At 60.6% G+C, this 52,489-nt stretch carries 48 protein-coding genes, 1 tRNA gene and 2 pseudogenes (1 of these 51 running past the window's edge); 24 read left to right on the top strand and 27 right to left on the bottom strand.

The window, feature by feature from the left end; all coding sequences use genetic code 11:
• Positions 1-122 precede the first annotated feature (122 nt).
• From QLQ16_RS10070 to QLQ16_RS10040, 7 genes and pseudogenes are all read right to left on the bottom strand, one after another.
• Positions 123-479: pseudogene (locus tag QLQ16_RS10070) on the bottom strand (sodium:solute symporter family transporter); the annotation flags it as partial.
• Between the two features lie 24 nt (positions 480-503).
• Positions 504-2,069 carry a ubiquinone biosynthesis regulatory protein kinase UbiB gene (ubiB, locus tag QLQ16_RS10065; protein WP_283224553.1) on the bottom strand — a complete coding sequence of 522 codons (1,566 nt, stop codon included), beginning with the start codon at positions 2,067-2,069 and terminating at the stop codon, positions 504-506.
• Entirely contained in the window at positions 2,066-2,614 is a 549-nt protein-coding gene (locus tag QLQ16_RS10060) for a hypothetical protein (protein ID WP_283224552.1), read from the bottom strand. Before QLQ16_RS10060 ends, ubiB begins: the two co-directional genes overlap by 4 nt.
• A 48-nt stretch (positions 2,615-2,662) precedes the next feature.
• Positions 2,663-3,661: a Tim44 domain-containing protein gene (locus QLQ16_RS10055; protein ID WP_283224551.1), complete on the bottom strand. Its 999-nt coding sequence runs from the start codon at positions 3,659-3,661 to the stop codon at positions 2,663-2,665.
• Positions 3,662-3,698: 37 nt separating this feature from the next.
• Entirely contained in the window at positions 3,699-4,430 is a 732-nt protein-coding gene (ubiE, locus tag QLQ16_RS10050; protein ID WP_283224550.1) for a bifunctional demethylmenaquinone methyltransferase/2-methoxy-6-polyprenyl-1,4-benzoquinol methylase UbiE, read from the bottom strand.
• Positions 4,431-4,439: 9 nt separating this feature from the next.
• Positions 4,440-4,856: a gamma-butyrobetaine hydroxylase family protein gene (locus QLQ16_RS10045; protein WP_283224549.1), complete on the bottom strand. Its 417-nt coding sequence runs from the start codon at positions 4,854-4,856 to the stop codon at positions 4,440-4,442.
• A 16-nt stretch (positions 4,857-4,872) separates the two neighbouring features.
• On the bottom strand, positions 4,873-8,751 hold the full coding sequence (locus QLQ16_RS10040) for a DUF3683 domain-containing protein (protein ID WP_283224548.1): 3,879 nt from the start codon (positions 8,749-8,751) through the stop codon (positions 4,873-4,875).
• Between the two features lie 158 nt (positions 8,752-8,909).
• On the opposite strand from QLQ16_RS10040, the gene ugpQ reads away from it, so the two are divergent.
• The 3 genes from ugpQ to QLQ16_RS10025 all read left to right on the top strand — a co-directional run bounded on the left by ugpQ (position 8,910) and on the right by QLQ16_RS10025 (position 13,225).
• On the top strand, positions 8,910-9,665 hold the full coding sequence (ugpQ, locus tag QLQ16_RS10035; RefSeq protein WP_283224547.1) for a glycerophosphodiester phosphodiesterase: 756 nt from the start codon (positions 8,910-8,912) through the stop codon (positions 9,663-9,665).
• Between the two features lie 423 nt (positions 9,666-10,088).
• Entirely contained in the window at positions 10,089-11,075 is a 987-nt protein-coding gene (locus QLQ16_RS10030; RefSeq protein WP_283224546.1) for a two-partner secretion domain-containing protein, read from the top strand.
• Entirely contained in the window at positions 11,072-13,225 is a 2,154-nt protein-coding gene (locus QLQ16_RS10025; RefSeq protein WP_283224545.1) for a beta strand repeat-containing protein, read from the top strand. The genes QLQ16_RS10030 and QLQ16_RS10025 overlap by 4 nt, the downstream gene beginning before the upstream one ends.
• Positions 13,226-13,322: 97 nt before the next feature.
• Here QLQ16_RS10025 and QLQ16_RS10020 read toward each other — a convergent pair whose 3' ends face one another.
• Positions 13,323-13,667 carry a hypothetical protein gene (locus tag QLQ16_RS10020; RefSeq protein ID WP_431310404.1) on the bottom strand — a complete coding sequence of 115 codons (345 nt, stop codon included), beginning with the start codon at positions 13,665-13,667 and terminating at the stop codon, positions 13,323-13,325.
• A 95-nt stretch (positions 13,668-13,762) separates the two neighbouring features.
• On the opposite strand from QLQ16_RS10020, the gene QLQ16_RS10015 reads away from it, so the two are divergent.
• Positions 13,763-13,894, top strand: a complete 132-nt coding sequence (locus QLQ16_RS10015) for a hypothetical protein (RefSeq protein WP_283224544.1) — start codon at positions 13,763-13,765, stop codon at positions 13,892-13,894.
• Positions 13,895-13,925: 31 nt separating this feature from the next.
• Here QLQ16_RS10015 and QLQ16_RS10010 read toward each other — a convergent pair whose 3' ends face one another.
• Positions 13,926-14,198 carry a hypothetical protein gene (locus QLQ16_RS10010; protein ID WP_283224543.1) on the bottom strand — a complete coding sequence of 91 codons (273 nt, stop codon included), beginning with the start codon at positions 14,196-14,198 and terminating at the stop codon, positions 13,926-13,928.
• Positions 14,199-14,322: 124 nt separating this feature from the next.
• Here QLQ16_RS10010 and hemA point away from each other — a divergent pair, with 124 nt between their 5' ends.
• From hemA to grxD, 4 genes are all read left to right on the top strand, one after another.
• Positions 14,323-15,594 (top strand): glutamyl-tRNA reductase, encoded by a 1,272-nt coding sequence (gene hemA / locus QLQ16_RS10005; protein WP_283224542.1) that lies wholly within the window; start codon positions 14,323-14,325, stop codon positions 15,592-15,594.
• A 101-nt stretch (positions 15,595-15,695) separates the two neighbouring features.
• A complete protein-coding gene (prfA, locus tag QLQ16_RS10000) occupies positions 15,696-16,781 on the top strand; it encodes a peptide chain release factor 1 (RefSeq protein WP_283224541.1) in 1,086 nt (361 codons plus the stop codon).
• Complete coding sequence (gene prmC, locus QLQ16_RS09995) at positions 16,778-17,605, top strand: peptide chain release factor N(5)-glutamine methyltransferase (protein ID WP_283224540.1); 828 nt, start codon at positions 16,778-16,780, stop codon at positions 17,603-17,605. Before prfA ends, prmC begins: the two co-directional genes overlap by 4 nt.
• Before the next feature lie 39 nt (positions 17,606-17,644).
• Positions 17,645-17,968, top strand: a complete 324-nt coding sequence (gene grxD / locus QLQ16_RS09990; protein ID WP_108324273.1) for a Grx4 family monothiol glutaredoxin — start codon at positions 17,645-17,647, stop codon at positions 17,966-17,968.
• A gap of 49 nt (positions 17,969-18,017) precedes the next feature.
• Here grxD and QLQ16_RS09985 read toward each other — a convergent pair whose 3' ends face one another.
• Together QLQ16_RS09985 and QLQ16_RS09980 are read right to left on the bottom strand one after the other, a co-directional pair.
• Positions 18,018-18,653, bottom strand: coding sequence for a lytic transglycosylase domain-containing protein (locus tag QLQ16_RS09985; RefSeq protein ID WP_283224539.1), 636 nt, complete (start codon positions 18,651-18,653; stop codon positions 18,018-18,020).
• 11 nt (positions 18,654-18,664) lie between these two features.
• Positions 18,665-20,410 carry a proline--tRNA ligase gene (locus QLQ16_RS09980; RefSeq protein WP_283224538.1) on the bottom strand — a complete coding sequence of 582 codons (1,746 nt, stop codon included), beginning with the start codon at positions 20,408-20,410 and terminating at the stop codon, positions 18,665-18,667.
• Positions 20,411-20,510: 100 nt separating this feature from the next.
• On the opposite strand from QLQ16_RS09980, the gene QLQ16_RS09975 reads away from it, so the two are divergent.
• The gene (locus tag QLQ16_RS09975; RefSeq protein ID WP_283224537.1) at positions 20,511-21,128 is read left to right on the top strand and encodes an RNA pyrophosphohydrolase; all 618 of its coding nucleotides are present in this window, start codon (positions 20,511-20,513) and stop codon (positions 21,126-21,128) included.
• 58 nt (positions 21,129-21,186) lie between these two features.
• Here the strand turns inward: QLQ16_RS09975 and proB are convergent, their stop codons facing one another.
• From proB to rplU, 4 genes are all read right to left on the bottom strand, one after another.
• Positions 21,187-22,323, bottom strand: a complete 1,137-nt coding sequence (proB, locus tag QLQ16_RS09970; protein ID WP_283224536.1) for a glutamate 5-kinase — start codon at positions 22,321-22,323, stop codon at positions 21,187-21,189.
• Between the two features lie 56 nt (positions 22,324-22,379).
• Complete coding sequence (gene cgtA / locus QLQ16_RS09965; protein ID WP_283224535.1) at positions 22,380-23,498, bottom strand: Obg family GTPase CgtA; 1,119 nt, start codon at positions 23,496-23,498, stop codon at positions 22,380-22,382.
• 103 nt (positions 23,499-23,601) lie between these two features.
• Complete coding sequence (gene rpmA / locus QLQ16_RS09960; protein ID WP_019426391.1) at positions 23,602-23,862, bottom strand: 50S ribosomal protein L27; 261 nt, start codon at positions 23,860-23,862, stop codon at positions 23,602-23,604.
• Positions 23,863-23,874: 12 nt separating this feature from the next.
• A complete protein-coding gene (gene rplU / locus QLQ16_RS09955) occupies positions 23,875-24,186 on the bottom strand; it encodes a 50S ribosomal protein L21 (RefSeq protein WP_053171757.1) in 312 nt (103 codons plus the stop codon).
• A 207-nt stretch (positions 24,187-24,393) separates the two neighbouring features.
• Here rplU and QLQ16_RS09950 point away from each other — a divergent pair, with 207 nt between their 5' ends.
• The 7 genes and pseudogenes from QLQ16_RS09950 (at position 24,394) to QLQ16_RS09920 (ending at position 30,364) form a co-directional block, all read left to right on the top strand.
• Positions 24,394-25,377, top strand: coding sequence for a polyprenyl synthetase family protein (locus QLQ16_RS09950; RefSeq protein WP_283224534.1), 984 nt, complete (start codon positions 24,394-24,396; stop codon positions 25,375-25,377).
• 108 nt (positions 25,378-25,485) lie between these two features.
• Positions 25,486-26,736: pseudogene (locus QLQ16_RS09945) on the top strand (GspE/PulE family protein); the annotation flags it as partial.
• Complete coding sequence (locus QLQ16_RS09940; protein ID WP_283224533.1) at positions 26,733-27,920, top strand: type II secretion system F family protein; 1,188 nt, start codon at positions 26,733-26,735, stop codon at positions 27,918-27,920. The pseudogene QLQ16_RS09945 and the gene QLQ16_RS09940, both read left to right, overlap by 4 nt.
• A 1-nt stretch (position 27,921) precedes the next feature.
• Positions 27,922-28,752 carry a prepilin peptidase gene (locus QLQ16_RS09935; RefSeq protein ID WP_283224532.1) on the top strand — a complete coding sequence of 277 codons (831 nt, stop codon included), beginning with the start codon at positions 27,922-27,924 and terminating at the stop codon, positions 28,750-28,752.
• 3 nt (positions 28,753-28,755) lie between these two features.
• Positions 28,756-29,373: a dephospho-CoA kinase gene (gene coaE / locus QLQ16_RS09930; protein ID WP_283224531.1), complete on the top strand. Its 618-nt coding sequence runs from the start codon at positions 28,756-28,758 to the stop codon at positions 29,371-29,373.
• 23 nt (positions 29,374-29,396) lie between these two features.
• Entirely contained in the window at positions 29,397-30,152 is a 756-nt protein-coding gene (gene zapD / locus QLQ16_RS09925; RefSeq protein ID WP_283224530.1) for a cell division protein ZapD, read from the top strand.
• Entirely contained in the window at positions 30,149-30,364 is a 216-nt protein-coding gene (locus QLQ16_RS09920) for a DNA gyrase inhibitor YacG (protein ID WP_283224529.1), read from the top strand. The genes zapD and QLQ16_RS09920 overlap by 4 nt, the downstream gene beginning before the upstream one ends.
• A gap of 83 nt (positions 30,365-30,447) precedes the next feature.
• Here the strand turns inward: QLQ16_RS09920 and QLQ16_RS09915 are convergent, their stop codons facing one another.
• Positions 30,448-31,107: a c-type cytochrome gene (locus tag QLQ16_RS09915; RefSeq protein WP_283224528.1), complete on the bottom strand. Its 660-nt coding sequence runs from the start codon at positions 31,105-31,107 to the stop codon at positions 30,448-30,450.
• A 106-nt stretch (positions 31,108-31,213) separates the two neighbouring features.
• Between QLQ16_RS09915 and QLQ16_RS09910 the strand changes: the two genes are divergently transcribed.
• From QLQ16_RS09910 to QLQ16_RS09880, 7 genes are all read left to right on the top strand, one after another.
• Positions 31,214-32,056: an AAA family ATPase gene (locus QLQ16_RS09910; RefSeq protein WP_283224527.1), complete on the top strand. Its 843-nt coding sequence runs from the start codon at positions 31,214-31,216 to the stop codon at positions 32,054-32,056.
• A 10-nt stretch (positions 32,057-32,066) separates the two neighbouring features.
• Entirely contained in the window at positions 32,067-32,297 is a 231-nt protein-coding gene (locus QLQ16_RS09905) for a hypothetical protein (protein ID WP_283224526.1), read from the top strand.
• Positions 32,294-32,923 carry a GNAT family N-acetyltransferase gene (locus QLQ16_RS09900; protein WP_283224525.1) on the top strand — a complete coding sequence of 210 codons (630 nt, stop codon included), beginning with the start codon at positions 32,294-32,296 and terminating at the stop codon, positions 32,921-32,923. The genes QLQ16_RS09905 and QLQ16_RS09900 overlap by 4 nt, the downstream gene beginning before the upstream one ends.
• A complete protein-coding gene (locus QLQ16_RS09895) occupies positions 32,917-34,101 on the top strand; it encodes a vWA domain-containing protein (protein WP_283224524.1) in 1,185 nt (394 codons plus the stop codon). Before QLQ16_RS09900 ends, QLQ16_RS09895 begins: the two co-directional genes overlap by 7 nt.
• Positions 34,098-35,879, top strand: a complete 1,782-nt coding sequence (locus tag QLQ16_RS09890) for an autotransporter assembly complex protein TamA (RefSeq protein WP_283224523.1) — start codon at positions 34,098-34,100, stop codon at positions 35,877-35,879. Before QLQ16_RS09895 ends, QLQ16_RS09890 begins: the two co-directional genes overlap by 4 nt.
• A complete protein-coding gene (locus QLQ16_RS09885) occupies positions 35,879-39,676 on the top strand; it encodes a translocation/assembly module TamB domain-containing protein (protein WP_283224522.1) in 3,798 nt (1,265 codons plus the stop codon). The genes QLQ16_RS09890 and QLQ16_RS09885 overlap by 1 nt, the downstream gene beginning before the upstream one ends.
• Before the next feature lie 48 nt (positions 39,677-39,724).
• Positions 39,725-39,799 (top strand) — tRNA-Arg (locus QLQ16_RS09880).
• Positions 39,800-39,852: 53 nt separating this feature from the next.
• On the opposite strand, the gene QLQ16_RS09875 is transcribed toward QLQ16_RS09880, so the two are convergent.
• Entirely contained in the window at positions 39,853-40,320 is a 468-nt protein-coding gene (locus QLQ16_RS09875) for a hypothetical protein (protein WP_283224521.1), read from the bottom strand.
• A gap of 120 nt (positions 40,321-40,440) precedes the next feature.
• On the opposite strand from QLQ16_RS09875, the gene QLQ16_RS09870 reads away from it, so the two are divergent.
• Positions 40,441-40,569 carry a DUF3149 domain-containing protein gene (locus QLQ16_RS09870; RefSeq protein WP_283224520.1) on the top strand — a complete coding sequence of 43 codons (129 nt, stop codon included), beginning with the start codon at positions 40,441-40,443 and terminating at the stop codon, positions 40,567-40,569.
• Between the two features lie 74 nt (positions 40,570-40,643).
• Here QLQ16_RS09870 and QLQ16_RS09865 read toward each other — a convergent pair whose 3' ends face one another.
• The 10 genes from QLQ16_RS09865 to QLQ16_RS09820 all read right to left on the bottom strand — a co-directional run.
• Positions 40,644-41,081 carry an Rrf2 family transcriptional regulator gene (locus QLQ16_RS09865; protein ID WP_283224519.1) on the bottom strand — a complete coding sequence of 146 codons (438 nt, stop codon included), beginning with the start codon at positions 41,079-41,081 and terminating at the stop codon, positions 40,644-40,646.
• 64 nt (positions 41,082-41,145) lie between these two features.
• Entirely contained in the window at positions 41,146-42,564 is a 1,419-nt protein-coding gene (pntB, locus tag QLQ16_RS09860; RefSeq protein ID WP_283224518.1) for a Re/Si-specific NAD(P)(+) transhydrogenase subunit beta, read from the bottom strand.
• 17 nt (positions 42,565-42,581) lie between these two features.
• Positions 42,582-44,153 (bottom strand): Re/Si-specific NAD(P)(+) transhydrogenase subunit alpha, encoded by a 1,572-nt coding sequence (locus QLQ16_RS09855; RefSeq protein WP_283224517.1) that lies wholly within the window; start codon positions 44,151-44,153, stop codon positions 42,582-42,584.
• A 161-nt stretch (positions 44,154-44,314) separates the two neighbouring features.
• The gene (gene fba / locus QLQ16_RS09850; RefSeq protein WP_283224516.1) at positions 44,315-45,352 is read right to left on the bottom strand and encodes a class II fructose-bisphosphate aldolase; all 1,038 of its coding nucleotides are present in this window, start codon (positions 45,350-45,352) and stop codon (positions 44,315-44,317) included.
• A 36-nt stretch (positions 45,353-45,388) separates the two neighbouring features.
• Positions 45,389-46,585 carry a phosphoglycerate kinase gene (locus tag QLQ16_RS09845; RefSeq protein WP_283224515.1) on the bottom strand — a complete coding sequence of 399 codons (1,197 nt, stop codon included), beginning with the start codon at positions 46,583-46,585 and terminating at the stop codon, positions 45,389-45,391.
• Positions 46,582-47,598 carry a type I glyceraldehyde-3-phosphate dehydrogenase gene (gap, locus tag QLQ16_RS09840; protein WP_283224514.1) on the bottom strand — a complete coding sequence of 339 codons (1,017 nt, stop codon included), beginning with the start codon at positions 47,596-47,598 and terminating at the stop codon, positions 46,582-46,584. The genes QLQ16_RS09845 and gap overlap by 4 nt, the downstream gene beginning before the upstream one ends.
• A 135-nt stretch (positions 47,599-47,733) precedes the next feature.
• Complete coding sequence (locus QLQ16_RS09835; protein WP_283224513.1) at positions 47,734-48,399, bottom strand: HAD-IA family hydrolase; 666 nt, start codon at positions 48,397-48,399, stop codon at positions 47,734-47,736.
• 28 nt (positions 48,400-48,427) lie between these two features.
• A complete protein-coding gene (tkt, locus tag QLQ16_RS09830) occupies positions 48,428-50,524 on the bottom strand; it encodes a transketolase (RefSeq protein WP_283224512.1) in 2,097 nt (698 codons plus the stop codon).
• A gap of 17 nt (positions 50,525-50,541) precedes the next feature.
• Positions 50,542-51,426: a phosphoribulokinase gene (locus QLQ16_RS09825; RefSeq protein ID WP_283224511.1), complete on the bottom strand. Its 885-nt coding sequence runs from the start codon at positions 51,424-51,426 to the stop codon at positions 50,542-50,544.
• 50 nt (positions 51,427-51,476) lie between these two features.
• Positions 51,477-52,489, bottom strand: partial view of a class 1 fructose-bisphosphatase gene (locus QLQ16_RS09820; protein WP_283224510.1) — the 3' portion only. The gene runs 85 nt beyond the window's last position; 1,013 of the gene's 1,098 nt are visible here — the last part of the coding sequence; its start codon lies beyond the right edge, outside the window; the stop codon is at positions 51,477-51,479.

Genomic DNA, 52,489 nt, shown 5'->3' with positions numbered 1-52,489 from the left:
AGTTCGCGCAGCAGCAAAGGATTCAAACCAATGCCGCTGCAAATCTCAACCCTCAAGTTTTGGATTAACCTTGAACCCTTGGACTACTTCCAATTGATTGGTACGGCCAGAGGGGGCAGGTCAACCGAACAGATCACCTCCACGCTGCGGCCATAGCGCTCACGGAAGTAGTCGCTGATGGTCAACAAAGTCATGCGGTAGAGCTTGGCCGCGAAAAACAGGCCCACCAAGATCAGGCAGCTGCCTGCGCCAAAAGGGTCTTCCACCACGCCATGCAGGCCACTGTTGACGAACTTGGCTGGGATGCCCAACACCGTCTCAGAGCCAAACCAGGTGGCAAAGGTGGTGGTGATGATCATGGCCAGCGGTAAATGCCGGCCTGCAATGGCGAAGTCGGCAGAGCTTTTCACGCGCTTGGCGGCCACCAGGCCAATCGCGATGGTCACCAACAGGTAGGCGATCACGAGGGTCAGCAACACGGCAATGTCTCCTTGGCGAAAAAATCAGTACAGCTGCAAATGCGACCAAACTTGCAGGCCCAGCAAGCTGACCAAAAAGCCCATGCCGATGTAGAGCAAGGTTTGCAGCAGTTTGTTGGTGCGGCGCTGCTCGGCCAGCAGTTGCTCCAACTGCTTGGCGTCGTGTTGGCGAGGCTGCTTGAGGTAGTCGTGAAAAAGGCGCGGCAACTGTGGCAGCAACTTGGCGTAATGCGGCGCCTGGGCTTTGAGCTCTTCCCACAGTTTCTTGGGGCCGATCTGGTCGAGCATCCATTTTTCGAGGAAAGGTTTGGCGGTGCTCCACAGGTCCAGTTCGGGATCCAGCTGTCGGCCCAAGCCTTCGATGTTGAGCAAGGTTTTTTGCAAGAGCACCAGCTGAGGCTGGATCTCGACGTGAAAGCGCCGCGAGGTCTGGAACAGGCGCATCAGCACCATGCCCAGCGAAATTTCTTTCAGGGGCCGGTCAAAGTAAGGCTCGCACACCGCACGGATGGCCGCTTCGAGTTCGTCCACCCGCGTGTCGGCAGGCACCCAGCCGGACTCGATGTGCAGCTCGGCCACGCGCTTGTAGTCACGGCGGAAGAAGGCGGTGAAGTTTTGCGCCAAATACTCTTTGTCGTATTCGGTCAGCGTGCCGACGATGCCAAAGTCCAGCGAGATGTAGCGGCCAAAGGTCTCGGGCGCCAGACTGACCTGGATGTTGCCCGGGTGCATGTCGGCGTGGAAGAAGCCATCGCGAAAGACTTGCGTGAAAAACAAAGTCACGCCGTCCCGCGCCAGCTTGGGGATGTCCACACCCGCTTCGCGCAAGCGGTCCACATGGCTGATGGGCACGCCATGCATGCGCTCCATGACCAACACCTCGGGCTGGCAATAGTCCCAGATCATCTCGGGGATCAGCACCAGGTCGAGGCCTTCCATGTTACGGCGCAGTTGCGCGGCGTTGGAGGCTTCGCGCACCAAGTCCAGTTCGTCATTGAGGTACTTGTCGAACTCGGCCACCACCTCGCGGGGTTTGAGTCGTTTGCCGTCGGCGCTCAGGCTCTCCACCCAACCGGCCATCATGCGCATGAGGCTCAGGTCTTTCTGGATGACCGGCAGCATGCCAGGGCGCAAGACCTTGACGGCCACTTCACGCAGCTCGCCTGACTTGCTGCGCAAGGTGGCAAAGTGCACCTGCGCGATCGAGGCGCTGGCCACGGGCTCGCGCTCGAAGCTCTCAAAAATATCGTCCACCGGCTTGCGAAAGGCCCGCTCGATGGTGGCCACAGCAATGTCCGAACTGAAGGGCGGCACGCGGTCCTGCAGCTTGGCCAACTCTTCAGCAATGTCCAGCGGCAAAAGGTCGCGCCGGGTGGACAGCACCTGGCCAAACTTCACAAAGATGGGACCCAAGCGTTCCAGCGCTTCGCGCAGACGCACAGCACGCGGCGAGCGCAGATCGCGCCCCACCGACAAAACGCGGGCCAACAAGCGGATCCAGGGCTTTTGGAAGCTGGAGAGCACCAACTCGTCCAGGCCGTAGCGCAAGACGATGAAGACGATGAAAGCGCCGCGGCCGATGCGACTCATGCGGCGCTACCGGAAACGATGTCGGTGCCGGGGCGCTTGGCCACGAAGCCGCGCAAGGCCTCCATGGCTTTGCGTGCGGCTTGGGCCAAGGTGTGTGCCAAGGCATCCCCCACCAAGCGGGCCAGGTCCTCCTCGGCGTCCCAGCGCACATGGTCAATCAGCCAATTGATTTCAGCGGCCAGTTGCACATCGCCTTCGATGCGCACTTTGGGCTTGTCGCCTTTGGCCAGGGCTGAGGCCAGTGACACGGGCGATGCTTCGGTCACCGTCAGACGCAGGTCAAAGCCCTCAAAGCGGCCACGCTCCAGGAGACCTGCCGGCGTGGGGGTCAGTTGCAGCAGGATGCGGTCCCAAACCAGTTCGATGCGCTGGCCTTTTTGGCGGGCCAGACGGGCCATGGCCTCGGGCTCGCTTTGCAGCACGTGGTTGAGGAACAAAACCAGGCGGTTGACCGACTCATCGACCACCCAGGCGGGCGGCTGAAAGTTGGCGGCCAATTGCGGGAGAGCCTGCGCGGCCCAAGAAAAAGGGGACTGTGTTGCCATAGTCCCCGATTATTCCCGAAAGACAAGCCCTGTATGAGGGCCTGTGCTTTATTGCAGCGCTTGAACGCCAGCGACCAGCCAGCCGCCACCGTTCTTGGGCTTGGTCATGTTCCAGACTTCGCGGAAAGGGCTGGGGCCAGAAGATTCGTCCTCGCGGATCACGCCATTGAACTCAACGCTGGCCAAGTAAGCCTCCGCCTGCTCTTCGATGCCCAAGAGCTGGGCTTCGAGCATGACGACTTCGGTCTTGTTGGGCTGACCGGGGAACTGCGCTTCGCGCTCGGCCAGTTGGCTGCGGATCTCGGCCACCATGCTGTCGGTCATCATGGAGCGCAAGGCGGCAATGTCCGAGCGGTCCCAAGCATCTTGCAAAGTGACGAAATTGCGTTTGGCCGCGTCAACAAAACCAGCCACATCAAAGCCTGCGGGGATGCCCCAGGTTTGCGCGCCGCTCAAAGGCGATTCGTTCAGGGCGGAACCGATCATGGAGCCACCGGTTTGGGCAGCGGCCGAGCCATCGAAACGGGCAGGCTCAGACTCCCAAGGGCGGGCCGACGCATCGTTGCCGACTTTCTCCGGGTTGTATTGCTTCAAGGATGCAGGCTGCTCGGCCGTGGCGCCTGCGCCTTGGTAGGCCAAGCCACCTTGCTGGGCTGCGGCACCTTTGCGTCGCATGATCATGCCGATCACGGCCATCACGGCCACACCGATCAAGACCATCATCAGCACGTTGCCAAAGGCTTCACCCATGCCCAAGGAATGGGCCAGCCAAGCCAGGCCCAGGCCAGCGGCCAAGCCGCCCAACATGGCGCCCCAAGGCTTCTTGGGTGCGGCAGCCGGTGCTGCAGCTGTTGCCGGTTTCGCCGCAGTGGGCGCAGTCTGCTGCGCAGGCGCTGCGGGCTGTTGCGGACGCACCGCTTCCCGCTGCGTCACTTGATTCGATTGCTGACCGATGGATTTGCCACCACCCATGCGACGGGCAGCTTCTGCATTCAGACTGCCCAAGGCCAAAAAGGCTGCGAGCAAAAGGGTCAAGAACTTGTTCACGGTGTCTCCAATGGATAACAGACTCATACAACAGGCATCAGCACTTGATACCTGCATGCAAGGCTACCACCCCGGCCGACAAATTGTGAAAATCCACATGGCCAAATCCGGCCTTTTTCATAAGGGTTTTCAACTCTTCCTGACCAGGATGCATACGAATGGATTCAGCCAAATAGCGGTAACTGTCGGCATCCCCGGCCACCAACTTGCCCATGTGGGGCAGGATCTTGAAGCTGTACCAGTCGTAGATTTTCTCCAGCGGCTTGGCCACTTTGGAAAACTCGAGCACCAGCAATTTGCCGCCCGGCTTGAGCACGCGGCACATCTCTTTCAAAGCCACATCCTTGTGCGTCATGTTGCGCAAACCGAAGGCCACGCTCACCACATTGAAATGGTTGTCCGGAAAGGGCAGCTTCTCGGCATCGCACACCAGCGTAGGCAAGGCGATGCCGTGATCGACCAAGCGGTCGCGCCCGGTGCTGAGCATGGCTTCGTTGATGTCGGTGTGCACCACGCGGCCAGTGGCGCCGACCTTCTTGGAAAAGGCCATGGCCAAATCGCCCGTGCCGCCTGCGATGTCCAGCACCTGGTCACCCTCTTTGAGGTTGGCGACCTGCACGGTGTAGGCCTTCCACACACGGTGTAAGCCCATGGACATCAGGTCGTTCATCACATCGTATTTGGACGCAACCGAGTCAAACACGCCACGCACGTGCTTGGCTTTTTCTGTTTCATCGACGGTCTTGAAACCGAAATGGGTGGTGCTCATGGGGAATGCTCAATGGTTGTGACCACAGCTGCTGCCGCCTTTGACAGGCATGGGCGCATCGCGGTCGGTGCCTGCCGCTTGCAGACGCTCTTCGTATTGTTGCCACAAAGCGGCTTGCTGGTCGCCCAAAAAGTACAGGTACTCCCAGGTGAACAGGCCCGAGTCGTGGCCGTCCGAGAAGGTCGGCTTGACGGCGTAATTGCCCACGGGCTCTATCTCGATCACAGAGACTTGGCGCTTGCCGGTTTGCAGCACTTCCTGGCCCGGGCCGTGGCCCTGCACCTCGGCAGAGGGCGAGTAGATGCGCATCAGCTCGAAAGGGATGCGGAACTGCGCCCCATCGGAAAAGCCAATCTCCAGCACCTTGGTCTGGCCATGCACGGTCAGGGACTCGGGCGTGGGTGTTTCTTTTGTCAAGCCGGCCATAGGGCGCTCTCCTGCGTTAAACCAAGACGCGCTCAATGCCACCGGCATTGGCTGCGCTGACGTACTCGGGCATCCAGTTCTCGCCCAAGATGTGTTTGGCCATCTCGACCACGATGTAGTCGGCTTCGAGCAGGCCGTTTTGCAGATCGTCACCGTAGCGCGACAGGCCTTGCAAACAGCTGGGGCAGCTGGTCAGGATCTTGACGTTGTCCTGGGGGCCCACCGCGCCACTGGCACGCAGCTCGGCTTCACCCTTGCGGATCTCTTCCTCTTTGCGAAAGCGCACTTGGGTCGAGATGTCAGGGCGCGTGACGCCCAAGGTGCCCGACTCGCCGCAGCAGCGGTCAGATTTGAGCACCTGATCGCCCAGCAAGCCTTTGACGGTCTTCATCGGCTCTTGCAACTTCATCGGAGAATGACAAGGGTCGTGGTACAGATAGGCACCCTGCGATTCGAGCTTGATGCCTTTTTCGAGCAGGTACTCGTGGATGTCCACAATCCGGCAGCCGGGGAAGATCTTGTCGAACTCGTAGCCCTGCAACTGGTCGTAGCAGGTGCCGCAGCTGACCACCACCGTCTTGATGTCCAGGTAGTTGAGCGTGTTGGCCACGCGGTGGAACAGCACGCGGTTGTCGGTGATGATTTTCTCGGCCTTGTCGAATTGGCCCGAGCCCTTTTGCGGGTAGCCGCAGCACAGATAGCCCGGCGGCAACACCGTCTGCACACCCGCGTGCCAGAGCATGGCCTGGGTGGCCAGACCCACTTGGCTGAACAGGCGCTCAGAGCCGCAACCGGGGAAATAGAACACCGCTTCGGTTTCCGATGTGGTGGACTTGGGGTCACGGATGATCGGCACGTAATCGTTGTTCTCGATGTCGAGCAAGGCGCGTGCGGTCTTCTTGGGCAGGTTGCCCGGCATCTTTTTGTTGATGAAGTGGATCACCTGCTCTTTGATAGGCGCGCTGCCCACGGTGGCCGGAGGTGCGCTGGTCTGCTTGCGGGCCACGCCCTTGAGCAGGCCCGACACAAAGCGCTGGGCCTTCATGCCCACACCCACCATCAGCGTGCGGGCGAGCTTGATGGTTTCAGGGTTGGTGGCGTTGAGCATGAACATGGCCGCAGCGTTGCCGGGCCGGAAGCTTTTTTGCCCCATCTTGCGCAGCAAGTTGCGCATGTTCATGGTCACGTCGCCAAAATCGATCTTGACCGGGCAAGGTGTCAGGCACTTGTGGCAGACGGTGCAGTGGTCGGCCACGTCTTCAAACTCTTGCCAGTGCTTGATGGACACGCCACGGCGCGTCTGCTCTTCGTACAAGAAGGCTTCGACCAGCAGCGAAGTGGCCAAAATTTTGTTGCGCGGGCTGTAGAGCAAATTGGCACGCGGCACGTGCGTGGCACAAACCGGCTTGCATTTGCCACAGCGCAGGCAGTCTTTCACGCTGGCAGCGATCTCGCCAATGTCCGACTGCTGCATGATCAGCGACTCGTGGCCCATCAGGCCAAAGCTGGGGGTATAGGCGTGCGACAAATCGGCCGCATGCACGTCGTCGCCCAGGTCGGTCAGGGCTGCGCCGCGCAGCAGCTTGCCTTTGTTGAAACGCCCTTCGGGGTCCACTTTGGCTTTGTAGGCGGTGAAGTTGGCCAACTCGGCGTCGGTCAAAAACTCCAGCTTGGTGATGCCAATGCCGTGTTCGCCTGAGATCACGCCGTCCAGACTGCGGGCCAGCACCATGATGCGGGCCACCGCTTCGTGGGCCGTTTGCAGCATCTCGTAGTTGTCGGAGTTGACCGGGATGTTGGTGTGCACATTGCCGTCACCGGCGTGCATGTGCAGCGCCACCCACACGCGGCCCTTGAGCACGCGCTGGTGGATGGCGTTGACCTCGGCCAGGATAGGCAGGAAGGCCGCACCCGAGAAAATGTCTTGGAAAGCGGGACGGATTTGGGTCTTCCAACTGGCGCGCAAGGTGTGGTCTTGCAGCTCGGGGAACAGGCTTTCCACATTGCTCAGCCAGCCTTGCCACTGGTCACGCACACTGCGGACCACGGCCAAGGCCTGGGCCACGCGGTCTTCGAGCAGCTCGGCCGAAGGGATCTCGCTGGCGTCGTCTGACTTGCCCAGGGGCAGGTTGCCGCGCTCCAAAAAGCCCTCCAGCTCAGCGCAGAACTTGAGTTTGTTGCGCAAACTCAGTTCGATGTTGATGCGCTCGATGCCGTCGGTGTACTCGGCCATGCGCGGCAGCGGGATCACGACGTCTTCGTTGACCTTGAAGGCGTTGGTATGACGGCTGATGGCGGCGGTGCGCTTGCGGTCGAGCCAGAATTTCTTGCGGGCCTCGGGGCTGATGGCGATGAAGCCTTCGCCGCTGCGCGAGTTGGCGATGCGGACCACTTCGGAAGTGGCCTTGGCCACGTCGTCGGCATTGTCCCCGGCGATGTCGCCGATCAGCACCATCTTGGGAAAGCCACCGCGCTTGGACTTGGTGGTGTAACCTACGGCGCGCAAATAACGATCGTCCAAATGCTCCAGCCCAGCCAGCACGGTGCCGGTGCGCTTTTGCTCGGCGAACATGAAGTCCTTGATCTCGACGATGCTGGGAACGGCGTTGCGTGCGTGGCCAAAGAACTCCAGGCACACGGTGCGGGTGTGCTCGGGCATGCGGTGCACCACCCAGCGGGCGCTGGTGATGAGGCCGTCACAGCCTTCCTTTTGCACGCCGGGCAGGCCCGAGAGGAACTTGTCGGTCACATCCTTGCCCAGGCCTTCTTTGCGGAAGGTTTTGCCCGGAATCACCAGGGTTTCGGTGCGGATCGGGGTTTTGCCGTCGGCTTTGAAGTAGCGCAACTCGAACGTCGCCACTTCGGCGTCGTGGATCTTGCCCATGTTGTGGTCCATGCGGACCACGTCGAGCCATTCGGCGTCGGGCGTGACCATGCGCCAGCTGGCCAGGTTGTCGAGGGCGGTGCCCCACAACACCGCTTTCTTACCACCAGCGTTCATGGCGATGTTGCCGCCAATGCAAGAAGCTTCGGCCGATGTCGGGTCCACTGCGAACACAAAACCACCGCGCTCGGCGGCATCGGCCACGCGTTGCGTGACCACACCGGCTTCGGTGTAGATGGTCGGGATCTTGTGCGCGATGCCGGGCAGGTCGACCATCTCGACCTCGGTCATGGCTTCGAGCTTTTCGGTGTTGATGACCGCGCTCTTCCAGGTCAGCGGAATCGCGCCGCCAGTGTAACCGGTGCCGCCGCCGCGTGGGACGATGGTCAGACCCAGGTCAATGCAGCCTTTGACCAGGCCCGCCATTTCGGTCTCGCTGTCGGGGGTCAGCACCACAAAGGGGTATTCCACGCGCCAGTCGGTCGCGTCGGTCACGTGGCTCACGCGCGAGAGGCCGTCGAATTTGATGTTGTCCTTGGCCGTCAAGCGCCCCAAGGTCTTTTGCACCTGGCTGCGCAGCTTGGCGCGGTTGGCAAAGCGCTCGTTGAACTGCGCCACAGCCTGCCCTGCCAAGTCCAGCAACTGAGCCACCAAGGCATCGCGGGCCGCATCGGCTTCGGGGGTGCGACGTTTTTGCACTTCGCCCAAGCGGTGCTGCAAGGCGTCCACCAGCAATTTGCGGCGACCAGGGTTGTCCAGCAGGTCATCTTGTAAGTAAGGGTTGCGCTCGACCACCCAGATGTCGCCCAAGACCTCGTACAACATGCGGGCAGAGCGGCCTGTTCGCCGCTCCTGACGCAGCTGGTTCAACAGATCCCAAGCCTTCTCGCCCAGCAAGCGCACCACGATTTCGCGGTCAGAAAAGCTCGTGTAGTTGTAGGGGATCTCGCGCAGGCGCGGCGCATCGGCGTCGGCTTGCATCAAATGTTGGAGCGTGGTGGGTGCATTCATAGGGATAGGCGCGGTCAGAGGCGTTGTCAATACGCATTCAGCCAGACACGGAAACTGGCTTGAACCCGGCTGAGGGTGAATGTTACCGCAGTGCAACAAACACGCGCCGTTGGCAGGGGCACCCCACGGGCAAACGGCGGGCTCTATCGTGCATAGTCATGGCCATGAACTCCTGTGATGGTCTTCGCTGGCCTTATCCGCGCTGGATCGCCCACCGGGGCGCTGGCCAACTCGCCCCGGAAAACACCCTGGCTGCCTTCAGGCTGGGTGCCACGTTCGGCTTTCGCATGTTCGAGTGTGACGCCAAGCTCAGTGCCGACGGCGTGGTGTTCTTGATGCACGACGCCACGCTGGAGCGCACCACCAATGGTCAAGGCATCGGTGGAGACCAGCCCTGGCAAGCCCTGTCGCAGCTGGACGCAGGCGGCTGGCATTCAAACGCCTTTGCAGGCGAGCCCTTGCCCACCCTCGAAGCCCTGGCACGCTTTTGCCTAGCCAATGGCCACCTGCTCAACATCGAGATCAAACCCACCCCGGGCACCGAAGCGGTCACAGGCCAAGCCGTGGCGCAATTGGCAGCGCGGCTGTGGCAAGCAGCCGATGTGCCGCCCTTGCTGACCTCGTTCAAACCCGAGGCGCTGGCGGCGGCCCAGGCGGCTGCTCCCGCATTGCCTCGCGGCTTGCTGATCGATACCTTGTGGGATGGCTGGTTCGAAAAAGCCCTGGCACTCCAGTGTGTGGCCGTGGTCGCCAACCACAAGCTGTGGGACCGAGCTACCGTGGCCCATGTGCAGGGTGCAGGCCTCAAATGCCTGAGCTACACCGTCAACGAAGACAAGGTCGCCCAGCACCTGCTGGGCCTGGGCACCGACGGCATCATCACCGACAGGGTGGACCTCTTTTCACCGTCCTGATCGCCTCCCGCGCGCACGCATGCCAATTGACCGACGGGGCTCGCTTGAACGCTTCGGCAAACCCATGTTGAGTCAGGCTTGGACAACCACTTTCTGACTGCAAAGCCCCTGCGCCGGGCTTGACCCCCTGCACAAGCGATTGCGGCGCATCCCCCCCTTCAAGGAGATCGGTCAGCCACTGGACGAGTCCGCCTCATCGTTCGCCCGAATTCGCTACTGATCGCTGCTGGCGGTTTGAGTGCATGACTTCATCGCACGCCCTCCCCGCGCACATCGATGCCCTTGCTCACCTGAAATGGCAAACCCTTATAGAAGAATGTAGAATTAGAACTTTATTGCGCTTTAATAAAATATATATAGCATTTTAGAAATGTTAATTTTCTGGCTGAGCATGAATGAGACCCCTTACAAAATGAACTCCCAATGAACGCCAAGTCATTCAAAACGGTCTTCTCCAAACGCCTGGGCACACTGGTTGCTGTGGGCGAACATGCCAGCAATCAAGGCAAAGCCAATGGTGCTTGCAACGCCGCTGCCCTGCCCTACTTGAGTTGGGTCGGCGCTGCAGTCCACTACCTGATCGCGCCTTTGACCCTGTGTGCGGGCTTGGCAGGCATGGCCTGTGCCCAAACCCTGTCCTCCACCGCCTTGCCCACCGGCGCACAAGTCAGCGCGGGCTCGGCCAGTGTCAGCAGCGCCGGTGCGGCCATGACCATCACCCAAGCCTCGGATCGCGCCGCCATCAACTGGCAGTCCTTCAACATCGGCCAAAACGCCTCCGTCACCGTGGCCCAGCCCTCGTCCTCTTCGGTGCTGCTCAACCGCATTGGGGGGGATGCCCCCTCTCAGATCTTGGGCCGTCTGTCGGCCAACGGCCAAATCGTGCTGGTCAACCCCAACGGCATCACCTTCGGCAAAGACGGCTCCGTCTCGGCCTCTGGCCTGACCGCCTCCACCTTGGGCATCTCCGACGCCGACTTCATGGCCGGCAACATGAAGTTCAGCCGCAATGGCGCCTCGGGCGCCATCGTCAACCAGGGGGAGCTGCGCGCTGCGCCCGGTGGCTATGTGGCCTTGCTGGGCGCTGTGGTCAGCAACGAAGGCAAGATCTCCACCCCCCAGGGCAACACCTACTTGGCCGCTGCCGAAGCGGTGAAGATGCCCGTGACCGGTTCGGGCCGCATCAAGCTCGAACTGAGCCCCTCGGCCATGGCTGCAGCGGTCTCCAACAGCGGCACCATCGTGACCGAGGGCGGTCAGGTGTTCATGCAAGCCAGCGCTGCAGCTGGGGTGATGGCCTCGGTCTTGCAGACAGGCAGTATCGACACCTCGGGCGAACAAGGCGGCAAGGTCACGCTGCTGGCAACCTCACCTTGCGCGGCAATAACAGGGCGTCAACAAGCAATGTGAATGAAGCGGTTTACATCGCTTCTGGCCTTCAAGCGATGGCTGGCGGCAACATCGTCCTGCAGGCCGAGACCAACAACCCAGGCACCAATGCCATCAATGTGATTTCGAATTACGCCACAAGCTGGGGGACACCGAACACGGGCGCCATCAACGGAAATATGACCTTGCAAGCGACAGGTGATGTGCTGATTCAATCGAATACAGGTGGCATTGCGCTCAACAACCAATTGCCCAACACCTTGACCAGTGGTTCCTTGACATCAGAAAACAAGATCACCGGCAGAAACGTCACCATCGACAACACTGGCGCGGGCATGGCCACGGGCGCAGGCACCGGCCAGACGGGCACAGGCGGCACACAAGGCGCAACCTTGGGGTCTGGCAGCATCAATCCAACCACAGGTGCCATCGCCAAAGGCAGTGGTCAAGCCACTGGAGGCATCGGCATCAACTTGGCCGACAACCGCGCCATCACAGCCACGGGTAATGTCAACATTTATGGGAAAACCTTTAATCAATACAGCAAGGGTACTTACACCGTTCGTTCTGCGGCCAACATCACAGCAGCCAACTTTTCCATCCAAGCAGACGGTTTCATCATTGGCAACTCAACCCCGGAAGGGGGTGGTCTTTTGCTTGTCAACGGTTCGAGCATCACAGGTACGGCTACATCGGGCAGCAATCTGCTGCAAGGGACATGGAGCAGTTTGTGGGGACCTTCGAGCAGCGTCAAGATCGGTGACTCCGCCAGCAGCACGGTGACGTTGATTGCGGCCAGTGGTTCCACTTTGGCTATCAATGGCACCAACACCGCCTCCGAAAAAGCGGCTTCGTTCGCCACGTATGGCATCTTCACCCAAGGCACCGTTAACACCCAAGGCGCCATGAGCTTGACGGGCAGCTCCATCGTAAACCATGGTATTTACTTTAATGGTGCCCTCAACCACTCGGGTGGTGCATTGAGTTTGAATGGTTCAGCCAAACCCAACCAGAGTTTTGATTCGAACAAAACCAATCCCATAGATGCTGGCGTTTACATCGGTAAGGAACTGAAGGTCATCGATGCCAGTAATTTGGCGATCAATGGCAGTTTCGTCACCACTGTGGGGGCCTCACAAGATGCCACTGCCACCGGCTACGGGGTGTTCACGAGTGGCACCGGCTTGCTCACGGGCAATGGTGGTACTCTGAGCATCACCGGCACGGCCGCTTTGCCCGAAGTGGGCACGACAAAAACCCAGGGCATTTATGCAGGCGGGGCGATCAGCGGGTGGGGCAGCACCGCTTTGCTGGGGCAAAACGCAGCAAGCTCTAGCCTTGCTGCGGTGCAGCTGGCCAGCAACATCAACGTTGGCGCAAACGCATTGAGCATCTTGGCCAATGGCGGCCAAATTTTCCAAGGCAGCGCTTCAACACTGACAGCCGGTCGCGTGACCATTGACAACACGGGTGCAGGTCGCACCAGCCTGTTTGCCGACCCCACTGCCACGCTCAATATTGCCAATGGTGCCTCTTTTGGTGGCAGCATTGCGGCAGACGGAACAGTGACAGCAGGCTCACGATCGGCCGCCATCACATCAGGCGCTGGCGTCAACCTCACCGGTGCGGTGGCAGCCTCTGGCCATGTCGCGATTCAGGGCGCTTCTTCGGGCAGCCACGGGGTGTCGATCAGCAGAGCCATCACCAGCAGCGGCGGCAAAATCACCATCGGTGGAGACAGCACCGCGTCCTTGGCATCCAGCGGAGTGTTGCTGACCAATGGCACCAACACTATCAACGCTTTCGACACCTTGACCATCACGGGCAACAGCAATTCGTCGGCCGGTGTCAACGTGGGTGGCGACATGAGCGGCAAAAGCATTGACGTCACCGGTACGTCTTACACGCAATCCACCAATTTACCCGCCTTGCCGGGTGTGCAGACAACTGGCACTCGAAATTTCACGGCCACCAACGGGAACATCACCCTTTTTGGCAAAAACGTCCTCACGAACCGCAACAACCTGACCACCTCTTTGGTGGGCGGGCTGCAGATCAGGGGCTCGACCAATTTTTCAGCCACCCACAACGGGGGCAATGGAACGATCACGCTCAAAGGACAAGCCAACGACACCCTGGGCTACGGGGTGTTGATTCATCAACCAAACTGAGCCAAGTTTCACGTCAAATATTGAGCCACTTGGTTATTGATATTTCTTTACTCGTTTGTGGATAAGTCTAGGGGCATCGCTGCTTCTTCAACTCCTTTCATCGACTTTGTTCGAATGCTCTTTGACCCCTTCGTCTTTGCGCTAGAGCTCCTGAATCGCCAACTTTGATTACCTGTTTCAACACTTCAAAGATTTGCTTAGTCGTTCTGCGATCTCGCTTATTGCGATGTACATCTGCTTTAAGCCACAGCACAAGTTGCTCTTTATAAGGCTCCAAGATCGAAGTAGAGGGCACTCTTCTTCGATAGCGAGGCTCAACCATATCGCCTAAAGCGAGCCAGCGCGAAGCTGTGTTGCGGGCAATTCCAACCCTCTGGGCTGCTTCACGAACTGATACGCCTTCACGTAGTACCAGACGGCGCAATTTGCTAAGTGTTCCCACGTTGATCACTCCTGCACACCCTGCCTAAAAAATTAGCAGGATATGTTGAACGTGGCTCAAACTCTGTCGTGAAAGATGGGGGAAATGGCTCAATTTTGAAAATAAACCAACACTTTGAACAACGCCACCGCACCCCCGTGCGCCTGATGGCTTGGGGCTTTGGGCCCCGTCAAGCCCAGTCCAGCCTCGCCCAGGCGCAGGTCATCCGCATGTCCTTCCTGAGGTGAACCATCCATCACTTGAAAATGCTTGGACACTTCAACGGCGCCAACCTTTGTGCATGGCCCATTCGGCCGTTGCGGCCACCAAGACCAACGCCATGTAGGTGCTCATTTTCCCGTCTTGGCCTTGCAAAAACAAACCAGCCAGGAGCACCAGCACACCCGCCACAGCGTGCACAGCCATGCGGTGGCGCACAGGCCAAGCCACGCCACCCATGACCCAACGCCCAGCCAAGGGCATGAGCAAGGCCATGGCCAGTGCGGGCAGCACGAAGTTCAACAAATGCAGAAGCAGGAGCCAGACAGTCATAAGGGTTGGAAATCGGTCATTGCCCACGTCACGCGGTGTGACGGGTGGCGCTCAGATTGTGCCCTGAAAGACCTCTGGACTCGACGGGGGTCTGAGCCCGCAAGGGGCTTCCTATAATCGAAGGATGGCTGTCTGGACCCTGGGTTTGAACCACACGACTGCGCCGCTCGATCTGCGCGGCCGTTTTGCGTTCGCCGTGGACCAGTTGGCCCCCACTTTGCAGGGTTTGCGCAGCCAACTGGCCGAACGCACAGCCCAGACGCCCGAAGCGGCGATCCTGTCCACCTGCAACCGCACCGAAATCTATTGCGCCGCCGATCAGGCCGCAGCGAGCGACACCTTGCAATGGCTGGCCCAAACCGGCGGCGTATCGGCACAAGAGTTGCAGTCGCACACCTATTTGCTCGAAGGCAACGAAGCCGCACGGCACGCTTTCAGGGTGGCCAGCGGGCTCGACTCGATGGTGCTGGGCGAGGCCCAAATCCTCGGACAACTCAAGGACGCGGTGCGAGCCGCCGAAGAAGCCGGTGCATTGGGCACCACGCTCAACCAGTTGTTCCAACGCACTTTTGCCGTGGCCAAGGAAGTGCGCACCGCCACCGAGATCGGTGCCCACTCCATCAGCATGGCAGCAGCGTCTGTGCGCCTGGCCAGCCAACTGTTCGAAGACATCCAAGACATCCAGGTGCTGTTTGTCGGCGCGGGCGAGATGATCGAGCTGGTCGTCACCCACTTTGCCGCCCGCCAGCCCAAAGGCATGGCCATTGCCAACCGCAGCATGGAACGCGGCGAAAAGCTGGCCGGACGTTTCGGAGCGCAGGTGATGCGCCTGGCCGAGCTGCCCGACCGCCTGCACGAGTTTGACGCCGTGATCAGCTGCACGGCCAGCACCTTGCCCCTGATCGGCTTAGGGGCGGTCGAGCGCGCCCTCAAAAAACGCAAGCACCGGCCCATGTTCATGGTCGATCTGGCGGTGCCGCGAGACATCGAGCCCGAAGTCAAATCGCTCGAAGACGTCTACCTGTACACCGTGGACGATCTGGCCAGCGTGGTGCAGGCCGGCCAAGCCCAGCGCCAGGCGGCGGTGGCCGAGGCCGAAGTCATCATCGATGCTGGGGTGCAAAGCTTTCACCACTGGCTGGTGCAACGCGACAGCGTGCCACTGATCCAGCAACTGCACAGCCAAGCCGACAGCTGGCGCGAAGCCGAACTGGCGCGTGCCCGCAAGCTGCTGGCCAAAGGCGACGACCCGCAAGCCGTGCTCGAGGCCTTGGCCAAGGGCTTGACCCAAAAGATGCTGCACGGGGCACTGGCCGAACTGCGCAGCGCCGACCCGGCGCACCGCGAGCAAACGACGCAAGCGGTGCAGCGCCTGTTTTTGCGGCAAGAGCGTTAGCGTTGATTTTGTAGGTCGGAGCTTCAGCTCCGACAAAGTCTTGGTGCCATCCGGGCGCTGCTCGTCGGAGCTGAAGCTCCGACCTACAAAAATCTGATCGCATGAAACCCTTTCTCATCCAACAACTTGAACGCTACGCGCTGCGGCTGACCGAGCTGGATTTTTTGCTGTCGCGCGAAGACATCATGGCCGACATGACGCAGTTCCTCAAACTTTCGCGTGAGCACGCCGAAGTCAGCGCCGTGGCTTCGCGCTTTGCACGTTTTCAGCAGCGCAGCGCCGATTTGGCCGCTGCCCAAGCCATGCTGGGTGATGAGGATTTGCGCGAGATGGCAGAAGAAGAAGTGACCAGCGCCAGCGCCGAGCTGCAAACGCTGGAGGCCGAACTGCAGCGCATGCTGCTGCCCAAAGACCCCGACGATGCACGCCCCGCGTTTGTCGAAATACGCGCAGGCACCGGAGGCGATGAATCGGCCTTGTTTGCCGGCGACTTGCTGCGCATGTACACGCGCTACGCCGAAAGCCAGGGCTGGAAGTGCGAGATCGTGTCCGAATCGGTCAGCGAGCTGGGCGGCTACAAAGAAGTCGTGGTGCGCATCGAGGGCGAGCAGGTTTACGGCGCTCTGAAGTTCGAGTCGGGCGGTCACCGCGTCCAACGCGTGCCCGCCACCGAAACCCAAGGCCGCATCCACACCAGCGCCTGCACCGTGGCGGTGCTGGCCGAACCCGACGAAGCCGAGGCCATCAAAATCAACCCCTCAGACCTGCGCATCGACACCTACCGCGCCAGCGGTGCGGGCGGACAGCACATCAACAAAACCGACTCGGCCGTGCGCATCACCCACTTGCCCACCGGCATCGTGGCCGAATGCCAAGACGGCCGCAGCCAGCACAGCAACAAGGCCCAAGCCCTGAAAGTGCTGACGGCCCGCATTCAGGAAAAAGACCGGGCCGAGCGCGCCGCCAAAGACGCGGCCGAACGCAAGAGCCTGATCGGCAGCGGCGATCGCTCGGACCGCATCCGCACCTACAACTTCCCGCAAGGACGCCTGACCGATCACCGCATCAACCTGACGCTGTACAAACTGCTGAGCATCATGGAAGGCGACTTGCAGGACGTGGTCCATGCCCTGCAGTCCTACGAAGCGGCCGAGCAATTGGCGGCCCTGGAGATCGGCGCCGCATGAACATCGCCCAAAGCCTGCAAAGGGCCCAGACCCTAGGTCTGGCCCGCATCGATGCACAGTTGCTGCACCTGACCGCCTTGGGCCGCGATCCCCACGACCGCGCCTGGTTGCTTGCCCACGACAGTGATGCCCTGCCCGAGGATGTGGCTCAGCGGCTGGACGATTGGCTGCGCAGGCGCCTGGCCGGTGAGCCCATTGCTTACATCACTGGGTTCAAGGCGTTTTTTGGTCTGAACCTGCAGGTGGACGAACGCGTGCTCGACCCACGCCCGGACACTGAAATTCTGGTCGAGTGGGCCCTGGAGCTCTTGCCTCCCAACACCCCACACCGCGTGTTGGACCTTGGAACAGGCAGCGGTGCTGTAGCGTTGGCATTGCAACACCAGCGCCCGGCCTGCGCTGTGACCGCGGTGGACGCCAGCGCCGATGCCCTGGCGGTGGCCAGCGCAAATGCCCAGCGTTTGCAATTGCCCGTGCAATGCGTGCAAAGCCACTGGATGGACGAGCTGCCAGGCCCGTTTGAGCTGATCGTCTCGAACCCGCCCTATGTGGCAGACGGCGACCCGCATCTGAGCGCCCTGACCCACGAACCCCTGAGTGCCCTGACCAGCGGCGCCGATGGCCTGGATGACATCCGACTGATCATCGCCCAGGCGCCCAGCCGCCTTTGCCACGGGGGCTGGCTGCTGCTGGAACACGGCTGGGACCAGGCGCCAGCGGTGCAGGCACTGCTGCGCGAGGCGGGTTTTGTGCAGGTGCAGTCGCGCCGCGATCTGGGCGGGATTGAGCGGTGCACGGGTGGGTTTTCCGAATCAGAGGGATAATCAGCCCATTCGAAATCGGCCACATTTGGAGTAATGACCATGAGCGACACCCAACAACGCATCGACGAACTCGTCAAAGGCAACGACATCACCCTGTTCATGAAGGGCAGCGCCAGCTTTCCCATGTGCGGTTTTTCAGGCCGCGCGATCCAGATCTTGAAGGCCTGCGGCGTGGACCCCAAGACCGTCAAAACAGTGAACGTGCTGGACGATGCCGAAATCCGCCAAGGCATCAAGGAATACAGTAACTGGCCCACCATCCCTCAGTTGTATGTCAAAGGTGAATTCATCGGCGGCTCGGACATCATGATGGACATGTACGAGTCGGGTGAATTGCAGCAAGTCATCAACGGCCAAGCCTGAGTCACCTCGCCCCTCGAAAAGAACCACCTTCGGGTGGTTTTTTTTGCGCTCAATCGACGCTGTGGCGCCACAATTGCTGCGCCGCCAGCACCGCCTGCGGATACGGCGCTTGCCCGCGAGAGCCGTTGTAACGCCCCAGGGCCATGAACACATCGCCGCCTTCTCGATCCAGGTAATGCCGCAAGATCACGCAGCCAAAGCGCAGGTTGGTCTGCAGGTGAAAAAGCCGACCTTCGTGCCCATCACCGATCGACCGCGCCCAAAAGGGCATGACCTGCATGAAGCCCCGGGCACCGGCCGAGGAAATGGCGAATTTGCGAAAAGCACTTTCCACCTGTACCAGACCCAAAACCAAGGACAGGGAGAGCCCTGCCCGGCGGGCTTCATACCAGAGGGTTTGCAAAAACTCCTGCCGCTCTGCCGGGTGGCTTTGAAAGCGCGCCAAGCGTGGGCTGCAGGCCGCTTGCCATTGGGCGTAGGCCTGTTGCTCGGCCACGGTGGGCAGCACGGGTGTGGGCGGTGCAGCATCGGCCACAGCCGCGCTCAAAGCCGTTCGCACCGCGTGCGACAAAGGCTCTTCAATTTGCGAGCCCGCATGGGCGGTCCATGGACAGGCCGCCAAGCCAAGAGCCGCGATGCGCTGCAAGGCGCAGCGACGGTCGAGCACTTCAGGGGCCGCTGGCATGCCCCAAACGCTCAAGCCGACAAGCGGGCTTGAACGTGCGCGAGGATGTCCGCGGTGCTGACTTTGCTGGACTGCGCATCGCGGCGGTGCTGGTACTCGACCACACCGTCTTTCAGACCTTTGTCGCCGATGGTGATGCGGTGCGGCACACCGATGAGTTCCCAGTCGGCGAACATGGCACCGGGGCGCTCGCCTCGGTCGTCCAAGATCACGTCCACACCAGCGGCCAGCAAGCCGTTGTAGACGCGCTCGGCCTCTGCCTTGACGGCTTCGCTGCGGTCCATGCCGATGGGGCAGACCACGGCGGTGAATGGCGCGATCGCGTCGGGCCAAATGATGCCGCGCTCGTCGTGGTTTTGCTCGATGGCCGCTGCGGGCAAGCGCGTCACACCAATGCCGTAGCAGCCCATTTCCAAGAATTGCGGCTTGCCGTCTTCGCCCAAGAAGGTCGCATTCATGGCCTTGGAGTATTTGGTGCCCAGGTAGAACACATGGCCCACTTCGATGCCGCGCTCGATGGCCAACTCGCCTTGGCCGTCGGGCGACTTGTCGCCAGCCACCACATTGCGGATGTCGGCCACCAGCGCAGGCTCGGGCAGATCACGGCCCCAATTGACGCCGGTGATGTGGAAGTCTTCTTCGTTGGCGCCGCAAATCCAGTCGGCCATCACGGACACGTCGCGGTCGGCCACCACATGCACGGGCTTTTTCAGATTCACCGGACCCAGGTAACCGGGCTTGCAGCCAAAGTGGTCTTCGATCTCGCTCAGGGTGGCAAAGCGGAAACCGCCTTCCATGCCGGGCAGCTTGCCCACTTTGACTTCGTTCATGTCGTGGTCGCCGCGCAAGAGCAAGAGCCAGACTTGCGACTTCACGATCTCACCCTGCTCGTTCAGGGTGTCGGTGGCCAACACCAACGATTTCACGGTGGTGGACAAAGGCACATTCAGCAAGGCGGCCACGTCTTCGCAGGTGCTCTTGCCGGGCGTGGGCGTCTTGGTCAGCGCTTGCGTGGCTGCGCCGCGCGGCTGGCTGGGGGCCAAAGCCTCGGCCTTTTCCATGTTGGCGGCGTAGCTGCTGCTCGGACAGTACACGATGGCGTCTTCGCCCGTGGCGGCGATCACCTGGAATTCTTCAGACAAGTCGCCGCCGATGGCGCCGCTGTCCGCCGCCACCGCGCGGTAGGTCAGGCCAAAGCGGTCAAAAATCTTGCGGTAGGCACCGGCCATCACTTGGTAACTGGCCTTGGCGCTCGCCATGTCGCGGTCAAAGCTGTAGGCGTCTTTCATGATGAACTCGCGGCCACGCATCAAACCAAAACGAGGACGGCGCTCGTCTCGGAATTTGGTCTGGATTTGGTAGAAGTTTTTGGGCAGCTGTTTGTAGCTGCGCACTTCCTGGCGCACCACATCGGTCACAACTTCTTCGCTGGTCGGTTGGATCACAAAGTCGCGGCCGTGGCGGTCCTTAATGCGCAAGAGCTCAGGGCCCATCTTGTCAAAGCGACCCGTCTCTTGCCACAGCTCAGCGGGCTGCACCACGGGCATGGTCATCTCGATGGCGCCTGCGCGGTTCATCTCTTCGCGCACGATGGCCTCGACTTTGCGAATCACACGCAAACCCATGGGCATGTAGTTGTAGATGCCAGCGCCGAGTTTCTTGATCATGCCGGCGCGGGTCATCAGCTTGTGGCTGACCACTTCGGCATCGGCTGGCGCCTCTTTGAGGGTGGAGATCAGGAATTGAGAAGCTTTCATCGCGACGAACCAATAAAACTGGGGAAATCAGGGAAACATCCAAGAGCCAAGGCCTGTGCGGTGTGCATAATGGACACAATTTAAAAATTTGGGGTTGATTATGCTTGACCGTGAAGGCTTTAGGCCGAACGTCGGCATCATTCTGCTCAACCAGAAAAACCAGGTGTTCTGGGGCAAACGCATCCGCACCCACAGCTGGCAGTTTCCGCAGGGCGGCATTGACCGGGGCGAAAGTCCCGAGCAGGCCATGTTCCGTGAACTGCACGAAGAGGTGGGGCTCCATCCGGAGCATGTGCGCATCGTGGCCCGCACCCGTGACTGGTTGCGCTATGAAGTGCCAGACCGCTTCATCCGCAGGGATGCTCGCGGCTTTTACAAAGGCCAGAAACAGATCTGGTACCTGCTGCAGTTGGTCACGCACGACCACCACCTGAACCTGCGCGCCACCGACCACCCCGAGTTCGACGCTTGGCGCTGGAACGATTATTGGGTCCCGCTCGACGTGGTGGTTGAATTCAAACGCGGTGTGTACGAAATGGCGCTGACTGAACTGGCGCGCTTTTTGCCGCGCAACGACCGTCAAAACCGGTACCTGCGCGGTGGTCCTCGTGGCCCCCGTGAAGGCTCAGAGATGGACCCGAGCCATCCCGAAATGCAGCCCCCCCCTCACATGGAGCTGCCGCCCGGTGCCAGCTTCGACCCGAACCCGCAAGGCTGAGCTTTGCAAGTCACAAAAAAGCCCGCTGTCGCGGGCTTTTCATGTTTTGAGTGATCGCTCAGCGGCTCAAGATCAGGTTATCGCGGTGCACCATCTCCGGTTCGGCGGTGTAGCCCAACAAGGCCTCGTATTCATGCGACGGCTTGCGGCACAGCAAGCGGGCTTCGGCGCTGGCGTAGTTGGCCAAGCCACGGGCGATTTCTTGGCCCTGCTCGTCGCGGATGGCGATCACATCACCACGCGAGAATTCACCCGCCACGCCGGTCATACCAATCGGCAAAAGGCTCTTGCCTTCGGTCAACACCTTGTGGGCTGCGCCGGCATCCACCGTCACCGAGCCACGCAACTGCAGGTGGTCGGCCATCCATTGTTTACGGGCTTGCTGCTTGGCAGTTTGTGCCACCAGCAAGGTGCCCATGTTGTCACCTTGGCAAAGGCGCAGCAAAGCATCGGGCTCGCGGCCCCAGGCGATCACGGTGGAGGCGCCTGACCCTGCGGCACGCTTGGCCGCCAAGATCTTTGTGATCATGCCGCCCTTGCCGATGCTTGAACCTGCGCCACCGGCCATGGACTCCAACAAGGGATCGCCAGCACGGGCCTCGTGCACAAAAGTGGCCGAAGGGTCTTTGCGCGGGTCGGCGGTGTACAGGCCTTTTTGGTCGGTCAAGATGACCAGCACATCGGCTTCGACCAGGTTGGCCACCAAAGCCCCCAAGGTGTCGTTGTCGCCGAATTTGATTTCATCGTTGACCACCGTGTCGTTCTCGTTGATCACGGGCAACACGCGGTGCTGGAGCAAGGTGAGCAAGGTCGAGCGGGCGTTGAGGTAACGCTCACGGTCGGCCAGGTCGGCATGCGTGAGCAAGACCTGGGCGCTGCCCATGCCGTTCTCGCGCAGCTTGGTTTCGTACATTTGGGCCAATCCCATCTGACCCACCGCGGCGGCGGCCTGCAAGGCAGGCACTTCGCTGGGGCGGGTGGTCCAGCCCAAGCGCTTCATGCCTTCGGCAATGGCACCGCTGGAGACCATGACCACTTCTTTGCCTTGCGCGCTGAGCAAGGCCATCTGACGGCACCATTCACCAATGGCCGCCTCGTCCAGGCCGCGGCCTTCGTTGGTCACCAGGCTGGAGCCCACTTTGACAACGATGCGCCGGGCATCGCGCAGCAGGGTGGATACGGCAGGAGTGGTCATAGCGGGTCTTTGGCTTGGGGATCAGCCGATTTTCGGCAGCTGATCACCAGGCCCTGTTATTCGGAAGGCAACGGCTTGAAACGGGGATCTTCGGCATCGGGCTCTTGCGGCTTGTCCTGCTCCTTGAAGCGCGGGTCAATGTCCACCGGGCCTTGCTCGATGATTTGCTGGGCACGGATGTGCTTGTAGATCTCTTTGATCAAGGGCTCGCAGCCTTCGCGGGTCAGCGCCGAAATCTCGAACACCGGACCCTTGTAGCGCATGCGCTTGATGAAATCCTTGACCCGGGCTTCGCGCTCGTCTGCAGGCACCATGTCCAGCTTGTTGAGCACCAGCCAACGGGGCTTGTTGTAGAGCTTGGCATCGTACTTTTTCAGCTCGGCCACAATGGCCTTGGCTTGCTGGACCGGGTCCACATTGTCGTCAAACGGCGCAAAGTCCACCACATGCAAAAGCAAGCGGGTGCGCTGCAAATGGCGCAAGAACAAATGGCCCAAACCAGCGCCTTCTGAGGCGCCTTCGATCAAGCCTGGCACATCGGCCACGACAAAGCTTTGCTCCGGGCCCACACGGACCACACCCAAATTGGGGTGCAAGGTGGTGAAGGGGTAATCGGCGATCTTGGGGCGGGCGTTCGAAACGGCTGCAATGAAGGTCGACTTGCCAGCGTTGGGCATGCCCAGCAAGCCCACATCGGCCAAGACTTTGAGCTCGAGCTTGAGCTCTTTCTTTTCACCGAGCCAGCCCGGTGTTTTCTGGCGCGGGGCGCGGTTGATGGCGCTTTTGAAGCGCATGTTGCCAAAGCCGCCATCACCGCCCTTGGCGATCATGATGGTCTCGCCCGGCACCAGCAATTCATACAGCACTTCGCCGGTTTCGGCGTCGGTGATGATGGTGCCCACGGGCATTTTGAGGGTCACGTCGTCGCCCGCAGCGCCGAACATGTCGGAGCCCATGCCGTGTTGGCCGCGCTTGGCTTCGTGGCGTCGCGAGTAGCGGTAATCGACCAAGGTGTTGAGGTTCACGTCGGCATAGGCATACACGTGCCCGCCGCGGCCTCCATCGCCCCCGTTCGGGCCACCGAATTCTTTGTACTTTTCATGGCGGAACGAGACGCAGCCGTTCCCGCCGTCACCTGCGGCGATGTCAATATAGGCTTCGTCAACGAACTTCATGGGTTTTCCAGTGTAGCTTGGGGCCCGCCATCACCAGCGGGGCGGGCCAAAATGCGAAAAGCCCCGGCTTGCGGGGCTCCTCTTCGCAATGGGCGGGACGGGCTTAAACAGCCGGGGTCACGTTCACCATGTGCTTGCTCAGTTCGCCTTTGGTAGAGAACGACACGTGGCCGTCCACCAGGGCAAACAAAGTGTGGTCCTTGCCGATGCCGACGTTGCTGCCTGCATGGAACTTGGTGCCGCGTTGACGAACGATGATCGAGCCAGCGCTGATCAGTTCACCACCGAAAGCCTTGACACCCAGCATCTTTGGCTTGGAATCACGACCGTTGCGCGTAGAGCCGCCGCCTTTTTTCTGTGCCATGACCTATTCTCCTCAGGCAGCGATTGCACCGATTTGCAGTTCGGTGAACTGCTGACGGTGACCCTGACGTTTTTGATAGTGCTTGCGACGGCGCATCTTGAAGATGTGCACTTTGTCGTGCTTGCCATGAGCCACCACAGTGGCTTTGACTGTGGCGCCGGACACCAGGGGCGTGCCGATCTTCAGGTCTGCGCCGTTGCCGACTGCGAGAACTTGATCAATCACGATTTCCTGGCCAACGTCCGCAGCAATCTGTTCTACTTTAATTTTTTCGCCAGCGACAACACGATACTGTTTGCCACCGGTTTTTATGACCGCGTACATAAATGACCTCTTTTGAATGGAAGTTTCCAAGGGCTGATCCCCAAGGAACCGAAGATTTTAGCACGATCCAGAGGTCAAAAGCAATCCCTCAGCCAGGTGTTCCCTTTGCAAGCCAGCGCCACGTCATGGGCTGTCCCTATAATTGTGTCAGTTTCAGCCCATTTTTCTGACCTCAGCCCCAGACTGAGGCCTCAGCCGGATTTTCACTTGTCTGCCTCCGAAAACAGCACCGCCGCCGTCCTTGCCCTGGTCGCCCCCGACATGGCCGAGGTGGACCGCGTCATCGCCCAGCGCCTGGACTCCGGTGTGCCCTTGGTGGGCGAGGTGGCCAAGTACATCATCTCGGCCGGCGGCAAGCGCCTGCGGCCTGTGCTTTTGTTGCTGACCTGCGGGGCTTTGGGTTACACCGGCGCACAGCGCCACAACTTGGCCGCCGTGGTCGAGTTCATCCATACCGCGACTTTGTTGCACGACGATGTCGTCGACGAATCCACCCTGCGCCGCGGCCGCCCGACCGCCAACGAAAGCTTTGGCAACCCGGCCAGCGTGCTGGTGGGTGACTTTTTGTACTCCCGCGCCTTCCAAATGATGGTCGACGCAGACAGCATGCGCGTGATGCAAACCCTGGCCGATGCGACCAATGTGATCGCCGAAGGCGAGGTCTTGCAGCTGATGAACATGCACGACGCCTCCCTGGACGAAGAGGGCTATCTGCGCGTCATCCGCTCCAAAACCGCCAAATTGTTCGAAGCCAGTGCGCGTTTGGGCGCCATCCTTGCGGGCAGCCCTGCCGCGATCGAGACCGCCTGCGCCGATTTTGGCCAGGCCCTGGGCACCGCCTTTCAGGTGATCGACGATGTGCTCGACTATGACGGCAACGCCGCCGAAATGGGCAAGAACCTGGGCGACGACTTGCGCGAAGGCAAAGCCACTTTGCCCTTGATTTTGGCCATGCAAAAAGGCACGTCTGAGCAAAGCCAGACCGTGCGCGAAGCCATCGAGACAGGCAGTGTGGACCGCTTGAGTGAGATCGTGGCCATCGTGCGCGAAACGGGCGCCCTGGAAGCCACACGCAACGCCGCCGCCACAGAAGCGCAACGCGCCATCGATGCGGCCCTGCAACTTCCCGACAACGCACACCGACAGGCCATGGTCGTGCTGGCGTCGCAATTGCTCAATCGCCGCACCTGAGCCCCAAAGGCCCTCCCCTGCCAAGCCGCTGAGTTCAGCGGCTTTTTTGTGGCCAAAAGCTGGCGCACCATTTACAAAGCTACGCCCTCAGACCATCATGCGCTGACAGAGGTATTCATTACCCAGGGAGGAGACATGCCAGAAAACGCTTTTGGCCGCGCGGCCCCCAGCGATGACGCGCCCGTGGTCCAGTACGTTCAGCAGTTGCTCGAGCAAGCGGTGAGGCTCAAAGCCTCGGACTTGCACTTTGAGCCCTACGAACACCATTACCGGGTGCGCATGCGGATCGATGGCCAACTGCGCGAAATGGCCATGCCCCCGATGGCCCTCAAAGACCGGCTGGCTTCGCGCATCAAGGTGCTGTCCAGGCTGGACATCGCCGAAAAGCGCCTGCCCCAAGACGGGCGCATGAAACTGCACCTGCCCACGGGCCGAGACATCGACCTGCGTGTGAGCACCCTGCCCACCTTGTTTGGCGAAAAACTGGTCATCCGGGTGCTTGATTCGGCGCAGGTCCAGCTTGATTTGCAGCAACTGGGCTACGAAGCCGAAGACCTGGATCGCTTGGTCCAAGCCATTCACAAGCCCCACGGCATGGTCTTGGTGACAGGCCCCACAGGTTCGGGCAAAACCCAATCGCTCTATGCCTGCCTGAACCTGCTCAACACCGCCGAGGTCAACATCGCCACCGTGGAAGACCCCTGCGAGATCCAGTTGCCGGGCATCAACCAGGTCAATGTGCAGGACAAGCCCGGACTGACCTTTGCCGTCGCCTTGCGGGCCTTTTTGCGACAAGACCCGGACATCCTGATGGTTGGCGAAATCCGCGACTTGGAGACCGCCAACATCGCCGTGCAGGCTGCGCAAACCGGGCATTTGGTCTTGTCCACCCTGCACACCAACGATGCCCCGGGCACCTTGGTGCGGCTGCGCAACATGGGCACCGCCAACTACAACATCGCCGCCAGCGTCACGCTGATCACCGCGCAACGCCTGGTGCGGTGCCTGTGCCCACTTTGCAAGCAAAAAACCACTTTGCCAGCAGATGCCTTGCTTCAAGCAGGACTGTCCGCCAATTGGCTGCCTTCAGACACCGTCGATGTCTACACACCCCAAGGTTGCGAACACTGCCACAAAGGCTTTGCAGGACGAACGGGCATCTTTCAGGTGATGCCGATGAGCCCTGCCATGCAAGCGCTGGTGCTGGGGGATGCCGGCGCCCAAGTGCTGGCCCTGCAAGCCCAGCGCGAGGGCGTGCCCAGCCTGCGCGTGGCAGGCCTGCGCAAAGTGATGCGCGGCATCACTTCGCTCGAGGAGGTGCTGGCCGCGACGCGCGAAGTCGAGGGAGACAGGCCATGAATACCTTTTCATGGAGCGCCCACGACGCACAAGGGCGCAGGGGTCAGGGCAAAGTCCAAGCCACCAGCGCCGCATTGGCGCAAGCCCAGTTGCGTCGTCAAGGCTGGCAAGAGGTGCAAGTGCAAAGGCTGTGGTGGAACACGGCAACGCCAGTGCGCACAAGGGACGTGGCGCAAATGACGCGCCAGTTGGCCGCCTTGCTCAAAGCGGGCGTGCCTTTGCTTCAGTCTTTACAGATGCTCTCGCGCAGCCTGCCCTCGGTCACATTGACCGAGGTGGTCCAGTCCTTGCAAAAGGATGTGGCTGAAGGACAAGCTTTGCACGTGGCACTGGCCCAACACCCATCACACTTCTCAGGCCTTTACATCAGCATGGTGCAAGCGGGCGAGTCGGCCGGCATTTTGGACGCCTTGATGGAACGGCTGGCCCAAACGCTCGAAAAAAACGAAGCCCTACGCTCGCGCATGCGATCGGCCTTGACCTACCCGGTGGCCGTGTTGGTGATCGCCAGCGCTGTGCTCGTGATGATCCTGGTGTTCGTGGTGCCAGTGTTCCAGGACGTCTTCAAAAGTTTCGGCGCCGAATTGCCTTGGGCCACGCAAGTGGTGGTGGGCTTGAGCGAGGCTTTGACCACTGCCGGGCCTGCCCTGTTGGCGGCCATGGTCTTGGGGATCTGGTGGCTGCGTCGACCCGCTCAGCGCGATGCGACATGGCAGGCGTTGCTCCAAAGCAGCTTGCTCAAAACGCCTTTGGTGGGCGCTTTGATCCAAAGCGCCGTGGTGGCCCGGTGGTCGCAAACCTTGTCGGCACTGCTGGCAGCTGGCGTGCCCTTGGCCGAAGCTTTGGGCCCCGTGGCGCAGGCCAGCGACCATCCGGTGTATGAACGCATCACGGGGCAATTGCAGCGGCAGGTGGCCCAAGGCAGCAGCTTGAGTGAGGCCATGGGCCGCACAGGCCGCTTCCCACCCATGATCGTGCAGCTGTGCAACACAGGGGAAGAAACCGGGTCGATGGACACCCTGCTGGCGCGGGCAGGCAGCCTGATGGAAGCCGAGATGGACGACCGTGTTAACGCTTTATCGAGTTTGCTCGAGCCGCTGATCATTGTGGTGCTGGGCGGCCTGATTGGCGGTATTCTTGTGGCCATGTATTTGCCCATCTTCCGCCTGGGTCAGGTTTTTTGACATGCCCATCGACTTTTTCAGCTGGACCTTGATCGCGCTGTTCGGTCTGGTGGTCGGCAGTTTTTTGAACGTGGTGATCCACCGCCTGCCGCGCATGCTGGAAGCCCAATGGGCGGCCGAAGCCCGCGAACAGGCTGGCCTTGAGGCCGCAGCCGAGGCCCCCTACAACCTGGCCTTGCCCCGCTCGCATTGCCCGCACTGCCAAACACCCCTGCGTTGGTGGGACAACATCCCGGCCCTGAGCTACCTGTGGCTGCGCGGGCGCTGCCGTCAATGCCAAGCGCCGATCGGTTGGCGTTACTTGGCCGTTGAACTGCTGACCAGCGCTTTGTTTGTCTGGAGCTTTGCGGCCAACGGCGTGAGCGCCAGCGCCATGGCCTGGGCCGGATTTGCCGCCGCCTTGGTGGCCTTGGCAGCCATCGATGCCGACACCACCTTGCTGCCCGATGCCATCACGCAGCCGCTGGTGTGGTCGGGTTTGCTGGCTGCCAGCTTGCAGTGGAGTGCCCAAAGCCTGAGCCAGGCCTTGTGGGGTGCGGTAGCCGGCTATCTGTTCTTGTGGACCGTCTATTGGCTTTTCAAGCTGCTCACCGGCAAAGACGGCATGGGCCAAGGCGACTTCAAACTGCTGGCCGCCCTGGGCGCTTGGCTGGGCTGGCCTTCATTGGTGTCGCTGGTGCTGATCGCGTCCCTCACGGGCGTGGCCGGCGGCTTGCTCATGCGGGCACGCGGCCAACTGTACGAAGACGGCTATATTCCTTTTGGGCCGTTTTTGGCCTTTGCAGGTTTGTGGGTCATGGTCTGGGGGCCCCTGCCTGGTTTGCAGCTTTAAACCATGAATTCACAACGCATTTGGCGCATCGGCCTGACCGGTGGCATCGGCAGTGGCAAAAGCACCGTGGCCGGCTTGCTGGCCCGTCACGGCGCAGCCGTGATCGACGCAGACGCGATCTCCCGCAGCGTGACCGCCACCGGCGGACGGGCCATTGCAGCGATTGCCCAAGCGTTTGGCCCACAAATGGTGGGGCCAGACGGCGCCATGGACCGCCAAGCCATGCGGGATCGCATCTTTCAGGATGTGCAAGCCAAACGCCAACTCGAAGCCATCATTCACCCCTTGGTCAGCCAGATCACCGCCGAGCAAGCTCAACACGCCTTGGACACCGGCCACCGCTGTCTGGTTTTTGATGTGCCCTTGCTGGTGGAGTCGGGCGAACGTTGGCGCCGCCAAGTGGACCGGGTTCTGGTGGTGGACTGCAGCACCGACACCCAGCGCCAGCGGGTCATGGCGCGCAATGGCTTGCCCGTCCAAGACATCGACCGGATCATCACCCAGCAAGCCAGCCGAGCCCAACGCTTGGCCTGTGCAGACGTGGTGATCGCAAACGAAAGCTTGAACTTGCTTGAATTAGAGGCGCAAGTCTCCCAAGTGGCCGCTGACTTCGGGCTATGATTGCGGGCACTGGAAGACGCCGCGTGATACTGTACGAATACCCCTTCAACGAACGCATCCGCACTTATTTGCGGCTGCAGCAATTGTTCAACCGCTTGGGCCAATTGATGGCCCGCACCGAAGCGGTGGACCACCACTTCGCTTTGACCACTTTGTTCGAGATCATCGAGGTGGCTTCACGCTCGGAACTCAAGTCGGACGTGCTCAAGGATTTGGAGCGTCAAAAACAGTTGTACAACGGCTACCGTGGCAATCCGGCCATCTCCGAAAAAGCATTGGACGGCCTGATCGCACAACTGGACGAGCACTTTGAAGCGCTCAACGAAGTCAGCGGCAAGATCGGCATGGGTCTGAGCGACAACGATTTCCTGATGTCCTTGCGCAGCCGCGTGGTCATCCCCGGCGGCACTTGCGAGTTCGACTTGCCTGCTTATCACGCCTGGCAGCACCACGATGCGCCAAGCCGCATCGCAGACCTGAGCCAATGGAGCAGCCCCTTTGCACCCCTGGCCCAAACGATCCAGCTGCTGCTCAACATGCTGCGCGAATCGGGCACCAGCCAAAAAGTCATGGCCACCGCCGGTCAGTTGCAGCAGAACCTGCCACAAGGCCGCACCTTCCAGTTGTTGCGCCTGAAAATCGATCCCGCGCTGAACATCACCCCCGAGATCAGCTGCAATCGCCTGCTGGTCGTGATTCGGATGATGCAGCAGCAAAGCGATGGCCGCCTGGTCGCCACCGCCGAAGATGTGCCCTTCGAGATGTCTTTGTGCGCATGAGCGACGCCCAGCAGCCCGAACCGATCCAAGCCCGCCAAGTCCGCTGCCCCGGCTGTGCGGGCCCAAGCCTTTACAGCAGTGCCAACCCCTACCGTCCGTTTTGCAGCGCCCGCTGTAAAGGTGTGGACTTGGGCGCTTGGGCCAGCGAAGAGTTCCGCATGCCTGAAGACAGTCCGCCAGACAACGAATTTGGCGACCCCAGACTGCAATGAAACACTGACGCCTGCATTTTCTGCAGGCCCCAATGCAAAAAGCCCGCTTGCGCGGGCTTTTTGCTGTCTGCCGATCCAGTGGATCAGCGGAATTTGGATTGGGGCACCACTTTCAAATCGCCTTCGAGCGAACCGACATAAGCCGACAGGGCTTTGAGTTCGGCGTTGGAGAACTGCTTGGCAATGCCGCCCATGACGCCGTTGCTGCGGCCCCAAGTGGATTGGTTTTCCACTTTGTAGGACTTCAAAGCGACAAACAAGAAATCTTTGTGCTGGCCAGCGATCTTGGGGTAGCTGGGGTCCACAGGCTTGGAGAAGTTGTCGCCGTGGCAAGACACGCAAGCGCCTTTCTTGAGCAACTCGGCCACTTTGGCGTCTGGTGCTGCGGGAGCGGCGGCCACGGCTTCGGTCTTGCCGTGCTGTTCGTAGTAAGCCGAGATGTCAGCGATGTCTTGATCGGTCAAGCTGGCCGCGATGCCGCGCATGGTGGGATGCTTGCGATCGCCTTTTTTGTAGGCGGTGAGTGCGGAGGCAATGTACTTGGCGTTTTGACCGGAGATCATCGGGACGCGATACACCTCTGGGAAGCTGGCCTGGTAGCCTTTGATGCCGTGGCAGCCGATGCACATGGCGATCTTTTGCTCAGCGGCTTTGGCGTCACCCTTGACTTCTTGAGCGTGGGCGGAAATGGCGGTCACAGAGGCGACAGCCAGAGCGAACATCGAGGACAACAGCTTGTTCATTTTGCTTAGACAATCCAAATGATTGATAAAAATCAAATGCGGATTATATCGGGCTGGCCCTCATAATCCTGACAAGTTTTTTCCCGCTGACCAAGAGACCCCCATCATGAAATTTCAAGGTACCGAAAAATACGTAGCCACCCAAGACCTGATGCTGGCCGTCAACGCCGCCATCACCCTCAAGCGCCCTTTGCTGGTCAAGGGTGAGCCCGGTACCGGCAAAACCATGCTGGCCGAGGAAGTGTCCGAAGCGCTGGGCCTGCCGCTTTTGCAGTGGCACATCAAATCGACCACCAAGGCCCAGCAAGGCCTGTACGAGTACGACGCCGTGAGCCGTCTGCGCGACAGCCAATTGGGCGAAGAAAAGGTCAAGGACATCGAGAACTACATCATCAAAGGGGTGCTCTGGCAGGCCTTCACCTCCGAAACACCTGTGGCCATCCTGATCGATGAAATCGACAAGGCCGACATCGAGTTTCCAAACGACCTGCTGCGCGAGATCGACCGCATGGAGTTCTATTGCTACGAGACGCGCCAGCTGATCAAGGCCAAGACCCGCCCACTGGTGTTCATCACCTCGAACAACGAAAAAGAATTGCCCGACGCTTTCTTGCGACGCTGCTTCTTCCACTACATCAAGTTCCCTGAAGCGGAAACCATGAAGCAGATCGTGGACGTGCACTTTCCCACGCTCAAGAAAGATCTGCTGGCCCTGGCCCTCAAGACCTTCTACGACGTGCGCAACCTGCCAGGTCTCAAGAAAAAACCCTCCACCAGCGAACTGCTCGACTGGCTGAAACTGTTGGTGGCTGAAGACATCCCCCTCGAAGCCCTGCAAAGCGCTGACCAAAAGGTCTCGGTGCCTCCTCTGGTGGGCGCCTTGCTGAAGAACGAGCAGGATGTGACTTTGTTTGAGAAACTGGTTTTCATGAACCAGCGCAACCGCTGAGAGGCTGGCCATGTCTGCACGAAAACTGCTGCTGGAAGGCCTCTCGGATGCCGTCGGCTTTGTCGGCGGCGCGGTCGCCGGTTACTGGATCGGCCAGCTCTTGGGCTGGAACATCTTCAGCGCCGGCTACAACAACGCCAGCATCGGCGCGATCTTGCTGGTCGGACTGGGCGGTGGCGGCGGTTTGCACCTGGCGCGGTTTTGGCGAGCCAAGCAACAACAAAATAACGACAAGGCATGAACGCCTTCGCGTCACCCCTCACCCTGACCGGCCAGCATGTGCGCTTGGAGCCCTTGTCGGCCACGCACCACGATGCGCTGGTGGAGGCGGTGCGCGACGGCCAATTGTGGCAACGCTGGTACACCGCGATTCCAGCCCCTGAGGGCATGACCGCCGAAATCCAACGCCGCCTGGACCTGCAGGCCCAAGGCAGCATGTGCCCTTTTGCCGTGATCGATCCGGCCACAAGCCAAGCGGTCGGCATGACCACCTACATGAACATCGACGCGGCCAACCGCCGCGTGGAAATCGGCTCCACCTGGTACCGCCAAAGCGTGCAGCGCACACCGCTCAACACCGAGGCCAAGCGGCTCTTGCTGAGCCATGCCTTTGAACAACTGGACTGCATCGCGGTGGAATTCCGCACGCATTTCTTCAACCAACAAAGCCGCCGCGCCATCGAGCGCTTGGGAGCCAAACTCGACGGCGTGTTGCGCAGCCACCAAATCAATCCGCACCCTCTGGCTGCTGGCACACTGCGCGACACCTGCGTGTACAGCATCATTGCCAGCGAGTGGCCCACGGTGAAAGCGCACCTTGGCCATCTGCTCAGCCGCTCCAGCATCAAGGACCCATCGCCATGCTGATCGATTTTTTCTACACCCTGCGTGCTGCCAAAGTGCCGGTTTCGGTGCGCGAGTTCCTCACACTGCTCGAGGCGCTCGAGGCCAATGTGGTCGGCCCCGCGTCGGATGCTTGCAGCATCGACGATTTCTACCACTTGAGCCGCACGGTGCTGGTCAAGGACGAGAAACACTTCGACAAGTTCGACAAAGCTTTTGGCGCCTATTTCAAGGGCGTGGAGATGTTGACCGACTTCACCAAAGACGTCCCGCTCGACTGGCTGGAAAAGATCTTGCAAAAAGAGCTCACGCCCGAACAAAAAGCAGCCATCGAGAAGATGGGCTGGGACGAGCTGATGGAGACGCTCAAAAAGCGCCTCGAAGAACAAAAAGAGCGCCACGAAGGTGGCAACAAATGGATCGGCACCGGGGGCACCTCGCCTTTTGGCAATGGCGGCTACAACCCACAGGGCATCCGCATTGGCGGCAAAGGCGGCAACCGCAGTGCCGTCAAGGTTTGGGACCAACGCGCCTACAAGGACTACGACGACCAACAAGAGCTGGGCACGCGCAACATCAAAGTGGCGCTGCGCCGCCTGCGCCGATTCGCACGCGAAGGCTCAGTGGAAGAGTTAGACCTGGACGGCACCATCCGCAAGACAGCGGCCAACGCGGGGTACCTGGACATCCTGATGCGCCCAGAGCGCCACAACAACGTGAAGGTGCTGCTGCTCATGGACGTGGGCGGCACCATGGACGACCACATCGCCCGGGTGGAAGAAATGTTCTCGGCCGTCAAAGCCGAGTTCAAGCACCTGGACTTTTATTACTTCCACAACTGCGTTTACGACTTCATGTGGAAGAATAACAAACGCCGCTTCGCTGAGAAATTCGCCACCTGGGACATCCTGCGCAAGTACAACAAGGATTACAAGCTGATCTTCATCGGCGACGCCACCATGAGCCCCTATGAGATTTTGCAAAAAGGCGGCAGCGTGGAATACAACAACGAAGAAGCGGGCGCCGAATGGCTGCAGCGCTTGACACACGCCTTTCCCAAATTTGCCTGGATCAACCCCGAGCCGCAAGGCGTCTGGCAGTACCGCCAGAGCATCTCCATCATCCAGCAGCTGATGAGTCAACGCATGTTCCCCTTGACCCTCAAGGGTCTGGAAGATGCCATGCGTTTGCTGAGCAAGTGAGTCGCGCTCTTGGCCTTCGAACCCTGATTTTGGCGTGCACCTTGTGGTGCACGCAGGCCTTCGCCCAAACGGCCGAGCCTTTGGCTTTCGAGCTGCGCATCGAGGCCAACGACAAAGACATCGCGCCCTGGATGGCGCAGCACTTAGGTTTGCAGCGCTACAAAAACCTGACCGACCTGGACGATCAGGAAATGGCCAAGCTGCTGCGCGATGCCGATGAGCAAGCCCGCGAATTGCTGGCCACGCAAGGCTACTTCAACCCCCAGCTGCAATGGCAGCTGGTCGCCACCCCCAGCGCCACCCACCTGCGCCAAGTCGACCTGAACATCGATGTGGGTCCTTTGGCGCGCATTGCAGCAGTGGACATCCGCTGGCAAGGCGACATCCTTGACCGGCCTGAAGCCCGCAAGCAACGCGAACAGGTGCTCACAGAATGGGCTCTTCCTGTCGGACAAGATTTCAGCCAAAGCCAGTGGAGCCAAGCCAAAACCCGGGCCCTGCGCCTGGTGCAGGCAGAGCGCTACCCGCAAGCACGCATCACCGACAGCCAGGCCGATGTGGACGCGCAGACCAACCAGGTACGGCTGTCGATCACCCTCGACTCGGGCCCCCAGGTCCACATTGGACCCTTGGTCATCACAGGCACCGAGCGCTACAGCGCCGAGCAAGTGGAGCGCTTGTCGCACCTGACACTTGGCGCGGTGTACAAACAAAACGATTTGCTGCTGGCGCAGCAACGCCTGGTGGTCAGCGGTTTTTACGACGCGGTGTTCGTCTCGCTCGATGCCGAAGGCGACGTGTCCGCCATGCCCATCAAGGTGGAACTGAAAGAAGCACTGCGCCAAAAATGGGTCATGGGTGTGGGCGTGCGCAGCGACAACGGGCCGCGTCTGACCGCGGAATACACCCAGCACCGCATCCCCGGCCTGGACTGGCGGGGCGTGACGAAACTGTCGGTCGACAAAGTGCAGCAAACCTGGGGCCTGGACCTGCTGGCGCCCCCCGATGCCAGCCTGTGGCGCTGGAACGGCTCGGCCCAACTCGATCACCAACAACTGGTGGGTTACGACGTGACCAGCCAACGGTGGCGCTTTGGCCGTACCCAACGCGAAGAGCGCACCGACCGTTCGTATTACGCGCAATACGACGCCGCCACCAGCACAGGCGCCTTGGTCGGTCAACGTGAATCGGTCAGCGCCAACTACGCCTGGACGTGGCGACGCCTTGACAGCCTGCCCTTCCCCACCCAGGGCCTGGCCGGCAGTCTGGAACTGGGCACAGGTCTGAGCTTGGGCGCTGAGCGTGAACCCTTCACACGCTGGTTGGCGCGCGGCATGTACCTGTTGCCACTGGGCCGCGAATCAGGCCGACTGGCCATCCGTGCAGAAGCGGGCAGCGTGATCAGCCGCGACACCTCGGGCTTGCCCACCACACAGCTGTTTGTGGCCGGGGGTGACAACAGCGTGCGCGGTTACGCCTTGTCGAGCATTGGTGTCACGCAAAGCAATGGCGCGATCGCTGCTGGCCGCTACATCAGCACCGGCAGCATCGAGTGGCAAAGACCCATACGCTGGGACCAGCAACGCACCGACTGGGAAAGCGCGGTGTTCGTGGATGCAGGGGCTGTGGCTGACCAGATGAGCCAACTCAAAGCCCAAATCGGCTACGGCGTGGGTGCGCGCTGGCGCAGCCCGATCGGGCCTTTGCGCATGGACCTGGCGTATGGCCAAGCGGTGCACAAATTGCGCCTGCACTTGAGCGTGGGCTTTGTCTTTTGATGCACAAGACCGACACCGACACACCCACCCAAGGGCCCAAGCGCCTCAGGGTTCGCCGCTGGCTCAGCGCCTCGGCCCTGACCGTGCTGGCGTGCGGTGCTGTGGCTTGGGGTGCTTATGGGTGGGCAGGCTCTGCAGGCTCACTGGCCAGCATCTTGCGGCTGGCCGCATGGCTCATGCCTGCAGGCCAAAGCCTGAGCGCAGATCAAGTGACCGGCAGCCTGCGCCATGGCGGCCGTGTGGGCCAGTGGCATTGGCAACAAGGTGCCTTGCAGGTGCAAGGCGAGCACACAGAGATCTCGCTGGACTGGTCCAAGCTGTGGCTTGGCCAACTGCCCCTGACCCGACTGGGCATGGGCAGCTTGCGCATCAACGATCAAAACCCGGCCAACCCAACGAAGCCGCTCACGCAACTGCGCTGGCCGTTGCACGTGGTCTTACCTTGGCAGATTGACCATCTGGCGTGGGCTGGCCCACCGGCTTTTCAAGCTTCAGGGCTCAAAGGCCATTACGCCTACAACGGGGCCGAACACCAGCTGCAGCTGGAACCTTTTGACGTGGCGCAAGGCCGCTACAGCTTGAATGCCCAACTGCAAGCGGCCTCACCCATGGCGCTGCAAGCGCAATTGCAAGGACAGGTCATCACCAGCGCAGGCGCCAGGCCCTTGACCCTGTTGGCGCAAGCGGCTGCACAAGGCACGCTGGCAGGCGCTGACGCCGCTTTGGCGCTGAGCGCCGAACTGCAACCGGCCACCGGCAGCGCAGGCATGCGCCTTCAAATGCAGGCGCGCATTCAGCCATGGCAAGAACAAGCGATCGATCAGGCCAGCGCCCAAGTGCAGCAACTGAACCTGGCGGCCCTTTGGCCTGGGGCCCCCCAAACGAGCTTGTCGGGCCAAGCGTCCATCGCACCGCAAGGCCCCACATGGCACATCCTGGCCGATCTGAAAAACCAAAGCCCCGGCCCTTGGAACCGCCAAGCCCTTCCCCTGAGCCAGTTGTCAGCCCAGCTGCAGCGGCAGGCCGATGGGCTTTGGCAAATCCAAGCGCTGCAAGCGCACATTGCCAAAGGCCGGGTGCAAGGCGAGGGCCAGCAAACCACTGCCGGCTGGACGGGGCGGGTCCGCATCACGGGCATCCAGCCCGATCAATTGCACAGCGCCTTGGCAGGCAGTGCCTTGGATGGCCAAATCCAAGCCCAGTCGATCGACGCTCGCACCGTGGCCGTGCAGGCCGACCTGACCGCCGACCGCAGCCCTCAAACACGGGCTGGCCTGCAGTGGGAGCGACTGCATCTGAAGGGCCTTTGGCAAGCCGCGCTGTGGGACATCCAATCGCTGGACGTGCAAGCCGCTGACGCCCGCCTGCAAGGGCAGTTCAGCTACAAGCCCACGCAAAAAACGGCGCAAGGCCAGCTGAAGTGGCAATCGCCCGGCCTGCAAGCCCAGGCCGAAGGCCTGCTGGCCCCTCAGCAAGGCCAGGGCCACATCCAACTCGACATCAGCGATGCCACCGTGGGCATGGCCTGGCTCAAGCGCTGGCCCGGTTGGACCGAACGGCTCCAAGGCTGGCAGGCCAGTGGTCCGGCACACATGCATGCGCAGTGGCAAGGCGGCTTCCAACAGAGCGACACGACGGTGCAGTGGCAAACCACACTGCCTCGCCTGACGGCACAGGCCAACAGCGCGGAACCTTTGCGCTTGCAAAAAGGCCAAGTCCAAGTGCAAGGTCGCTTGTCCGCACTGCAAGTGAACATCGATGCGCAGGTGCTGCGCGGCGCACAAACTTGGCGCCTGCAAACGCAAGCGAGCGCCGGCAGCTCAGCCTTGTCGGCCCTGGATTGGCAAGGCCAGATCGACAGCGCAGCACTGCAACTGTCCACACCCGAACAAGCCTCGCCCTGGAAAGCCCAGTTGAGCAGCCCAGTGCCTTGGCACTGGACCGCCACCGCCTTGGCCCAACAGCTGCGCTGGCAAGCCGGACGCGTTGCTTTGCAAGGCCCCATCCCAGGACAAGCGGTGCTGCAGTGGGATGCCGGTCAATGGCAAGCCAACGCAGCCCCAAAAGGCGCTGCATGGCCCACCACCATGGCCTTGTCGGCACGCATCGACGCCCTGCCCATGCGCTGGCTGCCCACCGGCTTTGGGCCCGAAGTGGAAAGTGATTTGCTGCTCAAAGGCCAAATCCAGCTGTCTCAAACGCCTGCACTGGCGGTGCGGGCCAAGCTCGAACGCAGCAGCGGCGATTTGCGCATCAACGCCGACAACAGCCCCAAGCAACGCATCAGCGCCGGGCTGCGAGAAGCCAGCATCGCCCTGAGCATTGACGATGCGCAGGCGGTGATGCAGCTGAACTGGGACAGCGAACAAATGGGGCGACTGCAAGCACAAGGCCAAAGCCGCTTGAGCCACGACGCCCAGGGCTGGCACTGGCCCGATCAAGCACCGGTCTCGGGGACCTTGAAGGCCCAGCTCCCGCGCGTGGGGGCCTGGTCCTTGTTGGCGCCACCCGGTTGGCGCGTGCAAGGCACCCTGGACACACAACTGAGCCTGAGCGGCACCCGAGCAGACCCGCAGTGGGAAGGCCAAGTGCAAGCCGACAACCTGGCCGTGCGCTCGGCGGTGCAAGGCATCGAGTTCAGCCAAGGTCAATTGCGGGCCAGGGTGCATGGCCAGCAAGTAGACCTAGAGCAATTGAGCCTGCGCGGCGCCGGTGCACAAGGCGGGCAATTGCAAGCGCAAGGCCAACTGACCTGGCTGCCACCCACAGGCGCCGCCAACGCATCCCCACTCGGTCAGGTGGACATGGTGCTGAACATGCAGGCCAAGGCCCTGCGGGTGAGCAACCGCGCCGATCGACGTCTGGCCATTTCGGGCCAAGTCAAGGCGCAAATGCACAAGGGCCAATTGCAATTGCGCGGTCTGGTGCAAGCCGACCAAGCCCTGTTCATCCTGCCCGAGGACAGCACCCCCACATTGGGCCAAGACGTGGTCATCACCGACAAACGCCGCGCGCAAGTGGCGGCCACTGACACCGCGCCCTCGGCGGGTACATCCATCTTGGGCACGCCCGATGTGCAAGTCACGCTGGACCTGGGGCCCGACTTTCAAGTGCAAGGGCACGGCTTGACCACCCGCTTGGGCGGCAAAGTGAATTTGATCAGCAACGCCGCCAGCAAAGGCACCCCGCGCTTGGTGGGCGAAGTCAACACCGAGGGGGGCCGCTACAAAGCGTATGGCCAACAGCTGAAAATCGAAACGGGCTTGCTGCGATTCAATGGCCCCTATGACAACCCGCTGCTCGAGATCCTCGCGATCCGACCCAATTTGTCGCAACGCGTGGGTGTTCAAATCACCGGCAGCGCCATGACGCCCAAGGTGCGTTTGTATTCCGACCCCGAGATGCCCGATGCCGACAAACTGGCCTGGCTGGTGCTGGGGCGCTCCGGGGCCAACGGTGGCGCCGAATCGGCCGTCTTGCAGCAAGCCGCGCTGGCCTTGTTCAGCAGCAACGGCAAAACCCTGGGCAGCGAAATGGCGGGCGCCCTGGGGCTGGACGAGATCTCGCTGGCCAACGGCAGCCGCAGCGATATTGGCAACAGCGCCACCGCCACAGGCGCCGCCGTCACCTTGGGCAAACGCTTGTCCAAAGATTTCTACCTGGTCTATGAAACCAGCTTGAAAGGCACCTTCGGTAGCTTCTATGTGTTCTACGACCTCTCTCGCCGCCTGACCCTGCGGGCGCAAACCGGGCAAGACAACGCGCTCGATTTGATCTACACCGTGCGCAAGGATTGAGGACGGGCCAAAAAAGGGGGCAGGTGTCGCCTGTAAAATCGCCACACCGCCACCGTAGTTCAATGGATAGAACTCTCCCCTCCTAAGGGAGTGATACAGGTTCGATTCCTGTCGGGGGCACCACACAGCCAAGCACCACGCAGCCAGCCCCCAAGCCACTCAGCGCGAACGTGGTTTCAACGCCCCATCCGCTCATCCAACAGGCTTTGATATTGGCTGCGCACACCAGGTGCTACCACCTTGGGGAACACGGGCACAAATTGGATGCGATCGCCTTGCGCCAAAAAGCCTTCAGCCCAGGCACCACAGAGCACGCCCTCTTCGCGCAAAGAAGCGTCCTTGGCCAACCAGGCAGCACGCATGGCCTGCACAGCATCGCTTCGTTTTTGAAGCACCGTCTCCCGCGTGCTGGCGCTCACCGGTTGCGGCAACTCCTGCAAATGCACGCGGGTGAAGATGTCGGTGGCTTTTGCGTGTTGGGCCGCCTGCTGCGCATCGTGATTTGGACCTTGCCCCAAGACTGCAAAGATGGCTGCGCAGTGCAGGGTCTGCGTGGCCAGCCGGGTTTCTTGTCCGATCGCGGCGCTACAACAGCCCACAAGTGTCACGAAAATCAGGGCCAAACGGGCTGTCAATGTCGTCATGTGTTTCCTTATTTGATCCAGCACAAACTTCATGCACACGCCCCATGGGACTTGCGATAAATCAATCTTCAAACTTTCACACGGCAGATCATGGCTGCACATGAATTGAAAGGATGCTCCATGAAAATGTTAATCGATCTTTTTTCGACGGACTACGGCCTGATGAGTTTGGGTGTGATCGTGTTCATGCTGTTGATGGCCGTATTTTTCTTGCGGCTCTTCCTCAACAAAATGAACAAGTCCGTGTGATTCACTTCATCGTGAATGGATGACAAATGCACGCCACTTTGTCTAACACCCCATGCAAGGCATGCACGATTTGATCAAGACTGAAAAGCCCCGATTTCCTGGGCCTGCATTTCAGCATTCAGTTGCATGCTTTGCTCACGGACCAATTGACCCAAACTGATGGCACGCAACTGTTTGAGCACTTGATTGTTGAATTCAGCCCATATTTCACTTTGCATGGATCGACTGATCCAATGGTCATCTTGATGCAAGGCATCATCCACGGCCAGTGCAATATCTGCGAGGCTGATGTCATCCGCATTCAAACGCAAGGAATAACCACCGCCAGGGCCTCGCGTGCTTTTTACAAGTTGCTGCCCCAGCAATTTGCTGAAAATTTCTTCCAGACTTGTGATTGAAATTTTGTGTCGTTCACTTATTTTTGAAATTGAGACGGGACCTTGCTGATGCTTCAAGGCAATTTCAATCATCGCCGTCACAGCAAAAGCTATTTTTGAACGCAAACGCAACACTTTGATCTTTCACACAAAACGATCAAACACCCATGACTTGTGATGTGAAGGCCGATATTCAGCCTCAAGCCTTCAAAGCCAGCAGGACTTCGTCCAGCATCTTCTTGGCATCGCCAAACAACATGCGGTTGTTTTCTTTGTAGAACAAGGGGTTGTCCACGCCCGCATAGCCGCTGGCCATGGAGCGCTTCATGACGATGCTGGTGCGGGCCTTCCAGACTTCCAGCACCGGCATGCCGGCGATCGGGCTGGTCGGGTCGTCTTGCGCAGCAGGGTTCACGATGTCGTTGGCGCCGATCACGATGGCCACATCGGTCTCAGGGAAGTCGTCGTTGAGCTCGTCCATCTCGAACACGATGTCGTAGGGCACTTTGGCCTCAGCCAGCAACACGTTCATGTGGCCCGGCATCCGGCCCGCCACCGGGTGGATGCCAAAGCGCACATTCACGCCTTTGTCGCGCAGTGTCTTGGTGATTTCAAACACCGTGTGCTGGGCTTGGGCCACGGCCATGCCGTAGCCGGGCACCACGATCACGTTTTTCGCGTCGCGCAGCAACTCGGCGGTTTCGGTCGCCAAGATGGGGCTGACTTCACCTTGGGGCTCGGCTGCTTCGCCCGTGGGCTTGGGCGCGGCAGCTGTGGTGCCAAAGCCCCCAGCGATCACGCTGATGAAGCTGCGGTTCATGGCATTGCACATGATGTAGGACAAGATCGCACCGCTGGAGCCCACCAAGGCGCCGATCACGATCAACAAGTCGTTGGAGAGCATGAAGCCGGTGGCCGCTGCGGCCCAGCCGGAATAGCTGTTGAGCATGGACACGACCACCGGCATGTCGGCACCGCCAATGGCCATGACCATGTGGATGCCAAACAGCAAAGCGATGGCGGTCATGATGATCAGGGGCACCATGCCTTCTTGCACCGTGTGGGCGTTCATGAACTCGCGGCCAAAGTAAACCACTGCGATCAAACCCACCAGGTTGAGCCAGTGGCGAGCGGGCAAGAGCAAGGGGCTGCCACCAATGCGACCGGACAACTTGCCAAACGCGGCCACCGAACCCGAGAAGGTCACCGCACCGATGAAGATGCCGATGTAGATTTCACCGGCGTGGATGGCGTGCGCTGCGCTGTCCAAATTCTTGGAAGCTTCGGGGTCCACATAGGTGGCGTAACCCACCAGCGCTGCGGCCATGCCGACCATGCTGTGCATCAGCGCCACCAGCTCGGGCATTTGGGTCATCTGCACTTTGCGCGCAGCGTACAGACCGATGAGTGCGCCCACCAGCACGGAGCCCACGATCATGGGAATGCCCTCGGCCGTGACTTGCGGGCCGAAGATGGTGGCCAGCACGGCCAAGCTCATGCCGATCATGCCGTAGAGGTTGCCGCGCCGTGCGGTTTCCTGGTTGGACAAACCGCCCAGGCTGAGGATGAAGAGAATGGTCGCGCCGATGTAGGCGACCGTGGCCAGACTTGCAGACATTCAGGTTCTCCTTCTTCTTATTTTCGGAACATCGCCAGCATGCGCTGGGTGACGGCAAAGCCGCCAAACATGTTGATGGCCGTCAGCACCAGCGCCAAAGCGGCCAAGATGGCGATCAGCGTGTTGGGCCGTCCGGCTGCGGCCATGGGCGAAATCTGCACCAGCGCGCCGATGGCAATGATGGAGCTGATCGCGTTGGTCACGCTCATAAGCGGGGTGTGCAGCGCGGGCTTGACGTTCCAGACCACCATGTAGCCCACAAAGCAGGCCAAGACAAACACCGTGAAGTGCGACAAGAAAGCAGCGGGCGCATAGGCACCCACCAGCACCAGCAGCACAGCGGCGACCGCCGAAACGATCAGCAACTGACCCACTGGCATGGGACCGGACGGCTCGCCGTGGCCGTGGCCTTTTTTGGCGACTGGCGCGGCAGTGGGCTTGGGAGCCGGCTTGGGGGCCACCACCAAAGGTGGCGCAGGCCAGGTGATTTCACCGTTCTTGATGACCGTCAGGCCCCGGATCGCGTCGTCTTCCATGTTGACGTTGATCACGCCGTCTTTGGTCTTGCACAGCTCTTCCGTCAAGCGGAACAGGTTGGTGCCGTACAGCGTGGACGACTGACGCGCCATGCGCGAAGCCAGGTCGGTGTAACCCACAATCGTCACGCCGTGCTTGACCACGGCCTTGCCGGGTTCGGTCAACTCGCAGTTGCCGCCTTGCTCGGCGGCCATGTCCACGATCACGCTGCCGGGCTTCATGCTTTGCACCATCTCGGCGGTGATCAGCTTGGGCGCGGGTTTGCCAGGGATCAGCGCGGTGGTGATGATGATGTCGCACTCTTTGGCCTGCTTGGCGTACATCTCGCGCTGCGCGGCCTGAAAGCCTTCGCTCATGACCTTGGCGTAACCGCCGCCGCCCGAGCCTTCTTCTTCGTAGTCGACCTTGACGAACTCACCGCCCAGCGAAACCACCTGGTCGGCCACTTCGGCGCGGGTGTCGTTGGCGCGCACGATGGCGCCCAGGCTGGCAGCCGCGCCAATGGCGGCCAAACCGGCCACACCGGCACCGGCGATGAACACTTTGGCGGGCGGCACTTTGCCCGCGGCCGTGATCTGGCCGTTGAAGAAACGGCCAAAGGCATTGGCCGACTCGACCACAGCGCGGTAGCCACTGACACCGGCCATCGAGGTCAGTGCGTCCATCTTCTGGGCACGGCTCAATGTGCGGGGCAAGGCGTCGATGGACAGCGCGGTGACCTTTTTGGCGGCCAGCTGCTGCATCAATTCGGGGTTTTGGGCGGGCCACAAAAAGCCGATCAAGGTCTGGCCTTCGTGCATCAGCGCCACTTCGTCGGCGGTGGGGGCACGCACCTTGAAGACGATGTCGCTGCCGCTCCACAGGGCTGCGGCGCTGGGCGCGATGGTGGCGCCCGCTTCGGTGTAAGCGGCATCGGACAGGTCGGCCAACTCGCCCGCACCTTGCTCGACCACCACCTCAAAACCGAGTTTGACCAGTTTGGTCACCACATCGGGGACGGTGGCCACCCGTTTCTCACCCGTGAATATTTCTTTTGGCACGCCAATGATCATGATTAGTCTCCTTGAGCACGGCATGAAAACCACGCATCAGAACGAAAAAATGGGGACTCCCTGGAGGGAGTCCCCCAACTGGGCGCGAGTACCAAACGCGCCCATTACCTCACCCCATTAATATATAAGAGATTACTGATCAATAAATGACTTAAATCAATTCACAGGTACCGCCCCGCCATCGCATCCAAGGAAACCGGTTTGATCTGACTGCCGCGACCAGCGCAGCCAAAAGCCTCAAAACGCGCCTTGACAATGCCCGCTGCCGCATTTTTGGCAGCCGCTAAGGCTTTGCGAGGATCGAACTCCGAGGGCTGCTGCGCAAACACCTGGCGCATGGCACCGGTCATGGCCAAGCGGATGTCGGTGTCGATATTGACCTTGCGCACACCGCTTTGGATGCCACGCACGATTTCTTCGACCGGCACGCCATAGGTTTCCTTGATGTCGCCGCCGTATTGGCGAATGATCTGCAACCACTCTTGCGGCACGCTGGAGCTGCCGTGCATCACCAAATGCGTGTTGGGAATGGCGGCATGGATGGCGGCAATGCGGTCCATGGCCAAGATGTCGCCTGTGGGCGGACGGGTGAACTTATAGGCACCGTGACTGGTGCCAATGGCAATGGCCAGCGCGTCCACACCGGTTTGGGCCACAAAGTCCTTGGCCTGCACGGGGTCGGTCAGCATCTGATCATGGCTGAGTTTGCCTTCGGCACCCACGCCGTCTTCTTCGCCCGCTTCGCCAGTTTCCAGAGAGCCCAGGCAGCCCAATTCACCCTCGACCGACACGCCCACGGCGTGGGCCATCTCGCAGACCTTTTGCGTCACGCCCACGTTGTACTCGTAGCTGGCGGGCGTCTTGGCGTCGGCCATGAGCGAGCCGTCCATCATCACGCTCGAAAAGCCCGAACGGATCGACTGCTGGCACTGCGCGGGCGTGGCGCCGTGGTCTTGGTGCAAAACCACCGGAATGTCGGGGTGTGTTTCGATGGCGGCCAGCACCAAATGGCGCAAATACGCCTCACCCGCGTATTTGCGGGCCCCGGCCGAAGCTTGCAAGATGACCGGGCTGTCGGTGGCTTGCGCCGCCTCCATGATGGCCTGCACCTGTTCGAGGTTGTTGACGTTGAAAGCGGGAATGCCGTAGCCGAATTCGGCCGCATGGTCGAGGACCTGGCGCAATGAAACCAATGCCATGAGGGGGCTCCTTGAAAAATGAAAAATGAAAAGAGGTCAGTCCGCCGCTGCGCGACGGCTCAGAATTTCGATGGCGGGCAGGGTTTTGCCTTCCAGGATCTCCAAGAACGCACCACCGCCGGTCGAGATGTAGCCCACCTGCTTTTCAATGCCGTACTTGGCAATCGCCGCCAGCGTGTCACCACCGCCCGCAATGCTGAAGGCGCTGGACTCGGCAATCGCTTGGGCAATCACCTTGGTGCCGTTTTCGAAGGCCGCAAACTCAAACACGCCCACCGGGCCGTTCCACACAATGGTGCCTGCTTGCTTGAGCTGCGCGGCCAGTTTGGCCGCAGTCTCTGGGCCGATGTCCAAAATCATGTCGTCGTCGGCCACTTCGGTCGCTTTTTTCACCGTCGCTACGGCGTCGGCTGCGAAGGTCTTGGCCACCACCACATCGGTCGGGATCGGCACCTCGGCGCCACGGGCCTTCATGGCTTCAATCACGGCTTTGGCTTCATCCACCAAGTCCGCTTCGGCCAGGCTCTTGCCGATCTTCAGACCCGCTGCCAGCATGAAAGTGTTGGCAATGCCGCCACCCACAATGAGCTGGTCCACGTTTTGCGACAGGCTCTTCAAGATGGTCAGCTTGGTGGACACCTTGGAGCCCGCCACGATGGCCGCCAGTGGCCGCTTCGGGTTGGCCAAGGCTTTGCCAATCGCATCGATCTCGGCGGCCAGCAGAGGGCCTGCGCAAGCAATAGGCGCAAACTGCGCGATGCCATAGGTTGTGCCTTCGGCGCGGTGGGCCGTGCCAAAAGCGTCGTTCACATAGATGTCGCACAGCTGGGCCATTTGGCGGGCCAGCGCTTCGTTGTTTTTCTTCTCGCCCTTGTTGACGCGGCAGTTTTCGAGCAGCACGACCTGACCAGGGGCGACAGAAACACCGTCCACCCAATTGGCGACCAGCGGCACATCACGACCGAGCAACTCGCCCAAGCGCTTGGCCACTGGGGCAAGCGAATCTTCGGGCTTGAATTCACCCTCAGTGGGGCGGCCCAAATGCGATGTCACCATCACGGCAGCTCCAGCGTCCAGCGCCATCTGGATGCAAGGCACGCTGGCGCGGATGCGGGTGTCTTCGGTGATGCTGCCGTCATCGGCTTGCGGCACGTTCAGGTCAGCTCGAATGAACACGCGACGGTTTTCGGCAAAGCCGCTTTTGACCACATCGGCAAAACGTAAGACTTTCATCGCGCACCTCCTGCTTGGCCGGACACCACGCGGGCCATTTCCAGGCACTTGTTGGAGTAACCCCACTCGTTGTCGTACCAAGCCATCAGCTTCACAAAGGTGCTGTCGAGCGCCATACCCGCTTCGGCATCGAACACGGAGGTGCAGACCTCACCCCGGAAATCCGTAGACACCACTTTGGCTTCGGTGTAACCCAACACGCGCTTCAAAGCCCCTTGGCTTTGCGCCTTCATTTCGGCGCAAATCTCGGCGTACGTGGCAGGCGTGGCCAACTCCACCGTCAAGTCGACCAGCGACACATCGCTGGTGGGCACCCGCACCGACACGCCCGTGAGCTTGCCCTTGATCTCGGGAATCACCACGCCCACGGCCTTGGCTGCGCCCGTGCTGCTGGGGATGATGTTTTCCAAGATGCCGCGCCCGCCACGCCAGTCCTTGTTGCTCGGGCCGTCCACGGTTTTTTGGGTGGCTGTGGTGGCGTGCACGGTGGTCATCAGGCCACGCTGGATGCCCCATTTGTCGTTCAGCACCTTGGCCAAAGGGGCCAGTGCGTTGGTGGTGCAGCTGGCATTGCTGATGATGGCTTGGCCCGCATAGCTGGCGTGGTTCACACCAAACACAAACATGGGCGTATCGTATTTGGAGGGGGCAGAGATGACCACTTTTTTGGCCCCTGCGGTCAAGTGTTTGCCAGCACCTTCTTTGTCGAGGAACAAGCCCGTGGCTTCGATCACCACATCGGCACCCACTTCGTTCCACTTCAGATTCGCAGGGTCGCGCTCTTGTGTCAGGCGGATGCGTTGGCCGTTCACGATCAGGGTGTTGCCTTCAACCGCCACGTCGCCATCAAAACGGCCATGCACGCTGTCGTATTGCAGCATGTAGGCCAGGTACTCGGGCTCCAGCAGGTCATTGATGGCGACGATCTCGACGTCATCGAAATTTTGCACCGCCGCGCGGAACACCATGCGGCCAATGCGGCCAAATCCGTTGATGCCAATTTTTGTGGTCATAAATTTCCCTCTTCATTCAAAACAGTTGAACTTCAAATACTTCTGGGCCGTTGTTTGTGTAGGAGCCCACCCTATGGGCGATACAGTCAAGGGCGTGTTCCACGCCCATCGCCCACGGGGTGGGCTCCTACAAAATCACAACAGCGCCGAAAAATCCTCGATCACGCGGTCCGGCGCACACGCGTGCACCGACTCGCCCATGTTGTAGCCATAAGGCAGCAACCAGACCGGCACACCCGCATTGCGGGCGGTGGCCGCGTCGATCGACGAATCCCCCACAAACAGCGCTTGGGTGGCCTTCAGGTCCCAACGCTTCAAGCAGTCCACCACGCTGGTGGGGTCGGGTTTTTTGACCGGGAAAGAGTCGCCACTGACCACCACGTCGAAAGCAGCGTGCAAGTCGTGCACGCGCAGCACGGTGTCGGTGTAGCGGCCTTCCTTGTTGGTCACCACCGCCAGCTTGCAACCGCGCGCCCGCAGAGCCGACAAGACTTCGCGCACCTGCGGGTACAGGTGGCTGCGTGTGCCGCAACGGGCTTGGTAGTAGCGGTCAAAGATCGGCAGCGCTTGCTTCAGATCTGCACCTTTACGCACGGCTTCCACTGGCGTACTGGTGACACTGGCCAACGCCTGGATCAGCAGCTCTTTGGTGCCGTGACCGATCCAGTCGTTGACTTGCTGCTGCGATACCTCGGGCCAATCGAAATAGCGCAAGGTGTCGTTCACCGCGTCGGCGATTTCGGGCGCGGTTTCGACCAAAGTGCCGTCGAGGTCAAAGAAATAGGCTTGTGGAGTTTGCATTTTTTGCTCTTTGCAAGGGGCAGGCGGCTCAATTGTCGGAAGGCACGATGTGAGCAGGCAAGGTGTCCGCTTGGCGGTGGGTGTGGCGGTGCACCAAGGTGCGTACCGCTTCACACACACGCTCGCTGGTAATACCAAAGTGTGCGTACAAAGCGGGTGCTGGGGCTGATTCGCCAAAGCTGGCGATGCCAATCACCATGCCCGTGCGACCCACATATTTGCGCCAGAAGTCGGGGTGCGCCGCCTCTACAGCCACGGTGGGCAAACCCAGCGGCAAGACCATGTCCTGGTAGGCCTCGCTTTGCCGGTCAAACACATTGGTGCAGGGCATGGACACCACCCGTGTGGCCACACCTTGGGTGGCCAAATCAGCTTGCGCTTTCATGGCCAAAGAGGTCTCGGAACCTGTGGCCACGATGATGGCTTGGGCACCCGGCATATCGCTCAGGATGTAGCCGCCCTGGCGCACCTTGGCCGCATCGGCGGTGTCGGTCAGCAACTGCGGCAGGTTCTGGCGCGACAGCGCCAAAGCGCTCGGGCCATCGCGGCGTTCCACCGAACAGGCCCAGGCCACAGCCGTTTCCAAGCCATCGGCGGGCCGCCACACATCCAGCCCCGGGATGATGCGCAAGCTGGGCACATGCTCCACGCTTTGGTGCGTGGGGCCATCTTCGCCCAGGCCAATCGAGTCGTGCGTGAAGACATGGATCACGCGCTTTTTCATGAGCGCTGCCATGCGGATGGCATTGCGCGAATAGTCCGAGAACGTCAGGAATGTGCCGCCATAAGGGATGTATCCCCCATGCAGCGCCATGCCGTTCATGATGGCGGCCATGCCAAATTCGCGCACGCCATACGACAGGTGGTTGCCCCAGGTGTCGCGGCCCGCTTTGGTGCAAGTCTTGAAGTTCGTCAGGTTGGAGCCCGTCAGGTCGGCACTGCCGCCGAAAAATTCGGGCAACAAGGGGGCCAACACATCGAGCGCATTCTGGCTGGCTTTGCGGGTGGCCACGGCATCGGGCTTGGCCACGATGGCGGCCAGGGCTTTTGCCAAGCCTTGGGCATAGGCCTCGCTCAAATCGCCTTTCATGCGGCGCTCAAACTCAGCCGCCTCTTGCGGGTAGCGGCTTTGGTAGGCGGCAAAACGCTCGCGCCATTGGCTTTCGGCGCGCGTGCCACTGGCGCGGGCATCCCAAGCACTTGCCACATCGACAGGCACTTCAAAGGGGGCATAGGGCCAGTTCAGCGCTTCGCGGGTGGCGGCAATTTCGGCAGCGCCCAGCGCGGCGCCATGCACATCGTGGGTGCCCGCCTTGTTGGGTGAGCCCATGCCGATCACGGTTTGGCAGCAAATCAGCGTGGGTTTGCCGTTGGGGCTGTGGGCTTGCGCCTTGGCCGCTTCGATGGCGGCGTTGACCGCTTGCGGGTCATGGCCATCCACCTTAGCGATCACGTTCCAGCCATAGGCTTCAAAGCGCCTGGGCGTGTCGTCGGTGAACCAGCCTTCCACATGGCCATCGATCGAGATGCCGTTGTCGTCGTACAGCGCCACCAGTTTGGACAAGCGCAAGGTACCCGCCAGCGAACAGGCCTCGTGGCTGATGCCTTCCATCAGGCAGCCATCGCCCAAAAACACATAGGTCATGTGGTCCACGATGTCCAGGCGCTGACCATCTTCCTCGCGGTTGAATTCATCGGCCAACATCTTTTCGGCCAGCGCCATGCCCACAGCGTTGGTGATGCCTTGGCCCAGTGGGCCCGTGGTGGTTTCCACACCGGGGGTGATGTCCACTTCCGGGTGGCCAGGGGTCTTGCTGTGCAGTTGACGAAATTTTTTCAGCTCGTCCAAAGCCAAGTCATAGCCCGTCAGGTGCAGCAAGGCATAAATCAGCATGGAGCCATGGCCGTTGGACAACACAAAGCGGTCGCGGTCGGCCCACTGCGGATTAAGGGGGTTGTGCTTCAGGTGCCGGTTCCACAGCACTTCGGCGATGTCGGCCATGCCCATGGGCGCACCGGGGTGGCCTGATTTGGCCGCTTCGACGGCGTCCACGGCCAGCATGCGCACGGCGTTGGCCATGCGGCGGGCCATCTCGGGGGTGGGTTGATTGGCAACGGTGTTCATGTGATTTCGCCCCCGTTTCAAGCCAAGCCCAAAGCGCGTTTGCGGCGCTCCATCATTCGCCACACGAACGGTGTGAAGATGAGTTGCATGGCGATTTCCATCTTGCCGCCAGGCACCACGATGGTGTTGGCACGGCTCATCCAAGAGTCGTTGATCATGTTGAGCAAATAGGGAAAGTCGATCCCTTTGGGGTTGGCAAAACGGATCACCACCACGCTTTCATCGGCCGACGGAATGTCGCGCGAGATGAAGGGGTTGGAGGTGTCGACCAAGGGCACACGCTGGAAGTTGACATGCGTGTGCTCAAACTGCGGCACGATGTAGTTCACATAGTCAGGCATGCGGCGCAAGATGGTGTCGGTCACCGCCTCAGTGCTGTAGCCACGCTGGTGCTTGTCGCGCCAGAGTTTCTGAATCCATTCCAGGTTGATGACGGGCACCACGCCCACGCGCAAATCGGGGTGCTGCGCGATGTTGTGCTCGGACGTGACCACGGCGCCGTGCAAGCCTTCGTAAAACAGCATGTCGGTGTCGTTCGGCAGGTCTTCCCAGGGTGTGAAAGTGCCGGGGTCTTGTTGATAAGGTGCGGCCTCTTCGGCGTTGTGCAGGTATTTGCGTGACTTGCCTTGGCCCGTGGCACCGTAGGTGCGAAACAGGTTTTCAATCTCACCAAACAGGTTGTTTTCGGCGCTGAAGTGGCTGAAATGTTTGTTGCCCTCTTTTTCTGCAGCCGCGCCACGTTGCTTCATCTCTTTGCGGTCAAAACGGTGAAAGCTGTCGCCTTCGATGATGGCCGCCTTCACACCTTCGCGGCGAAAAATGTTGGAAAACGTGCGTGTCACCGTCGAGGTGCCTGCTCCCGAAGAACCGGTGATGGCGATGATGGGGTGGCGTTCAGACATGGGAATCTCCTTGTAATTTTTTCAATGGTTTGGCGAACGGACTCGGCCGCTCAGTCGCGGAACAGGCTGCGCTCGGCAAACAGTGGCGCAAAGCTGTCTTGCTTGGGCGGTTCGGCGTGGTAACGCTCGATGCGCTCGACCTCGTTTTTGGAGCCAAACACGAGGCCAATGCGCTGGTGCAAGCTGGTGGGCTGCACACTCAACATGGGGACTTGTCCCGTGCTGGCACGGCCACCGGCTTGTTCCATGATGAAGCCCACCGGGTTGGCTTCGTACAGCAGGCGCAAGCGGCCGGGCTTGCTCGGGTCTTTGGTGTCACGGGGGTACATGAAAACCCCGCCACGCATCAAAATGCGGTGGGCTTCCGCCACCATCGATGCGATCCAGCGCATGTTGAAGTCTTTGCCACGCGGGCCGGTTTTACCGGCCAGGCATTCGTCCACATAGCGCTTGACCGGGGCTTCCCAGAAGCGGCTGTTAGAAGCGTTGATGGCAAACTCGTTCGTGTCTTCTGGCACACGCAAATCGGGATGCGTCAGCATGAACTCGCCCATCACCGGGTCGAGTGTGAAACCGGCCACACCGTTGCCCACGCTCAGTACCAGCATGGTGGTGGGGCCGTACAAGGCATAACCGGCGGCAATCTGGCGGGTCCCCGGTTGGAAGAAATCGGCTTCGGTCAAGGGCCCACCCTCGGCGGTGGCGTCGGGCGCACGCAGCACGCTGAAAATGCTGCCCACCGACACGTTCACGTCGATGTTGCTGGAGCCGTCCAGTGGGTCAAACACCAGCAGGTATTTGCCCCGGGGGTGTTGCGCTGGAATGTCGTAGGGCAAATCCATTTCTTCAGAGGCCATGCCCGCCAAGTGACCGCCCCACTCGTTCATGCGGATGAACAGTTCGTTGCTCACCACGTCCAGCTTTTTCTGGGTCTCGCCTTGCACGTTGATGCTGCCGCCAGCGTCAGCCGCGTGGTTGCCATACATGTCGGCCAAAGCACCATAGGCGACCGATTTGGCAATGGCTTTGCAGGCCATGGCCACATCCAAAATCAAGGCATTGA

The sequence above is a fragment of the Limnohabitans lacus genome, assembly GCF_030053395.1.
Lineage (GTDB): Bacteria > Pseudomonadota > Gammaproteobacteria > Burkholderiales > Burkholderiaceae_C > Limnohabitans_A > Limnohabitans_A lacus.
The sequence above is the reverse complement of the archived record's forward strand: the minus strand, read 5'-3'. Positions and strand labels throughout refer to the sequence as shown.

What these genes read in the sequence shown, in the direction of transcription:
- QLQ16_RS09980 (WP_283224538.1), bottom strand. Translation starts at nt 20,410, where the DNA reads ATGAAAGCTTCTCAATTCCTGATCTCCACCCTCAAAGAGGCGCCAGCC.
- QLQ16_RS09920 (WP_283224529.1), top strand. Translation starts at nt 30,149, where the DNA reads ATGAGCGACGCCCAGCAGCCCGAACCGATCCAAGCCCGCCAAGTCCGC.
- prmC (WP_283224540.1), top strand. Translation starts at nt 16,778, where the DNA reads ATGAACATCGCCCAAAGCCTGCAAAGGGCCCAGACCCTAGGTCTGGCC.
- QLQ16_RS09885 (WP_283224522.1), top strand. Translation starts at nt 35,879, where the DNA reads ATGCACAAGACCGACACCGACACACCCACCCAAGGGCCCAAGCGCCTC.
- QLQ16_RS09910 (WP_283224527.1), top strand. Translation starts at nt 31,214, where the DNA reads ATGAAATTTCAAGGTACCGAAAAATACGTAGCCACCCAAGACCTGATG.
- tkt (WP_283224512.1), bottom strand. Translation starts at nt 50,524, where the DNA reads ATGAACACCGTTGCCAATCAACCCACCCCCGAGATGGCCCGCCGCATG.
- QLQ16_RS09900 (WP_283224525.1), top strand. Translation starts at nt 32,294, where the DNA reads ATGAACGCCTTCGCGTCACCCCTCACCCTGACCGGCCAGCATGTGCGC.
- gap (WP_283224514.1), bottom strand. Translation starts at nt 47,598, where the DNA reads ATGACCACAAAAATTGGCATCAACGGATTTGGCCGCATTGGCCGCATG.
- QLQ16_RS10040 (WP_283224548.1), bottom strand. Translation starts at nt 8,751, where the DNA reads ATGAATGCACCCACCACGCTCCAACATTTGATGCAAGCCGACGCCGAT.
- QLQ16_RS09845 (WP_283224515.1), bottom strand. Translation starts at nt 46,585, where the DNA reads ATGAAAGTCTTACGTTTTGCCGATGTGGTCAAAAGCGGCTTTGCCGAA.
- pntB (WP_283224518.1), bottom strand. Translation starts at nt 42,564, where the DNA reads ATGTCTGCAAGTCTGGCCACGGTCGCCTACATCGGCGCGACCATTCTC.
- cgtA (WP_283224535.1), bottom strand. Translation starts at nt 23,498, where the DNA reads ATGAAGTTCGTTGACGAAGCCTATATTGACATCGCCGCAGGTGACGGC.
- QLQ16_RS09855 (WP_283224517.1), bottom strand. Translation starts at nt 44,153, where the DNA reads ATGATCATTGGCGTGCCAAAAGAAATATTCACGGGTGAGAAACGGGTG.
- QLQ16_RS09825 (WP_283224511.1), bottom strand. Translation starts at nt 51,426, where the DNA reads ATGTCTGAACGCCACCCCATCATCGCCATCACCGGTTCTTCGGGAGCA.
- grxD (WP_108324273.1), top strand. Translation starts at nt 17,645, where the DNA reads ATGAGCGACACCCAACAACGCATCGACGAACTCGTCAAAGGCAACGAC.
- QLQ16_RS09835 (WP_283224513.1), bottom strand. Translation starts at nt 48,399, where the DNA reads ATGCAAACTCCACAAGCCTATTTCTTTGACCTCGACGGCACTTTGGTC.
- ubiB (WP_283224553.1), bottom strand. Translation starts at nt 2,069, where the DNA reads ATGAGTCGCATCGGCCGCGGCGCTTTCATCGTCTTCATCGTCTTGCGC.
- proB (WP_283224536.1), bottom strand. Translation starts at nt 22,323, where the DNA reads ATGACCACTCCTGCCGTATCCACCCTGCTGCGCGATGCCCGGCGCATC.
- ubiE (WP_283224550.1), bottom strand. Translation starts at nt 4,430, where the DNA reads ATGAGCACCACCCATTTCGGTTTCAAGACCGTCGATGAAACAGAAAAA.
- hemA (WP_283224542.1), top strand. Translation starts at nt 14,323, where the DNA reads ATGGCTGTCTGGACCCTGGGTTTGAACCACACGACTGCGCCGCTCGAT.
- QLQ16_RS10045 (WP_283224549.1), bottom strand. Translation starts at nt 4,856, where the DNA reads ATGGCCGGCTTGACAAAAGAAACACCCACGCCCGAGTCCCTGACCGTG.
- QLQ16_RS09875 (WP_283224521.1), bottom strand. Translation starts at nt 40,320, where the DNA reads ATGACGACATTGACAGCCCGTTTGGCCCTGATTTTCGTGACACTTGTG.
- QLQ16_RS09905 (WP_283224526.1), top strand. Translation starts at nt 32,067, where the DNA reads ATGTCTGCACGAAAACTGCTGCTGGAAGGCCTCTCGGATGCCGTCGGC.
- QLQ16_RS10030 (WP_283224546.1), top strand. Translation starts at nt 10,089, where the DNA reads ATGAACGCCAAGTCATTCAAAACGGTCTTCTCCAAACGCCTGGGCACA.
- QLQ16_RS09870 (WP_283224520.1), top strand. Translation starts at nt 40,441, where the DNA reads ATGAAAATGTTAATCGATCTTTTTTCGACGGACTACGGCCTGATGAGT.
- QLQ16_RS09915 (WP_283224528.1), bottom strand. Translation starts at nt 31,107, where the DNA reads ATGAACAAGCTGTTGTCCTCGATGTTCGCTCTGGCTGTCGCCTCTGTG.
- fba (WP_283224516.1), bottom strand. Translation starts at nt 45,352, where the DNA reads ATGGCATTGGTTTCATTGCGCCAGGTCCTCGACCATGCGGCCGAATTC.
- QLQ16_RS09940 (WP_283224533.1), top strand. Translation starts at nt 26,733, where the DNA reads ATGAATACCTTTTCATGGAGCGCCCACGACGCACAAGGGCGCAGGGGT.
- rpmA (WP_019426391.1), bottom strand. Translation starts at nt 23,862, where the DNA reads ATGGCACAGAAAAAAGGCGGCGGCTCTACGCGCAACGGTCGTGATTCC.
- QLQ16_RS10060 (WP_283224552.1), bottom strand. Translation starts at nt 2,614, where the DNA reads ATGGCAACACAGTCCCCTTTTTCTTGGGCCGCGCAGGCTCTCCCGCAA.
- coaE (WP_283224531.1), top strand. Translation starts at nt 28,756, where the DNA reads ATGAATTCACAACGCATTTGGCGCATCGGCCTGACCGGTGGCATCGGC.
- QLQ16_RS09985 (WP_283224539.1), bottom strand. Translation starts at nt 18,653, where the DNA reads ATGCCAGCGGCCCCTGAAGTGCTCGACCGTCGCTGCGCCTTGCAGCGC.
- QLQ16_RS09895 (WP_283224524.1), top strand. Translation starts at nt 32,917, where the DNA reads ATGCTGATCGATTTTTTCTACACCCTGCGTGCTGCCAAAGTGCCGGTT.
- rplU (WP_053171757.1), bottom strand. Translation starts at nt 24,186, where the DNA reads ATGTACGCGGTCATAAAAACCGGTGGCAAACAGTATCGTGTTGTCGCT.
- prfA (WP_283224541.1), top strand. Translation starts at nt 15,696, where the DNA reads ATGAAACCCTTTCTCATCCAACAACTTGAACGCTACGCGCTGCGGCTG.
- QLQ16_RS09935 (WP_283224532.1), top strand. Translation starts at nt 27,922, where the DNA reads ATGCCCATCGACTTTTTCAGCTGGACCTTGATCGCGCTGTTCGGTCTG.
- QLQ16_RS09975 (WP_283224537.1), top strand. Translation starts at nt 20,511, where the DNA reads ATGCTTGACCGTGAAGGCTTTAGGCCGAACGTCGGCATCATTCTGCTC.
- ugpQ (WP_283224547.1), top strand. Translation starts at nt 8,910, where the DNA reads ATGGCCATGAACTCCTGTGATGGTCTTCGCTGGCCTTATCCGCGCTGG.
- QLQ16_RS10010 (WP_283224543.1), bottom strand. Translation starts at nt 14,198, where the DNA reads ATGACTGTCTGGCTCCTGCTTCTGCATTTGTTGAACTTCGTGCTGCCC.